The organism is Stappia sp. P2PMeth1 (assembly GCF_900185735.1).
In the GTDB taxonomy this organism is placed as follows: domain Bacteria; phylum Pseudomonadota; class Alphaproteobacteria; order Rhizobiales; family Stappiaceae; genus Stappia.
Window position 1 is genome coordinate 171322 of the sequence record NZ_FYAW01000017.1, and the last position, 55356, is coordinate 226677.

A 55356-nucleotide genomic window follows, 5' to 3' on the forward strand; every position below is an offset into this window, starting at 1 on the left:
CGCCCCGACCGGGCCAACCTCATCTTCATGATCCTGCTGGCGACCGTCATTGCCATCTCGATGAAGATCGTCGGGGTGCTGCTGATCACCGCCATGCTGATCATTCCGGCGGCGACCGCCCGGCGCCTGTCGTCCGGCCCGGAGCAGATGGCAGTGATCGCCGCGCTTGTCGGCGCCGTTGCCGTCGTCGGCGGCTTGTTCGCCTCGCTGGAGTGGGATACGCCGTCGGGACCGTCGATCGTGGTGGCGGCGCTGGTGCTGTTTCTCGCCAGCCTGTCGCCCTTCGCGGAGAAGCTGCCGAAACTGTTCGGCGCCGGCGCACGGCGCGCGCGCCCTGGGAGTAGCAGTCAATGAGCGGAGACACCTCGTCCGGCCACGGCCACACTCACGGACATGGCCACAGCCCTGCCGGCCTCACCCGCAACCAGAGCCTGGTCCTGTCGGCGCTGGAGCGGGCCAAGGCGCCGCTCAGCGCCTATACCATCCTCGACCAGTTGCGCGACGACGGCTTCCGCGCCCCGCCGCAGGTCTATCGCGCGCTCGACAAGCTGGTGGAAATGGGTGCCGTGCATCGGCTGGAAAGCCTCAACGCCTTCGTCGCCTGCCGCCATCCCGACTGCGACGGCCACGAGACCGCCGCCTTCGCCATCTGCGAGACCTGCGGCCAGGTGACCGAGCTCAACGACAGCGAGTTCTCCCACCATCTGCGCGACCTTGCCGCCAAGGTCGGCTTTGCCGTGCGCAAGTCGACGGTGGAACTGCGCGGCACCTGTGCCACCTGCCAGGCTGTTGCCTAAGGCAGGCAAGACTGCCAGGCTGTTGCCTAAGGCAGGCTAAGAATGCCAGGCTGTTGCCTAAGGCAGGCAGGACTGCCAGGCTGTTGCCTAAGGCAGGCAAGAAATTTCAGGCTGTTGCCTGAGGCAGGCTAAGACTGCCAGGCTGTCGCCTAAGGCAGGCCTGAGAGGGCGACAAATTTTCAGCGCACCGCCGCGACCGATCCCGCCGCCTGCGGCAGGATGAAGGGAACCTCGCCCGCCGGCACCGCCGACACCCGCAACGGATGGTCGAACGCCTCCGACACCAGCCGGTCGGTAATGACCTCTTTCGGCGTGCCCTGCGACAGCAGCCGGCCGGTCTTCATCACCAGGATATGGTCGGCATAGAGCGCCGTCAGGTTGAGGTCGTGCAGCACCGCGACGACGCCGCCGCCGGCGCGCGCATAGTCGGCCGCGACATCCATGATCAGGATCTGGTGGCGGATGTCGAGGCTGGAGATCGGCTCGTCGAGGAACAGCCAGCGCGGCACGCCGCCGGGGCAGGGGTCCCAGACCTGGCACAGCACCCGGGCAAGCTGCACCCGCTGCTGCTCGCCGCCCGACAGCGAGTGATAGGCGCGCGCCGCGAAGCCGTCGAGATCGACCCGCTCCAGCGCCTCGCAGATCCGCCGATGGGGGGAGGCGGAGGGCAGCGCGCCGCGGCGGATGCCGAGCCGCACCACTTCGGCGACGGTGAGCGGAAAGGTCAGGCTGGTGTGCTGCGGCAGCACTGCGCGCAAGCCGGCCAGCGCCTCCGGCGGCAGGCCGTCGACCTTGGTCCCGTTGAGCCGCACCCGGCCGGTGTGGCGCAACTCGCCGGTCACCGCCTTCAGCATCGTGCTCTTGCCCGAGCCGTTCGGCCCGACGACCACCGTCACGGCGCCGGCCTTCGCGGCGAAGGAGACATCGCGGACGATCGGCGTGCCGCCCAGTGAGACGTTCAGCGCCTCGATCTCCAAAGTAGGGGTCGCAGCCATGCTCATGAATAGATCAGCCCTTTCCGCCGCAGCAGGATCCACAGGAAGAACGGCGCGCCGGCCAGCGCGGTGAGAATGCCGATCGGCAGTTCCGCCGGGGCGACGATGGTCCGGCTCACCGTGTCGGCGAGGATCAGCAGGCTGCCGCCCAAGAGCGCGCAGGCCGGCAGCAGGAACCGGTGGTCCGGGCCGATGGTCAGCCGCAACAGATGCGGCACGACGATGCCGACGAAGCCGATGCCGCCGCTGACCGCCACCGAGGCGCCGGTCGCCGCCGCCACCGCGACGATGGCGACCCGCTTCAGCCGCTGCACGCGGATGCCCAGATGCCCGGCCGCCGCCTCGCCCAGCACCAGGCCGTTGAGCCCGTGGGCGAGGAACGGCACGCCGACCAGCACCACGGCGATGATCGGCCCGGCCGCCAGGATCTTCTGCCAGTTGGAGCCGGCCAGCGAGCCGAGCGCCCAGAAGTTGAGGTCCCGCAATTGCTGGTCGCTGGCGATATAGACGAGGAGGCCCGTCGCCGCCCCCGCCAGCGCCGACAGGGCGATACCGGCGAGCAGCATCGTCGCGACGGAGGTCATGCCGCCGCGCGTGCCGATGCGGTAGAGCGTGAAGGTGGTAACAAGCCCGCCGAAGAAGGCGGCGAGCGGCAGCGCATAGATGCCGAGCACCGCCACCACCGGCGCCAGCGCCGTGGTGCCGAGCACGATCATCGAGGCAGCGCCGAGGCCGGCGCCCGCCGACACGCCGACAATGCCGGGATCGGCGAGCGGATTGCGGAACAGGCCCTGCATCACCGCGCCGGAGACGGCGAGCGCGGCGCCGACCAGCGCGCCGAGCAGGACGCGCGGCAGCCGCACATCCATCAGCACGATGCGGTCGCGCAGCTCCGCCGGGCTTGCCGCCTCGCCCTGGCCCAGCAGCGCCTTGACGACGGCCGACAGGGGGATGTCGAGCGCGCCGGTGGTCAGCGAGAACAGCATCACCGCGACCAGCAGCATGGCGAGGCCGGCGATCACCAGCCGCGCCAGCGGCTCGCGGTCGCCGAGCCGGGCCTGCGCGACGACCCGCTCGGGCAGCAGCCGTTCGGACAGGGACGAGGCGGAAAGGCTCATCGTCAAAGACCCAACTCGGCGAGCGCCGCCGACAGGTCGCGCACGGCAGCGCCGGTGCGCGGGCCGAAGCCGATCAGATAGAGCCCGTCCATCTGGATCAGCCGCTTGTTCTGCCCGGCCGGGGTCTGCGCCAGCGCCGCATTGCCGAACACCTCGTCGGCGGAGGCGGTGTGGTTCTCGCCGCGACTGATCATCAGGATCACGTCGGGGGCCGCCGCGATCACCGCCTCGTCGTTGATCTGCTTGTAGCCCTCGAACACGCCCATGGCGTTCTGCGCGCCGGCCAGCTCGATCATGCCGTTGGCGGCCGTTCCCGTGCCCGAGGCAAGGATCCGCCCGCCATTCATCGACAGGATGAACAGGATGCGCGCCTCGCGGCCGCGCGCGGCGGCCTCGGCGACGGCCTCGTCCAGGGCGGCGCCCACCTCTTCGGCGAGCTGTGCCGCCTTGTCGCCCGCGCCGATCGCCGCGCCGATCCGGTCGATCTTGCCGAGGATGCCGGCGCGGTCGAAGCTCTCGGGCACCGAGACGTAAGGAACGCCCGCCTCGCGCAGCACGGCAAGGGCTTCCGGCGGGCCGCTGCCCTCCAGCATCAGGATCGCGTCGGGCCGCACCGACAGCACGCCCTCGGGCGAGAGCGCGCGCATATAGCCGACATCGGGGAGTTCGGCCGCCGCCGGCGGGAAGCCGCTGGTGGAATCGCGCGCCACCAGCCGGGCCTCCTCGCCGAGCGCATAGACGATCTCGGTCACCGAGCCGCCGATGGCGACGATCCGCTGCGCCGCCGAAATGTCCGCGGCCTCCTCGGCAAAGGCCGGGGTGGCGGGCAGGGCGAGGGCGGCCGCAAGGGCGATGCGGCGAAGCGCGCGGCCGCCTGGCCGCAGGGAAAGAAGGGTCATCATCCGTCCAGACATGGTGAGGGTCACTCGGCGGCGATGGTCGCGGGGCGCGCCAGCCCCTCGACCAGCCCGCGCCAGTCGGCGCGCTCGGCGCGGCCTTCCTTGCGCACGCCGAAGAACTGGATGACCAGCGTGCCGTCGGCGTCATAGGCCTCGACCGAGGTGACGTTGCCGTCGCTGGTCGGCTTGCGCACGGCCCAGGCCTCCTTGATGTGGTCGGTGCGCAGATGCAGGTGGAAGCCCGGATCCATCACGTTGAGCCAGGGCCCCATCGGCGCGATCTTGGCGATCGGCCCGGAATGGATCTGGATGCAGCCGCGATTGCCGACGAAGCACATGATCGGCTGGCCGCTCTCCGCCGCTGCCTGCATCATCGCCGGCACCGCCCCCTCGGCCAGCGGCCAGGCATAGTCGTCGCCGGCCAGGGTGAGCGCGTTCAGCCGGTGCAGGTCGAGATCGCGCAGCATGCCGTGGAACTGATGCGTGTCGGTCAGCGCCTGCCAGCGCTCGCGCAGCGCGTCCTGCTTGTCGCGCTCCAGCGCCGGGCGCGCCGACCCTTCCGCCGGGGTCACTTCGCTCAGCAGGCCCGGCGCCTGGTCGTCGGCGAGCAGGCTCTCCACCAGCGCGGTCCAGGCGGCCATGTCGGTGCCGGGGCGCGTATGCACCTTGTGGACCGCATCGCCATGCGCGTCGAAGAACTGCAGGCTGAGGCGCTCGACCCCGTCCTCGCCGGTCTTGGCGACGGCGAAGCCGTGCGCCCAGGCGGTCGGGAACATGCGCGTGTCGATGTCCGCGCCCAGCATCATCGCCGCCCGCTTGCCCGGCACGAAGCGCTCGTAGACGCCGATCTTCTCGTGCACCGCGCTCTCGTTGCGGGTCAGCGCCATCACTTCGCCGACGCCGCCCAGCCCCGTGAAGATCTCGTCGAAGCGGATGTCGATGCGGCTGACGCCCTGGCCGCAGAAGGCGGAGACGAACTCCGCCTCGCTGAGGCCGAGCATGCGGGCAAGGTCGCGCTCGCGCATCTTGGGGTTCTCGGCCCGCATCCGGCGGACATGTTCGAAGTCGGTGGTTTCACGGGTCATGGGGGATCACCTTGTTGCCAGCGGCCACGGCGGGGCGGACCGCACCTTGCGGCGGTCTCGCATCCTTGCGGCCGGTCGGTTTGGACCTTTGCTTGCGCCCTTCGCCGCCGGGCGATCCCGGGCAAAAGGGGGGCTGGCTGGGTGCCGGACGGATTTCCTGCGACCGGAAGGCCGATCACATACTTGACTCAATTACTCATGTTTTGTAACGACATCAATACCTGAGTAACTATCTCAAGTTTTATCACCAAACGACGAGCAAGCAAGCGCGTGCCAGCGAGCGATCGACCATGATGGAGTTGTCAAATGGGGCTGGCAGGCTCGTACAGGATTGAAAAGACGGCGGCGGGCAGGGCCGCTGTCTTGATGAGCGGCGTCGCGTTCTGCGCGCTGACGGGAATTTCGGGCGCTCTTGCGCAGGACGTGCCGGCGGAGGGCGATCCGGCCCGCAGCACGGCCTTGCAGCGCATCGTCGTCGGCGCCGGCGTCGAGAAGGTGGCGATCGACACGCCGCAGGCGGTCACCGTCCTCGACCAGGAGGACATCGACGCCGAGCAGCCGATGACCATCGGCGACATCTTCCGCCAGGTGCCGGGCATCACCGTTGTCGGCAGTGACCGCGTCGGCGGCCAGTCCTTCAACATTCGCGGCATCGGCGATCTCGGCTCCTCGGACGAATCCAAGATCATCGTCTCCGTCGACGGCGCGGTGAAGTTCTACGAACAGTACCGCATGGGCTCGTTCTTCTCCGATCCCGAGCTTTACAAGCGGGTCGAGGTGCTGCGCGGTCCGGCCTCGTCCACCCTTTACGGATCGGGCGCCATCGGCGGCGTGATCAATTTCACCACCAAGGACCCGGAGGACTTCATCAAGCCGGGCGACACCGGCGCCGTGCGTCTGAAGACGATGTACGATTCCAACAAGGACGGCGCCCTGGCCTCGGTCACCGCCGCCTATGCCTTCTCCGAGCAGACCTCGGTGTTGCTGAACGGCAACTTCCGCCGGTCGGGCGAATATGAGAACGGCCTCGGCCGGCCAGTCGTCGGCTCCGATTTCGAGGCCTTCTCCGGCCTTGCCAAGGTCGTCCACCGCTTCGGCGACAACAACGAGCAGTCGCTGCGCCTGTCCTACGAGCGTTGGCAGAGCGAGGACGACAACGCCCAGTACTCGCTGACCGGCACGCTCGGCTTCGGCACCATCGACCGCGACATCACCGACCAGACGGTGGCCCTCATCTATGAAAACCCGGCCAGCGACAATCCCTGGCTGAACCTCAAGCTGAACCTCAGCTTCTCGGACACGCAGGTGAAGCAGAGCAACGCCTCGGCACCGATTCCCTCGCCGTTGTTCTTCGACAGCGAATACGGCTACCGCACCTGGTCGGGCCGGGTCGAGAACACCTTCGACTATGTCGGCGACAGCATCCGCAACTACTTCACCTTCGGCACCCAGGTCAGCTACCAGGAGCGCATCGCCACCACCCGCTTCGGCGACGTCTCCTTCCATCCGGAAGGCACGGACACCAAGTTCGGCTTCTTCGCCCAGAACGAATTCGTCTGGAACGACCGGCTGACCCTCATTCCCGGCGTGCGCGTCGACTTCGTCCAGCTCGATCCGGCGGCCGCCGTCATCGGCGGCAGGAAGCAGAACGAGACCGCCTTCTCGCCGAAGATCGCGGTGATGTACAAGCTGAATGACACGTTCTCGCTGTTCGGCTCGCTCGCCCATACCGAGCGCGTCCCGACGCTGGACGAGCTCTATTCGACCAATCCGGCGGACGGCAATTATCCGGGCGGGCGCACCGTCAGCCTCGGGCTGACCAAGGAGAGCTCGAACAGCGTCGAGGTCGGCTTCGCCGTGTCGACCTTCGACCTTTTCGAGAAGAACGACAGCCTGCAGATCAAGACCACGGGCTTCTACAACGATCTCAAGGACATGATCGTCGCCAACCCGGCGCGCGGCCTGCCGACGCCGGTCCCCTACTATACCAACGTCACCCATGCGGAGATCATGGGCGTCGAGGTCGAGGCGGCCTATGATTCGGAATATGTCTTCGGCAGCCTCGCCTTCAGCCATGTCCACGGCACGAACAAGGCGACCGGCGCGACGCTCAACACCATCCCGGCCGACACGCTGGCGGTGACGCTCGGCGGCCGTCTGCCGGACTACGACCTGTCCTTCGGCTGGCGCGGCCTGTTCGCCGGGTCGATGAGCACCGGTGCCACCGCCAACCGCGCCTATGGCGGCTATTCGGTGCACGGTCTCTTCGTCGACTGGAAGCCGGGCGAGGGGCAGTTGGCCGGGTTCGAACTGCGCGGCTCGGTGGAGAACTTGTTCGACAAGCAATATCGTAACAACCTCGCCGGCGACGATGCCAAGGGGCGCACGTTCAAGTTGACGCTGGCCAAGACCCTCGGCTGGTAGGCTGATCGGGAGAGACGAATGGGACTGAGACTGGAAATCGCGGCGGCGGCGGCCTTGACCGCCGTCGCCCTGTGGGGCGGCCCGGCGCGGGCCGCCGGGGACGCTCCGGCTGACGGTGCGGCCCCGGCGGCACTTCACATTGAGCTGAACCGCGCCGTCGACAACGGCGCGGGCGGGTGCCGGCTCACCTTCGTGGTGCGCAATGCGACCGGGGCCGAGCTGCCGCAGCCGCGATTCGAGTTTGTGCTGTTCGACAGCGACGGGCTGGTCGACCGGCTGACCACGTTCGACTTCGGCGCGCTGCCGGAGGACAAGACCTCGGTGCGCCAGTTCGACCTGGCCGGCGCCCCGTGCGAGGGGCTCGGCCGCCTGCTCGTCAACGGGCCGGCCCAGTGCGGCGAGGCGGGCGCGGCGGCGCATTGCCGGGCGGCGCTGTCGCTGTCGAGCCGCACCGAGATAGCCCTGATCCGATAACCCTGCTGGGAACCGACCATGTCCTTTGCCGATATCCTGCGCCCCGTCACCGACTTCCTGGAGCTTGGCGGCCCCGTCGTCGCCCTGCTCGCCGTGCTCTCCGTCGTCGCGCTGGCAGTGGTGATCCTCAAGCTCGCCCAGTTCTGGCTGGAGCGGGTCGGCCGGCCGGGCCGGGCCGAGGCCGCCGTGCGCCTGTGGGGCCATGGCCGCCACCGCGAGGCCTGGCAGGCGCTCGGCGACATCCGCAGCGCCTCCGAGGAGGCGGTCGCCATCGCCTTGCAGGCGGGCGAGGCCGGCACTGTCGACAAGGCGTTGGTTGAGGAGGAGATCGCCCGGGCGGCGACCCGCCGCCTGCACGGGTTCAATCGCGGCATGAAGGCGCTCGACGCCATCGCCCAGATCGCGCCGCTGCTCGGCCTGTTCGGCACCGTGCTCGGCATGATCGAGGCCTTCCAGAAGCTGCAGGAGGCCGGCAACGCCGTCGATCCGTCGCTGCTCGCCGGCGGCATCTGGGTGGCGCTGCTGACCACCGCCGCCGGTCTGGCCGTCGCCATGCCGGTCTCCCTCGTCGTCACCTTCCTGGAATCCCGCATTGAGGACGAGAAGGTCGCCATCGAGACGCTGGCCTCGGCCGTGCTGCTGCAACAGGCGCGGGGCGCGCGCGCCGCCGCCGCCGACCCGCTCGCGGACACTGAGGCGGGGGGCTTTGAGCGGGTCGCCAATGCGCATTGACTTTGCCAGCCCGCGCCGCCGCCGCCTGTCGCTGACGTCGCTGATCGACGTCATCTTCCTGTTGCTGCTGTTCTTCATGCTGTCGTCGACCTTCACGCGCTTCGCGCAGGTCGATCTGGCGGCGCCGGGCGGCGGCACCGGCGGCGCGGCCGCGCGGCCGGACATCTTCGCCACCGTCGATGCGGACGGCCTCACCGTGAACGGCACCCTCATTGATCCGCGGGCGCCGGGCACCGCCATTTCCGCGCTGATCGAGGCTGGCGCGAAGACCGCGCTGCTGGTCCCGCGCGAGGGCGCGCGCGCCCAGGATCTGGTGAGCGCGCTGGAACTGCTGCGCGGCGGCAACGCGCTCAAGGTGATCGTGGCGAGGCCGAAATGATCCGGATCCGGCAGAAACCGCCGAAGCGCCAGGCGGAAAGCACCATTTCCCTGATCAACATCGTCTTTCTGATGCTGATCTTCTTCCTGATCGCCGGCCAGCTCGCGCCGCCGGTCGAGCCGTCGGTGACGCTGGCCGAGACCGTCGACGCCCCGCCGCTGGCGCCGCCCGACGCGCTGTTCGTCGACAAGGACGGCGCGCTCACCTATCGCGGCCGGCCGACCGATATTGCCGCCTATCTCGCGGCTCTCGCACCGGGCGTGCCGGCAGGCGAGGCGAGCGAGGGCGAGGGGGGCACCAGTGGGCCGCCCGTCATGCTCGCCGTCGACCGCGACCTTGGCGCGGCCCGCGTCCTGGAAATCGCCGAGGACCTCTACCGGGCCGGCGCCGGCAGCGTGTCGCTCGTCACCAGCGGGGTGGAGCGATGAAGCTGCGACCGCATCATGTCGTCGCCGCCCTGGCGATTTCCACCGTGGTTCATGCCGCCGCCATCGCCGTGCTGGCGGGCGGCGAGCCGGGGCTGGAGCTGGAGGGCGGCAGCGCCTTTCTCTCGGCCGAACTGGGCCAGGGCTTTTATGACGCCTTGCAGGCCGGCAGCGAGGGCGAGGTGACCGAGGCCGTCAGCGAGACCACCGAGGTGGTGACGCCGGTCGATGCCCCGGAAGGGGTGAAGGCGGTGGAGCACGCGACCGCGCTGGTGGAGAGCGTCAGCGAGGCGGAGGCGGCGCCCGAGGCGCCGACCAGCGAGGCGCTGCCGCCGGACGAGCTTGTCGAGGCGGTCGAGCCGCCGACAGAACCCGCGACGACCGAGCCGGTCACGGCCGAAGCCCTGACGCCCGAAGCCGTGACATCCGAGGCGGTGACATCCGAGGCGGTGCCGATGGAGATCGCGGCGCTGGCGCCCGGCCTTGCCGCGACCGCCGTTCCCACCGCCGTCGAACGGCCGGACGAGACGCCGCCGGAGACCGCGCCAGAGACCGCGCCCGTGCAGGCCAGCGTCGCGCCGCAGGAGGCCGAGCCCGTGCCCTCGACCGAGCGGCTGGAGGCGACCGTCGCCGTGCCGGTGCCCCAAGCCCGCCCGGCCGACCTCGAGGTCGCCGAGACCCGCCAGCCGGCGCCGGCCCGCAAGTCCGACACGGTCAAGCGGCAGACGGAGAAGCCGGCCCGCGCCGCGAAGGCGGCGAGCACCAGCGGCGCCGGCGGCCAGTCGAACGCCACCGCCAAGGCCGGCGGCTCCGAGCGGGCCGGCACGTCCAGCGAGTTCGGCAATGCCGAGGCCTCGAACTACATGGGCCAGATCTATCGCAAGGTGAACCGGGCCAAGCGGCGCGGCAGCGTCGGGCGCCAGCGCGGCGAGGCGCTGATCGCCTTCGTCGTCGCCAGCAATGGCAGCCTTGCCGGCGTGCGGGTGGCGCGCAGTTCCGGCAACGAGGCGATCGACCGCGAGGCGGTGAGCACGGTGCAGCGGGCGCAGCCTTTTCCCCCGATCCCGCCGCAGGCCCGGCGCAACACCTGGACTTTCACGGTGCCGATCGCCTTTTGAGCGGGTTTGCGCGGCGAAACGCAATTTCGGGCCGATTTGAGAGGGAATTTTGCAAAATTCCTCTCAATTTTTTGCAAGCGTACCCGCGCGATTTTCCGGCCGGAAATCCCCGCGCGATGGTCGGCCCGCCATCCGGCGATCCGGCCGCCGGTTGCGCCGCCGGACCGCGCGCACTGCGCGGCCGGCGTCTGCCCGGCGCGGGGAAAGCCCGCCGGTTGGCGGCCGGTTGGCGGCGGGAAAACCCTGTGCCGGACGACAGATTGCCGAACGGGTGCCATGATTTGCGGCCAGTCTTGCGGGGAACGCCGGGCCGATCGCGCCGCAGGCGGAGCGTGGACAGGCCCTTGCACACCTCACCTTTCGACAGGATCGCATTTGCCGCGTGGCTCCGCCCGCCGCTCGCGCTCCTGACCGGTCTTGTCCTCGCCGGCACGGCGGTGGCGGCGCCGCCCCTGCCGCAACCGCGACCCGAGGTCGAGATCGCCTCGCGGCCGCAGGAGGGCGGGGACAACCCGGTTTCGACGCCCCGGGCCAAGCCGCCGCTATCCCCGGTGGAGGCGCCGGCGGCGGCGGGGATCGCGCCTGCGGCCAGCCCCTGCGCGCAGGCTCTCTCCCGCCTCGGCGCTCGGTTCGAGCCGCTGCCGGAGATCGAGGCGCCCGGCGCCTGCGGCATCGAGGATCCGGTGTCGCTGTCGCGGGTGGGGGCCATGGCCCTGGTGCCGCCGGCCGTGCTGTCCTGCGACACGGCGCTGGTGGCGGCACGCTTCGCCGCCGGGGTGATCCACCCGCTCACCCGCTCCACCTTGGGTGCGGATGTGGCCGAAATCCGGGTCGCGGCCTCCTATCATTGCCGCGGGCGCAACCGGGTCGCCGACGCAAGGCTCAGCGAACATTCCTTCGGCCGGGCGATAGATATCCGCGGGCTGGTGCTGGAGGACGGACGGGAGTTCGCCGTCGCCCCGCGCCCGACCGGCGACGAGCCCGCCGATTTTCTGCAAAAATCGCTGCGGACAGCCGCCTGCGGGCCATTTACCACCGTTCTCGGCCCCGGATCGGATGCCCATCACGACGATCATTTGCACCTCGATACCAAGCCGCGCCGCGCGCCCTGGTGCCAGTAGTGCTCCGGCCTCGTCCTCTTTATTCCCGTTCCGCAGGGCTGAAAGGGCCGGAAGACTGACCCAGATCAAGGAAAGACCGGCCATCTTGCGGAATACTATCCCCGTGGCCGTCTCCTCGACCTGTCCGTAACCCCCCCAACCGAACGCCGAGGCCGTCGTGACCAAGCGCCAGAAAACCAAAGCCGGACCGGGTTCCGGCACCGCCACTATTCCCGCCAGGGCCGCATCCGCGTCGTTGCCCGTGCCGGTCCCCATGCCCGCTCGACTGCCAGCGCCGGCAAGCCCGGCAAGCCCGGCCGAAAGCCCGGTTCCGAGCCCGCCGGAGCCTGCCCGCCATCTGCACGAGAACATGGACCGCAGCGTCCGCGCGGCGGTTGCCCGGCTGACCGGAGGCGTTTCTCCCCACGCCTTTCTCGGCGCCTGGGGCGACTGGATGCTGCATTTGTCCCGCGCCCCCGGACGCCAGCTCGATCTTGCCGAGCGGGCGCGCGACAATGCGATGAAGCTCGCCGCCTACACCCTGACCGGCGACGGCGAGCGGGCGCCGCCGCCTTTTACCCCGAAGAGTTTCGATCACCGGTTCGGCCATCCCGGCTGGCAGAAGGCGCCCTATCGCATCTGGCAGCAGAGCTTTCTGGCGGTGCAGGACTGGTGGGATTACGCGACCGAACCGCTGCGCGGGCTGGAGCAGCAGGACGCGGATCGCACCCGCTTCATGGCGCGGCAGGCGCTCGACCTCGTCTCGCCGTCGAACTTCCCCTGGAGCAATCCCGAGATCCTGGAAGAGACCGCCCGTCAGGGCGGGCGCAACCTGATCGAGGGCGCCGCGCATTTCGCGGAGGACTTCATCAAGACCGTGACGCAGCGCCACGATCCGGCGCCGAAGGGCTATGAGATCGGCAAGGATCTTGCCTGCACCCCCGGAACGGTCGTCTATCGCAACGACATCTTCGAGCTGATCCAGTATACGCCGCAAACCGACAAGGTTCAGGCGGAGCCTATCCTGATCGTTCCGGCCTGGATCATGAAATACTACATCCTCGATCTGTCGCCGCACACGTCGATGGTGAAGTATCTTGTCGACCAGGGCTTCACCGTCTTCATGATTTCCTGGGTGAACCCGACGGCGGAGCAGGCCGGACTGTCGCTGGAGGACTACCGCAAGCGCGGCGTGATGGCGGCCATGGATGCGGTGTCGGCCATCGTTCCGGACGAGCGCATCCATGCGGTGGGCTATTGCCTGGGCGGCACCATGCTGGCGATCGCGGCGGCGACGATGGCGCGCGATCATGACGACCGCCTGGCCTCGATCACGCTGATGGCGGCGCAGGTGGATTTCGTCGAGGCGGGGGAATTGCTGCTGTTCCTCGACGAGAGCCAGGTGGCGTTCCTGGAAGACATGATGTGGGACCAGGGCTATCTCGACCGGCCGCAGATGGCGCGCACCTTCGCCGCCATTCGCGCCGAGGACCTGATCTACAGCCGCGCCGTGCGCCGCTACATGCTCGGCCAGCAGGATCTGCCGACCGATATCGGCGTGTGGAACGGGGACACCACCCGGATGCCGGCGCGCATGCATTCGCAATACCTGCGCGGCCTGTTCCTGGAGAACCGCCTGACTGCCGGCCGATTCGCCGTCGAGGGGCGGGTGATCGCGCTGAAGGATATTTCCGCGCCGATGTTCGTCGTCGCCACGGAGACCGACCATATCGCGCCGTGGAAGTCGGTCTACAAGACCCAGCTTTTCACCGACAACGACCTGACCTTCGTGCTGACCAAGGGCGGCCACAATGGCGGCATCGTCAGCGAGCCCGGCCATCCCCGGCGCCACTACCGCCTGTCGCACCGCCCGGCCGGCGCCCACTATTCCGGTCCCGACGGCTGGCCGGAGCGGCATCCGGCCCGGCCCGGCTCGTGGTGGCCGGAATGGGCGGCCTGGCTGGCGGCCCGCAGCAGCGGCACCACGCCACCGCCGCGGATCGGTGCCCCCGAGCAGGGCTTGCCGCCGCTTGGCCCGGCGCCGGGCAGCTATGTCCACCTGGTGTGAACCGGTGCCGGCGGGGGGAGGGGGAGAGATGTGGAAGGATAAAAACATGAGTGAAATACTCTTGAATTCGCCCCCCCTTCAGGGTAGCTCTCGCGCATCCTCCCTCAGATGCGCGGACAGGTTTCCATGTCTTCCAGGTTCCCCCTTGCCGTTGCCGCCCTTGCGCTGGCGACCGTCGCTCTTTCTCCGGCCCGAGCCGAGCCGACCAGCTACCCGCTGACCCTCGACAATTGCGGCGTCGAGGTCACCTTCACCGCCGCCCCCCAGCGCGCGGTGGCGCTCGGCCAGAACAGCGCCGAGATCCTGCTGCTGCTCGGGCTGGAGGATCGCCTTGCCGCCTCTGCCTTCTGGCCGACCAAGGTGCTGCCCGAACTCGCCGAGGCGAACGAGAAGGTGAAGCTGCTCACCGTCGAGCAGCCGACGCTGGAATCGATCCTGGCCGAGGAGCCCGATTTCGTCGTCGCGCAGCTTCCGCTGCTGCTTGGCCCGGACAGCAAGGTGGCCAAGCGTGAGGATTTCGCCGCACTCGGAATTCCGAGCTACTTGTCTCCGGGTATTTGTAACACGCGCAAGGACACCGGGGATATTTACGGCAGCCGCCAGCAGCTCTGGAACATGGATCTCCTGTTCCAGGAGATCGACGAACTCGCTCGCATCTTCGATGTGGCGGATCGCGGGGCGCAACTGATTGCCGACTTCAAGCGGCGCGAGGCCGACCTGCGCGCCCGCCTCGGCAGCAACCCGGATCTCAGCTTCCTGTTCTGGTTCTCCAGCCCGTCGGTCGCGGACGATGCCTATCTGGGGGGCAAGAACGGCGCCTCCGGCTTCATCGCCGATGTGCTGGGCGGGCGCAACGCCATCACCACCGAGGCCGAATGGCCGACGGTCGGCTGGGAAGGCATCATCGCCGCCGATCCGACCGTGATCGTCGCCGCCTCTCTCGACCGCAACCGCTGGGATCTCGACAAGGCCGAGAACAAGATCGCCTTCCTGAAGGGCGATCCGACCGTCAGCCAGATGGAGGCCGTGCGCCGCGGTTATATCGTGACGATGAACGGCGCGGCGATGAACCCGACCATCCGCACGATCTACGGCGCGGAGGAAGTGGCCGCGCAGCTCGAGGCTCTCGGACTGATCAAGTGAGGACAGCCCTCTCGCGGGCCACCGCGCGGTTCGCACTGCTGCTGTTGGCGTCGCTGGCCGTTCTGGTGCTGGCGGTCGCCACGGCGGTGGGGATCGGCGAGATGCGGATCCCGCTGCGCACCGTCGCGCTTGCCGTCACCAACCAGTTCGGCTGGACCTCGGCCGACATCAGCCGGATCCAGGCCAGCGTGATCTGGGACCTGCGGCTCAGCCGCGCGCTGGTCGCCGCCCTGTGCGGGGCGGGGCTCGCCATGTGCGGCGCCATCTTGCAGTCGCTGCTGCGCAATGCCCTTGCCGAACCCTATGTCCTCGGCATCTCCGCCGGCGCCTCGACCGGGGCCGTGGCGGTGATCATTCTCGGCGTCGGCGCGGGGGCGGTGTCGCTGTCCATGGGCGCCTTTGCCGGCGCGCTCGCCGCCTTCGTCTTCGTCGCGGTGCTGTCCGGCGGCGGGCGGGGCGGCGCCGACCGTACCATCCTGTCGGGCGTCGCCGCGGCGCAGCTCTTCAACGCGCTGACCGCCTATGTGGTGACAACCTCCGGCAATGCCCAGCAGGCGCGGGACGTGATGTTCTGGCTGCTCGGCAGTTTCGGCGGCGTGCGCTGGCCGGAGTTCCAGCTTCTGGCCGTGGTTCTGGTGCTCGGCCTCGCGGTCTGCATCTGGCATGCGCGCGCCCTCGACGCCTTCACCTTCGGCGACGATGCCGCCGCCTCGCTGGGCATCGCGGTCGAGCGGGTCAGGGTGATCCTGTTCGCCGTCACGGCGGTGATAACCGCGACGATCGTCAGCATGGTCGGCTCCATCGGCTTTGTCGGTCTCGTGGTGCCGCATGCCGTGCGCTTCCTCATCGGTCCGGGGCATATGCGGCTGCTGCCCGCCTGCATGATGGTCGGGGCCGTGTTCATGGTTCTCGCCGATATCGTCTCGCGCAGCGTGATGGCGCAGCAGACGCTGCCGATCGGCATCGTCACGGCGCTGGTCGGCGTGCCGTGCTTCTCCCTCATCCTCTACCGGGCGAGGCCGGCGGCATGAGCATACGGGCCGAAAATCTGGTCTGGCGGGTCGGGCGCAAGACCATCGTCGACAATGTCAGCCTGCGCGTCGAACAGGGCAGCGTGCTGGGCCTGCTCGGGCCGAACGGTTCGGGCAAATCCTCGCTGCTGCGGCTGCTGTCGGGGCTGCGCCGTCCCGCCTCCGGCCGGGTGACGCTGGACGATGCCGACATCGCCCACATGGGGCGCCGGCACCTGGCGCGCCGCGTGGCGCTGGTCCAGCAGCACGCCGCGACCGACGTCAACGTCACGGTGGAGGAGGTGGTGCGGCTCGGCCGCACCCCGCATCGCGGGCCCCTGGCGGCCTGGACACCGGCCGACACGCTGGCCGTCGAGACCGCGCTGCAGCAGGTCGACATGGTGGAGTTCCGCCGGGAGCGCTGGCAGAGCCTGTCCGGCGGCGAGCGCCAGCGCGTCCATATCGCCCGGGCGCTCGCGCAGCAGCCGCACGAGCTCTTTCTCGACGAACCGACCAACCATCTCGACATCCAGCATCAGCTCGAACTGATGCGGCTGATCGCCCGGCTCGGCCTGACCAGCATCGTCGCGCTGCACGATCTCAATCACGCGGCGATGTTCTGCGATCGGCTGCTGGTGCTGGACCGGGGCAGGGTGGTTGCCGACGGGACGCCGGCAGAGGTGTTGACGCCCGAGCTTTTGAGCGGCGTCTTCAAGGTGGAATGCGATTTCCATCGCCCCGATGAGCAGACTCTGCACATCCTTTTCAGGAAATAGCCGCAGCTCCAGAACGGTCCTTCGCGCCGGGGAGAGCTTTGCGCGGGGCACTCAGCCTTTCGCGGCGCGGACCCTGCCCGAACCGGCGAGGGCCAGGAAGGCGAAGACCAGCGGCACGAAGGACAGCCACAGGATGGTGTTCCAGCCATAGGCGGTCAGCAGGCCGCCGGACAGGAACGAACCGAAGGCCATGGTGCCGAAGACGATGAAGTCGTTCAGCGACTGCACCCGCGTCTTCTCCTCCGGCCGGTGGCACTCCAGCACCAGCGCGGAGGCGCCGACGAAGCCGAAGTTCCAGCCGACCCCGAGCAGGATCAGCGCCAGCCAGAACTGCGTCACCTCGAGGCCCGTCAGTCCGACGGCGGCCGAGGCGCCGATCAGCGCGAGACCGGCGGCGACGACGGTGGGGGCGCCGAACCGGGCGATCAGGCTGCCGGTGAAGAAGCTCGGGGCATACATGGCGATCACATGCCATTGCAGGCCGAGATTGGCCGATTCCTGCGACAGGCCGCAAAGCTGCATGGCGAGCGGGGCGGCGGTCATCAGGAAGTTCATCAGGAGGTAGGAGACGACGCCGCAGGTCACTGCGATCAGGAAGCGCGGCTGCCGGATGATCAGGGCGAGCGGCCGGCCGCCGCTCCGCTCCTCGGCCGTGGGCATCGGCAGACGGATGCCGGCGAGGATAACCGCCGAGAGTGCCGCCACCGCCGCCTGCGCCAGGAAGGTCGCGGCGAACATGTAGGGCATCCACAGATACATGGTGTGGGTGACCAGTTGCGGCCCGATGACGCCGGCGAACACGCCGCCGGCCATCACCAGCGACAGCGCGCGCGGCCGCTTGTCGGCCGGCACACAGTCGGCGGCGGCGAAGCGGAAGGACAGCACGACGGCCCCATAGGCGCCGCCGAAGAAGGTCGCCGCGCAGAACAGCCAGAACGAGCCGATGACCACGGCGAGGGCCGCCAGCAGGCCGACCAGCACGCCGCAGACGGTTCCCAGCAGGAAGGTCGCCCGGCGCCCATGGCGCTGTGCGATCGCTCCGGCCGGCAGCGTGCAGGCAGCCATGCCGACGACGAAGATGGTGATCGGCAGGGTCGCCAGCGCCGGCGTCGGGGCGAGCATATGGCCGACGATCGCGCCGGTGGCGAAGACGACGACGGAGTTCGCGCCCGCCAGCGCCTGGGCGAGGGCAAGGCGGATGACGTTGGCGCGGCCATGCTCGTAAAGCGGGGGCGAATAGCGGGGAGAGGCGGGGAGAACCGCCGCGGCGTCGGACATGGGCGCGTCAACCTGACTGAAAGAGATCCGGCAAGAGGACGCGGCAGTGCCGCGTCGCCGGCTGCAAGGAGAGTGTCACCTATCGCATAACAGATCGCGAAAGCGAGGAACAGGGATCACGAGTCTAGCACGCGTCTGCCCGCTCGGGGACAAGCCCGCGAGCGGACCGGCCGTCGGGCCCGCTCAGAAGCGGACGGCGACACCCACCCTGCCGCCGGCCGAGGACTGGCCGTCGCCCTCGATGTTGAAGCGCAGCGCCGCGTCGAGGCTCCAGTGGCCGCCATTGCTGAGCGTCAGCCCGGCCCCGACCGAACCGAAGGGACCCGAGCCGCCAAGGCTGGAATAGCCGCCGGTAAGGGCGACGCTCGGGGTCAGCACCAGCGCATCGTCGAGGACGTATTGGCGGGCGAGTTCGGCTCCAAGGCTGACCCGCAACTGCTCGACCGTGAAGCCATCCAGGCCGACGATATCGCCGGCCGCGTTGGTGACGCGGTAGTCGTCCACCTTCTCGGACAGATAGACGGCGCGCAGCTTCGGGGACAGCGTGGTCGTCTCGTCGAGATACCACTGGCCGGAGAGGGCGGTGTCGAACATCCAGCGGCGGGTGTTGAAGCGGCCGTCCCAGAAGGTGGTGTCGATGTCATTGGAGGATCCGCCATACAGCAGGCTGGTGTCCCAGAACACGCCGCGGCCGAGCTCGAACGAGGCATAGGGGCCGACAAGCCAGCCGTCGCCGCTCAGCCTCGAATTGTCGCGGGTCGGATCGCTCATCCGATCATAGTGGAAGGAGAAGCCGATGAGCGCATTCTCCGTCACCAGATAGTCCGCGCCGGCCGAGAACAGCGCGAACGTGCCCCAGCGGTTGTCGTTCTGCTTGCGATTGTGCACGGCGAACGAGCCGTCGACCCAGACGTTGAACACCGAGGTGTCGACACCGAGGCTGCGCTCGATCGCATCGCTCGCCGCGGACATCTGTGCCAGGCTGGTGGCAAAGCCCAGGGTCATGCCGTGCGACGAGGGCTTCATGCGCATGCTGATGACTTCCCGCGCCGTCCGCATCTGCCGCCGCTCGCGCAGGCCCGGTATCCTGATCATGGTGCTGATCAGGTTCTGCCGCGTCTGCACGAAGCCGTAAACCAGACTGTGGATTTCCTTGGCGACGGCGACGGGACTGTAGCCGAGCGTGTAGAGCACGGTCCCAACGTTGGACGTGCCGAGCGAACTGGTCAGCGTGAAGCGGATCGTCACCTGGCCGGAATAGGTCGGGTTGGGCGTGAACTTCAGGTAGAAGCCGACCGGGCCGGGGCCGACCTGGGCGAACTCGCCATGGACGATCTGCGCCGTGCCGGCCGTCGGCGGTTCGACGGCGACGATGGCGGCGGACTCGAACGGCCCGCCTGTCGCACCGCTCACCAGATTGACGTTCGGCGGCGTCGACCCCGCCGGCACGACCACCTCCTTGTCGGTGACCACGACGGTCTGCTCGGTCACGGTCAGCGTATAGGCCGCCGAACCCGTGACGTTGTTGGCATCGCTCGCCTGGATCGTGAAACTGTAGTTGCCTTCGGTGTCGACATCGAGGGGGCCGTTCAACTCGCCGGTCGAGACATTCAGCACCAGGCCGCCGGGCAGGGACCCCGCGATCACGCTGTAGAGATAGGGGCCGGTGCCGCCGCTGGCTGTGATCGCGGCGGTGTAGTCTTCGCCGGCCATCGCTTGAGGCAGGGCGCCCGCCGCCGGGTTCAGCGCGATGACGACGGGGGCTGCATCGACCTGGATCGAGTAGGCAGCGTTGCCGGTGTCGCTGTTGGCATCGGTGGCGGTGACGGTGAAGTTCGCCGTCTCCGCCGTGGTCGGCGTTCCGGTGAGGGCGCCGTTGGAGGCGAGGGTCAGGCCGTCGGGCAGGGCGCCTGCGGTGACCGCATAGGTGTAGGGCGCAGCGCCGCCGGAGGCGGTGAAGGTCTCGGTGTAGCTGGTTCCGACCGTGCCATTGGTCAGGCTGCCGGCGGCGGGGTTCAGCGCGATGACGACGGGGGCTGCATCGACCTGGATCGAGTAGGCGGCATCGCCGGTGTCGCTGTTGGCGTCGGTGGCGGTGACGGTGAAGTTCGCCGTCTCCGCCGTGGTCGGGGTTCCGGTGAGGGCGCCGTTGGAGGCGAGGGTCAGGCCGTCGGGCAGGGCGCCGGCTGTGACCGCATAGGTGTAGGGCGAGGCGCCGCCGGAGGCGGTGAAGGTCTCGGTGTAGCTGGTTCCGACCGTGCCATTGGCGAGGCTGCCGGCGGCCGGGTTCAGCGCGATGACGACGGGGGCTGCATCGATCTGGATCGAGTAGGCGGCATCGCCGGTGTCGCTGTTGGCGTCCGTCGCGGTGACGGTGAAGTTCGCCGTCTCCGCCGTGGTCGGCGTTCCGGTGAGGGCGCCGTTGGAGGCGAGGGTCAGGCCGTCGGGCAGGGCGCCTGCGGTGACCGCATAGGTGTAGGGCGCAGCGCCGCCGGAGGCGGTGAAGGTCTCGGTGTAGCTGGTTCCGACCGTGCCATTGGCGAGGCTGCCGGCGGCGGGATCCAGGGTGATGGTGACCGGAGAACCTTCCGAACAGCTCGCCGTCATCGTCACCGTGGCAGGATCATCTATATAAGCGGGGTCGGACGACTTGTTTAAGTCCACCTGGAGGATAGCATAGCTATTGCCGTCCGAAATCGTATGGGAGCCGCTGTCAGAGAAGTTGCCGACGTAAGTCGAACTTTCTTGCCCCCCCCAATCTCCGTCTCCGACGAAGAAAGAGGCGAAGGTATGGCTGCCTATGACGCCGCTGCCAGTAACCGACCAGGTCAGCGTTTCGCCGTCCGCCAGGTAGTACTCATCGAAGAAAATATGGTGTTTCGCTTCGAGAGAGGCTGAGTTTGTGAAAGTTACTCCGGCACTCCATTCGCTGTTGATCCGCGCGCAGTCGGCCGAGAGCGCGTTGGCGTCGGTCGTGCCGGCGCAAAGGGCGAAACACAGGGTGAGGACCAGGAAAGCGAACTGGCCGAGCCGATGGCCCGCAGCCCCGAGGGCGGCCTGAATGGCCCGCGCGCTACGGCTGCCCGATGACGTATCGGTATTCGGGAAAGCGTGGAATGTCGCCGGCTTCCGCCTGCCTGCCGTGACCGTCACAGCTTCTGTGCCCCGCATGCCCTATCCCTGCCGTTTTGAGGGGATGTCCCTGGATCGCCCCCCGCCTATCGAGCACACCCGCGCCGCTCAGTGCCCGTCGAAATCCCTTGTGCGATGCCGCACCCGGACCGGCATTCGCTGCCGGGCCGGGAGTCGTGAATCGCAAATCCGTCTACAACCTGTCGTTAAGTCAATTTCTTGCGATGTTTCGTTGGCGCGGTCAATGGTTGCAACCACCGACCGCGCTGTTTTCCGGCGGGTGTGACACTACGGCCTGTCGGGGTAGAGGCCGTTGATCATGATGCAATAGCTCATCGCCAGCGACGGCGACTGGTTGGAGAAGGCAACGCCATTGCCGGTATTGCCAGTCGTGACCGCACCGCCGGTGATGCCGGACTGGTACGTGAAGCTGATGGCGCCGTGGCCGGCTGTGCCGGTCAGTTGCACGTCGAGGCCGCTGAGTTCCACGTCTGCGCTAGTGCTTGTGGATGGCGCATAGATGCTTGCAGCCGGAAAGCCTGTTGTGGGCGCTTTGGCGAGATAGGAATTGGCGGAGAGCGTTGGGGTGCCAACCTCATCCTTCGCATTGAGTTTGGCTGAAACGCCCAGCGTGCCGGCATCTGCCGGGACATTGACTGTCTGCTGTCCACCGCCCGTGCCGGTGAACGTTGCCGCGTGGTTGTGCGGCGGCAGGTTGGAGACGTTGAGGGTTGTTGTCTGTGTGCCGGATTGGGCGGCAAATGGCTGCGGGAGCATCCCGGGGCCCGTGCCGTAGTGGAGTATCGCCCGGCCGCGCAGATCGGGGAGACCGAACTGGCCGCTCTGCACGGAGCCGCCATACTGGGTGCCGATCAGGCTGTAGAGGGCCTGATTGCCGTTGATCGCGATCAGCCGCCCGTCGGCCGGCAGCCAGTTTCGTGGGCACCAGTTGAACGCAAAGGCGCAGACGCTGCCGATGTAGGATTCCATGTTGCAGGCCTGTGCCGGCGCCGTGCCCGCGACGAGCAGGCCGCCGCCCAGGCCGAGCGTTCCGGCGATGCTGAGGGCGGAGAGCCCCCGGGCAACGGTACGATGCAGGTGGAGTTTGCCCTTCATGTCAGTCTCCTTCCGATTGCGCGCGGCCCGAATCGTGTCCGCACGGTGCTATGCTGCGCATCGGATTATAGTTTTTCTATCTAAAGTTGGTAAATATAGAACATTATCTCAATAGTTGTAATACGTAGCGTAAGATTGCAAAGCGGGATGCCGCCCTGTGGAGCGGATTTCGGGCGGCATGCTCGCGTGCAAGGCGCTGTCATGCCGCGCCTCGCACCGGGGAGGAGCGGTTGCCAGCCCCTTGGACGCGCGTGCAGTCATGCTTGAGACGGTGCTTGAGGCGGGCGAGGTGTGCGACGGGATGTCGAAAGCTGGCGAATTCGATCGCAAAATCGAGTACACACTCCGTTCCCAGGATGTTCGATACACGTAAAGCAATGAGATATCAGTCAAACAGACTGGCCGTGGCGCCGATGATGGAATGGACCGACCGCAACTGCCGGGCGTTTCATCGTCACCTGAGCGCCCATGCGCTGCTCTATACCGAGATGGTGGCGAGTGCCGCCGTCATTCATGGCGACCGGGAAAAACTGCTTGGCTTCGACGCCATGGAACATCCCGTCGCCTGCCAGCTCGGCGGGTCCGACCCGCGTGAGCTGGCCGAGGCCGCCCGCGTGGTCGAGGGTTTCGGCTATGACGAGGTGAACCTCAATGTCGGCTGTCCGTCCGACCGGGTGCAGTCGGGCCGCTTCGGCGCCTGTCTGATGCGCGAGCCGGAGCTGGTCGCCGAAAGCGTTGCGGCGATGAAGGCGGTGGTCGCCATTCCCGTGACCGTCAAGTGCCGCATCGGCGTCGACGACCAGGACCCGGAAGAGGCGCTCGACCGGGTGGCCGACGCCGTGGTCGCGGCCGGGGTCGATGCGCTGTGGGTGCATGCCCGCAAGGCTTGGCTGAAAGGCCTGTCCCCTAAGGAAAACCGCGATATTCCGCCGCTCGACTACGACCGCGTCTACCGGCTGAAGCAGCGGCTGCCGGACCTTTACATCGGCATCAATGGCGGCATCGCCAATCTCGACGAGGCCGAGGGGCATCTGGAGCGCGTCGACGGGGTGATGCTCGGCCGCGCCGCCTATCACGACCCGTGGCTGCTCGCCGATGTCGACCGGCGCCTGCATGGCGCGGCAAATCCCGTCGCCAGCCGGGAGGAGGCGATCGCCGCCTTCCGGCCGTTCATTCTGGCGCGGCTTGCCGAAGGCAGCCGTCCCAACCAGATCCTGCGGCACATGCTGGGGCTCTATCACGGCGTTGCCGGCGCGCGCGCCTGGCGCCGTCGGCTGACGGTCGATGCGGTGAAACCGGGGGCCGGTATCGAGGTGCTGGACGCGGCCCTTGCCGAGATTGCCGGGGCCGGACTGGACAAACCGGCCGCCGTGGGTCAGTTAGAAACCACGGGGTAGGCGACCGGCTGAGTCCAGCCTGGCCCGTCCTCTCATTCCTTCCCGCGCCGCAGCCAGTGGGGGCTTTCATGGATTTGTCGTCGATCAACGGCGAGGTCATCGGCCTCGCGCTCGCCCTTGTCGCGTCGGGCGCCGTTGCGGGCCTGCTCGCCGGCGTGTTCGGCATTGGCGGCGGCGCGGTGCTGGTGCCGGTGCTCTACCAGTTTCTGACCTGGCTCGGCGTCGACGAGGCGGTGCGGATGCACATTTCGGTGGCGACCTCGCTCGGCATCATCGTGCCGACGTCGATCCGCTCCTTCCTGGCGCACAAGCAGCGCGGCGCGGCGGATATCGACCTGCTGAAGAGCTGGCTGATTCCGGTGCCGGCCGGCGCGGTGGTGGCCAGCCTTGTCGCCGCCTATGTCTCCGGCGACGGGCTCAAGGGCATCTTCGCCGGCATCGCCGTCATCGTCGGCCTGCGCATGCTGTTCAATCGCGAGAGCTGGAAGATCGGCAACGACATTCCCGGCAACCCCGTTCGAGCGATCTGCGGTGGGCTGATCGGCTTTTTCTCGACCCTGATGGGCATCGGCGGCGGCATCATGAACAACACATTCATGACCCTGTTCGGCCGGCCGATCCACCAGGCGGTGGCGACCTCCTCCGGCACCGGCGTGCTGATCTCGATTCCCGGCGTCATCGGCATGATGTGGGCCGGCTGGGGCGCGGCGGGCCTGCCGGCGTTCTCGCTCGGCTATGTCAACATCCTCGGCGTTGCGCTGATCATCCCGATCACCACCTTCGCCGCGCCCTTCGGCGTCAAGATCGCCCACGCGCTGCCGCGCCGCTATCTGGAAATCTTCTTCGGCCTGTTCCTGCTGTCGGTCGCCGCCCGCTTCGCCTGGAGCCTGTGGGGCTGACGCCTTACGGCTCCAGGATCAGCCGGTCGCCCTCGACGCGCCAGCTCCTCAGCCGGTCCATTGCCGACATGCCGAGCAGGCTCGTCTCCAGCGAGCCAGGGCGGGCGACGAAGGCGCGCAGGTCCGTCAAGGCGAAATCGGCGATTTCCAGCCGCTCGAGCCGGATGGTGGCGACCTCGGTACGGCCGTTCGCCGTCGACACCGGAACCGTGTAGGAGAGCGTTCCCGTGTCGATGCCGGCGGCGCGCGCGTCGGCGTCGGTCAGCGTCACCGCCGAGGCGCCGGTGTCGAACAGGAAGTCGACAGGGGCGCCGTTGACCCTGGCGGCAATGCGATAGTGGCTCGACCGGTCGCGGATGATGGTGATGGCCCCCGACTGCGGATCGGTGATCGCCATGCCGGGAACCAGCGTGCCGACGACCCGCCGTCCAACCACCTCAAGCTCGTCGCGCCAGGCATAGCCGGTGATCAGCAGGCCGGCGAGCGCGCCCCAGATCAGCAGGCTGCGCAGCAGGGCAGGCACCTGGCGCGGCGAGGCGAGCATCGAGCCGCCGATGACGACGAGCAGGGCGAGCAGCGCCACGATGCGTGGCCCCGCATCCGAATGGCGGCCATTGTCGCCCGGCATCTCGAAGCCGGCGAGATAGGCGATCACGGCGGCGATCATCACGGCGACGAGCAGGCCGATGACGACGAGGCCGGCGGTTTTTCCGCGAAACATCAACTGACCTCCACAGGGCGCGGTGCACGGTCGGCGAGCACGGCATTGATCGCCCGGCGCTCGGCCTCCGAGAAGCTCGCCCAGCCGGCGATCTCGTCGAGGGTTCTGAGGCAGCCGGTGCACAGGCCGCTTGCCGGGTCGATCCGGCAGACGCGGATGCAGGGGCTGTCGCTGCCGGTCATGTCTCTCGCTGGTCCTGTCGTTGCCGTGTCATTCGTCCCATGTGGGGGATTTCAGCGCTCGGACAAGACCGTGATCGGCATCGCCAGGATCTTCAGCGGGAAGGTCACGGCCGCCTTGGCGGTGTTGCCGACAATATCGATGGGCGTTTCGGTCGGTCCCGATTGCTGCTTCAACTGGAGCGAGCCGAGGGCTTTCTGCAACTCTGGCGCCACCTGGGCGAGTTGCGCGAACTTGCCGTGATTGACCGGGTCGTCACCTTTCACATCGGTCAGGTCGATGACCACTGCGCCGAGCCTCGCCAGTTCCTCTTCGTCGCCATAGGCGCCGAGCCGCTCCCGCCCGCCGGCGATCAGCCTGGAGGCGGCGAGCGCCCGGTCGTCGCGCGAGACGAGGATGATATAGGGGCGCTCGGGCTTGCCGGTGCGGCGCAACTGCGCCTTGAACACGTCGACATCGACATCCGGCGCCGCCATCGCCATCAGCCCGATCTTGTGGGCCGGCAGCGGCTTGCCGGAAATGCGGATCTGCCGCCCGGTCTCCATCAGCACCCAGTTGCCCATGGAATGGGCCAGCACGTTGATCTTTTCCGCGCTGGAGGAGGCCAGCAGCCTCAGGGTCTTCTCGAGGCTGTCGCGGGCGATCGTGGCGCTGTTGGTATCGTAGAGATAGCCGGTGACATCGCCGCTGGAGGCCCAGGTGAACAGCACCGGCACATGCGGCATACCGCTGTCATGCGCCAGTTGCACCGTCCGGTAAAGCGCTTCGGGGAAGCGGGTGTTGTAGCCATGCACGAACAGGAAGACCTCGCGCTGGCCCTTGGGGCGCTTCGCCAGTTGGCGTTCCAGTTCCGCACGGAAGCCGGCGTCGTCGATATAGCCGGCGGAGCGCAGGGTGAAGTCCTTGGCCGGATCCCCTGGCGGCGTGGTCGGCCACTCGATCGATCCCGGCTTGTGATCCGGCGGCACCGAGACCGTGGCAACCGCGTGGTCCAGCGCGTCCGCGCGCTCGCCGCTGAACAGGCTGCCGGGGGTCGTGTCACGGGCACGGGTGGTGGCGACGAGGATCTCGTGCGTCTTTGCGCCCGGCGCCGTGGCGTGGGTGGCCACCAGGCTGCCGGGTCCGGGACGACCGGCACAGGCGGCGAGCATGAGCGCGGTGATCAGGACGAGGACGAGGCGGCCGACAGGAGAAGGCTTGGGCATCGCCGGGGTCGTTCCGTCCCAGGTAAAAGCAATACTCGACACGCCGCAGACCTCACGCTTGCAACCGGGGGGCGGACCTGCCGCAGGCCGGGAGGTCTTTCATAGCAGCTAATGCGGCGAGATGCAGTTACCGCGCAAGGCAGAAGCCGAGCAGCAGGGCAAGGAGCGCGACCTGCTGTGTCGCGCCGAGCACATCTCCCGTGTGGCCGCCGATGCGGGAACGGGCGAGCAATGCCATGCCGGCGGTCGACAGGAGGGCAAGCAGCAGGGCGGCGAGCAGGGCCGGCGCGGGGCGCACCGCCAGTCCGACAAGGAGCGCGGCAAGGCCGACAAGGGCTGCGGCGACAGCGGCGCGCCGGGAAGGTTGGCCGCTGGCAACGGCGAGCCCGTCGCGCCGGGCCGGGGCAAGCGCTGTCCACACGCCGACCATCGCTGAGCGCGAGACGGCCTCGGCAAGGATCAGCAGCAGGGCTGCGGCACCGGCTCCGACCCGCTCCATCAGTGCGGCGAGAAGAACGCTGCGCAGGCTGATGGAGACGATCAGCGCCAGCGTGCCGAAGGCGCCGATGCGGCTGTCCTTCATGATCTCCAGCCGCCGCTCGCGCTGCTGCGCGCCGAAGAAACCGTCCGCGACATCGGCGAGGCCGTCTTCGTGCAGCGCGCCGGTAAGCAGCATCGCGAAGGCGGCGGCCAGCAGGGCGGCGGCCAGCGCGGGGAGATCGGTCAGACTGCAAAGCACCAGCAGCACGGCGGGCGGCAGGGCGAGCAGGGCGCCGGCGATCGGCACCAGCCAGGCGGCGCGGGAGAAGGCGGGAAGCTGCGACGGATCGTCCAGCCGGTTGACCGTCGGCACGGGCACGCGGGAGAAGAAGCGCAGGCAGGCTGCAAGGTCGGCGAGCGATTGCATCAGGACGGTGGCGATCCGGTCGTCCGGCACATCGGCCTCAGGCTTCATTTTTCCCTCATCCGACTTTGCGACCCTGCGCGTGCCGGTTTATAGATCGGCCCCCGCCCGCCGCCAAGATCGCGCGGAGCCCCGATTCCAGCCGGAGTTTCCAGCCCATGTCCCTTTCGCCCTCCGCGCTTCCCTTCGACGACATCCGCAACCTGGTGCGCCAGATGCCCGGACCCGATGAGGAAGCTGTCGCGGAAGTGCGCGCGCGCGACGCGCAACTGACCAAGCCCGCCGGTTCGCTCGGCAAGCTGGAAGAACTCGCCGAATGGCTCGCCGGCTGGAGCGGCCGGGGCCGGCCGAAGGTGAGCCGGCCGGTGGTTGCGATCTTCGCGGCAAATCACGGTGTTGCCAACAGGGGCGTTTCGGCGTTTCCCGCCAGCGTCACCCGGCAGATGGTGGATAATTTCGCAGCCGGTGGCGCCGCGATCAACCAGATCTGCATCGCCCACGATCTCGGCCTGAAGATCTTCGACCTGGCGCTCGACGTGCCGACCCCGGACATCGCCGAGGAGGATGCCTTCGACGAGGCGAACTGCGCCGCGACCATGGCCTTCGGCATGGAAGCGGTCGCCGGCGGCACGGATCTGCTGTGCATCGGCGAGATGGGCATCGCCAACACCACGGTCGCGGCGGCGGTGCTGGCCGGTCTCTTCGGCGGCGCGCCAGGCGACTGGGTGGGGCCGGGCACCGGTGTCGACGCCGAGGGGATGGCGCGCAAGCGCGCCGCTGTCGAGCAGGCCGTCGCCCGGATCGCCGGGACCAGCGATCCGCTGGAGGTGCTGCGCCGCCTCGGCGGGCGCGAGCTTGCCGCCATGGCCGGCGCCGTGCTGGCCGCGCGCCTGCAGCGCACGCCGGTGATCGTCGACGGCTTCGTCGCGACCGCCGCCGTCGCCGTGCTGCATGCGATGGATCCGCGCGCGCTCGATCATTGCCTGTTCGCCCATGTCTCCGCCGAACCGGCGCATCGCATGGCGCTGGAAAAGCTCGGCAAGGCGCCGCTGCTCGATCTCGGCATGCGGCTCGGCGAAGGAACGGGCGCGGCGCTTGCCGCCGGTATCGTCCGCGCCGCCGCGCAGGTGCATGACGGCATGGCGACGTTCGCCGATGCCGGCGTCTCCGGCAAGAGCGAAGAGTGAGCACGAGCGGGCTTCAAAGGGGCGCGACGCGCGCCCGATAGGCGCTCGGCGTCTCGCCGGTGACGCGCAGGAATTCGCGGTTGAAGTTGGACTTGGTGTTGAAGCCGCTGGCCAGCATCGCGGTGGTGACGCTGTCGCCGGCCGCGAGCCGGGCACAGGCGTGGCGGATGCGATAGCCGTTGACATGGCGCGACACGTTCTCGCCTTGCGTCCGGTTGATCGCCGCCGAGAGCTGTTTCATCGGCACGTGCAGGCGGCGGGCGAGGCGGGCGAGCGTCAGATCCGGATCGAGACAGGCGCCGCCGTCGTCAAGCAGCGTGTCGAGACGAGCCATCAACTCCCGGTCGGCCTCGGACTCCTGCAGCGGGTGGATTGGGCGCTCCGGCGGCGCGTCTTCCCCCGCGTCTTCCCCTGGGTCTTCGTCGTCTCCGGGCGCTGCCTCCGGGCGGGCGGCGAGAAGCGCCAGCAGCCCGACGGCGAGCAGCGCCACCGATGAGGTCAGGCTGACGACAACGGGCCGTACCCAGTCTGCGCCCGAAAGCAGCGCGGCGGCGATCGCCGTGTCGCTGGCCGCCGACAGCAGCAGCGAGGCGCCCACCGCCTGCCAGATCCGGCGGGGAAGCGGGCCAGCCTCGAACCGCGCCAGCGGCAGGTCTTCGCGGCCGCGCGCCTGCAGCAGGATCGCCGCCCCGTAGCCGGCATAGAGGGCGACGAGCGCAGCATCGGGAAGCCAGTGCAGCGCGCCGTGACCAAGCGGAACCGAGAGGGCGGCGGCGAGCGGCGCCAACACATGCGGCAGATCGCGCGGCACGGCCGGCGCGCGGATCGCCGCCTGGCGGAAGGCGAGATAGGCGAGCGGCGGAACAAGGGACGCGGTGACCGGCAGCACCGGTTGCAGCGCGCCGATGCCGTAGTGCTGAACCAGCGAGATCAGGGTTCCCTGAAGCGCGGCCGCTCCCAGCAGCGCCGGAAACAGCGAGGGACCGTCCTTCAACAGCAGGAAGCGGCTGGCGAGAAAGGCCAGCACGAGGGCGACGGCAAGCGGGATCGGCAGAACGAGCATGGAGGACCTTGAGGAACCGCAACAGGCGACGGACAGGCGCGTGTGTGGTGCACTATCCGGTTCCAGTCGTCCTCGATCCGGTTCGAGGACGCAAGAGCGGGCCGCCCGCGGCATTCGGGTCTCGTTGCCAACCCCTTGGAGATCCTGCAATGAAACACCTCGTCCTCGCCGCCCTGCTTGCCGCTCTGGTCCCGGCGCCTCCCGTTGCGGCAGAATCGGCGGTGCTTGAACTTCCCGGCTTCGACCGGATGGACGTTCCGGCCCGCCACCGCGCCCTGCCGCTCGCCGCATCGCTCTGGTATCCGGCCGGCCGCGCCACCTACCGGGCCGTCATCGGCGAGAATGCTCTCTTTACCGGGGTGCCGGCCTTTGTCGGCGCAGCGGTGGCCGAAGGGCGGTATCCGCTGGTGTTGCTGTCGCATGGCTCCGGCGGGGCGATGGAGGGGCTTGCCTGGCTGTCGGCGCGCCTTGCCGCGCAAGGTGCCATCGTGCTGGCGGTGAACCACCCCGGCACGACATCAGGCGATTCCTCGCCGCGCCGGACCATGCGACTGGCGCCGCGTGCCGCCGATCTGGGCGCCGCCCTGGAGGCCGTGCTCGGCGACCCGCAATTCGCGCCGCATATCGACCGGGGGCGCATTTCGGCCCTCGGCTTCTCGCTCGGCGGGACCACGGTCCTGGGTCTCGCCGGCATTCGCTTCGACGCCGAAGCCTTCGCCGACTATTGCCGCGAGGCCGGAGACGAGGCGGCCGGTTGCGACTTCCTGGCGAAGGGCGGCGTGCGGCTCGATGCGTTGCCCGAAGCGTTCTCGGCGGACATGCGGGACCTGCGCGTTTCCGCCGCTGTCTCGGTCGATCCCGGTTTCACCCATGCGGCGGTAGAGGACAGCCTTGCCGGCGTCCGGGTTCCGCTGCTCTTCATCAATCTCGGCGAGGAGGACCGCTGGCCGGGTGTGGATGTCGGTCCGCAGGGCAGCGGCCTTGCCGCGCGGGTCGCGGGCGCACGCCATGTGGCGGTGGCGCCGGCGTGGCACTTCAGCTTCCTCGGCCTGTGCAAGGACGGCGGGGCGGAACTGCTGAGAAAGTGGGAGGACGATCCGATCTGCGACGATCCGCGCGGGAGCGACCGGGCAACGGTGCATGAGGAGATCGTCGGGATCGTGGCGGACTTTCTCGGACTGTCCGGGGCGGCCGCCAAATAGAACGGATGGGCTCGCGAGGCGGCGGCGCGGGCTGCCGCCTCAGGAAGCCTTGCGCACCATCATGCGGCGGGCGGCGCTGCGGCGCGGGTCGGCGCCGCTGCCGGCCGCCTCTTCCAGCGCCGGCATGGCTTCGAGCACGCGCGAGGCGGGGAAGGTGACGATCACCTCCGTGCCCTCGCGCAGCTTCGAGCGCAGCTCGAACTTGCCGCCATGCATCTGCACCAGCGCCTGGACGATGGACAGGCCGAGGCCGGTGCCTTCCTCGGCGCTCTTGATGGCGATGGCGCCCTGACCGAAGGCCTGCATGACGACGGGGATCTCTTCCTCGGGAATGCCCGGACCGTTGTCGCGGATCGAGATGTATTGCCCCCCGCCGGCGGTCCAGCCGGCCTTGATATGCACCTCGCCGCCCGAGGGCGTGAACTTCACTGCATTCGACATCAGGTTGAGGATGACCTGGCGCACGGCCCGCTCGTCGATCCACAGCTTCGGCAGGTCGACCTCATAGGCTTCCGTGATGGTGATGTTCTTCTTGCGCGCGCGGATCGCCATCATGTGCTTGCAGTCGTCGAGGAGTTCGGCCAATGGCACGGCCTCCTCGCTAAGCTCGTAGCGGCCCGCCTCGATGCGCGAGAGATCGAGGATTTCGTTGATCAGGTTCAGAAGGTGCTGGCCGGAATTGTGGATGTCGGACGCATACTCGCGATAGGTCTCGTTCTCCATCGGGCCGAGAAGCTGGTTCTTCATGACCTCGGAAAAGCCGAGAATGGCGTTGAGCGGCGTGCGCAGCTCGTGGCTCATCGTGGCGAGGAACCGCGACTTGGCGAGATTGGCTTCCTCGGCGCGCCGCCGCGCCTCGTCGGAAATGGCGTTGGCCTGTTCCAGCTCGGAGATGAGGTGGTCCTTCTCGGCCCGGAAGGCCAGCATCGTCGCGGTGGAGACGTGGAGCTGGTTGCCGAGCATCAGGAAGAAGCCTTGCGCGCCGATGGCCATCGCCATCATCGCGTAGTGGATCGCCGTCTGCTGGTTGAGGAAGGAGACGACGATCGCCAGGGTGATCGGCAGCGTGCCGGCGAGCAGGGCGCGCGGCAGGCTCGCCGACAGCATGGTCAGCATGGCGATGACGATCAGCATCGTCGCGAACTGGAAGATCTCCGAGCCGTCATGGCCCGGCGCCGTCGACTGCAGCAGGAAGAACCCCGCCCAGGACAGGCCGTAGAGCATGTCGCCGATGATCATCTGGCGGCGCCAGCGTGGCAGGTCCGCCTCCGCCGGCGCCTCGCGCTCGAAGCGGCGGCAGGCCATCAGCAGCAGGACATGGGCGATGACGGTGAAGACGAGCCAGCCGATGACCAGGTCGATCCGCATCCATAGCAGCGAGATGCTGCCGACGATCAACGCGAACAGCGGCAGCGCCAGGGCGGCGCTGAGCCGGTTCTTGGCGAAGGTGAGCAACAGCTCGTATTCGAAGTTGGGAGCAGCGCCGTCGGAGCTGGACAGCCGCTCGCGGACGTTGCGCACGGTCTTCGCCACGTCGCGCCGTCGCCGGGCGCGCTCGCTGTTGAGGGCCGTTTTCGCCTCGCTGCTGGTGGTGTCCTGCGCGGCCATGTGGTTCTGTGACCTGGTTGCCGGAAGCTTGTCCGGTTGGATCGAAACAGGGCCAGTGTGGTGACCAACCCTTAATATCCGCCTCAAGGACGTGGTTAACCAAACGTCACGGCCCTACATGGACAGCGTCGAAACTGCCGGGGCGGGCAAGGAGAGCGGATGACGGCGGGAAGCGGACCATGGCTCGATGGGCTTGCGCGCGAAATCGCCGCCTGCCGGGCCTGCGTCAGCGCGCCGGTGGGACGGCCGCTGCCGCACGAGCCGAGGCCCGTCTGCGTGATGTCGTCGACCGCACGCATCGCCATCTGCGGCCAGGCGCCGGGCACGCGTGTGCATGCAAGCGGTCGCCCGTTCACCGACCCGAGCGGGGACCGGCTGCGCGAATGGATGGGCATTGGCGAGGACATTTTCTACGACGCCCGGCAGATCGCCATCGTGCCGATGGGCTTTTGTTTTCCCGGCGTCGACGACAAGGGCGGCGACCTGCCGCCGCGCCGCGAATGCCGGCGGATCTGGCACGACCGGGTGTTTGCCGCGATGCCGCAACTGCGGCTCAAGCTGGTGATCGGCAGCTATGCGCAGGCCTACCATCTCGGCCCTCACCGTCGCGGCTCGGTGCGCGAGACAGTCGCCGCGTGGCGGGAGATTCTGGAGGCAACGCGGGCCGAGGGCGTGGCGGCGCTGGCCCTGCCGCATCCGTCGTGGCGCAACAATGCCTGGCTGAAGCGCAATCCGTGGTTCGAAGAGGCGTGCCTGCCGGTGCTGAGGGCGGAGGTGACACGGTTTCTCGAGGGCTGAAAGGGCTCCCGCACCGGCCGGCCTGGCGACGGCAGGCGGCGCGTCGTCGAGGTGGGAGTTGACACTGACGAGAAAACGCGGCAAGCGACGGGGGAATGAAAATTGGAAGAAAAATCCAACATTTCTCAGGATCATGCGGTTTGAAGAAATTTCAATTCGTCTGATGCGATATGTTGGAAAATGAATCCAGATAACCCTCAAGTCGACGAGCCAGACCGCCATGATCGACCGTATCGACAGACGCATCCTTTCGATCCTCCAGGAGGATTGCACCATCCCGGTCGCCGAAATCGGTCGCCGCGTCGGGCTCTCCACGACGCCGTGCTGGCGTCGCATCCAGAAACTGGAGGAGGATGGGGTCATCCAGCGCCGGGTGGCGATCCTCGATCCGAAGAAGATCAATGTGAAGGTCACGGCCTTCGTGGCGATCACCACCTCGCGGCACAATGACGACTGGCTGCGCAAGTTCGCCGACGTCATCTCCGAGTTTCCCGAAGTGGTGGAGTTCTACCGGATGGCCGGACAGGTCGATTACCTGTTGCGGGTGGCGGTGCCCGACATCGAGGCCTACGATGCCTTCTACAAGCGGTTGATCGCCAAGATCGACATTTCCGATGTCTCCACTTCTTTCGCGATGGAGCAGATCAAGTCGACGAGCCAGCTTCCGCTCAGCTATGTCCAGACGGAGAAGCCGCGCGCCGAGCGGGACGAGCAATAGGCGCGCCAGCACGGGAGGCGACGCATGGGAACGCAATCGCAAGGACTGGGGCCGGCATGGCGATGGCGGCTGGCTGCCGGCCTGATGGCGTGCGCCATCTCTGCCCCGGCGATGGCGGCCGACGGGCCGCAGATCCGTCAGGTCGAGCGAGCATACGAAGATGTCCGCTTCGACCTGGAGAACGCGATCATCAATCGCGGCCTTGTCATCGACCATGTCTCCAATGTCGGCGAGATGCTCGCTCGCACCGGCGCCGACGTGGGATCGCAGACGGAGGTCTTCGTGAGTGCCGAAGCGATGCTGTTCTGCTCCGCCCGCCTGTCGCGCGCGGCGATGGAGGCGGCGCCGGAAAACGTCGCCTTCTGCCCCTATTCGGTGTTCCTCTATGAGACGCCGGATGCGCCCGGCACGGTCTCCGTCGGTTATCGCCCGCTTCCTGAAGCGGGCAGCGAGGCATCGCGGGCGGCCATCGCCGAGGTGAACGCGCTGCTCGCCGGCATCGTCGAGGAAGCAAGCGGCGAGTGAGCCGTCTGGCGCGGACGCCAAGCATGGCTCACCTCGTTTGGCCCTGTCTCAGGTGCTCTCGCCGACCTTCGGCCAATAGGTGCCGAAGCACCAGACATTGTCCTCGGGGTCGCGGCAGATGAACTCGCGGCTGCCGTAATCGCGGGTGACGATGGGTTCGACGATCGTGGCTCCGGCTTTCTCGGCGCGGGCGAAGGCCGCATCGATGTCCTCGACCGCGATGTAGAGGGTCTTTCCGGCCGGTCCGTCCGGCTGGCCGACGATCTGCGCGAAATCGTCGTCGCGGGCCTGCCCCAGCATCAGGATGGAACTGCCGAGCGCGAGCTCGGCATGGGCGATCGTGCCGTCCGGTGCCTCGTGACAGGCGTGGACGGTAAAGCCGAAAGCCGCCTGCAGCCACTCGACCATCTGGCGGGCGTTGCCGAAGCGAAGGGCAGGGAAGATGCAGGGGGCAGGGCGCGTTGTCATGGATCACCTTTGTCCTCGTTGCGGAGCGGGACAGCGATAGCGGCTCTGCCCCGCCGGCGATTGAACAAATGTCACCTGACCGGCAGGTCCTCCCAGGTTGCGGCGCCGAACTCGTCGAGGCTCCGCCACCAGGCGCGCGGAGTAAGCCCCGCGAAGTCCTCGAACTCGCGGATCATGTGGGCCTGATCGGCATAGCCGCCGGAGAAGGCGATATCGGCCCAGTCGGGCCGTTGCGTCGCACGCGCGAGCGCCTGGACGCGATTGAAGCGGGCGATGCGGGCAACGGTCTTCGGCGAAAGGCCGATTTCACGGGAGAAGCGCTGCGACAGATGCTTGCGGCTCCAGCCGATCCTGGCGGCGAGGTCGGCGACGCGGTGTACCGCACCCGCGGCGAGCAGGCCGTAGGCGGCCTCCACCAGCGGAACCGTCGCCTCTCCGGCGGCTCCCCCAAGGCGGGCGGCAAGGAAGGCCTGTGCGCAGTCGAGCCGGGCGCACCAGTCGTCAAGATCCTCCAGTCTGCGGAGGAGTTCGCCGACCTCGCGATGGGCAAGGTCGGACAGGGGCACCATGCGCCCCGCAAACTCGGCAGCCGGAACGCCCAGCAGGCGCTGCGCCCCGACCGGCGTCAGGTTGATCTGAAGGCATGCGGACCGACCGTTGGAGGCGATGAAGACGCGAGCCGTATCAAGACCGGCGATAAAGCTCGGTCGCTCGTCATCTAGGCGAGGTGCTCGGCCGAGGCCGATGCGGAACGGGTCGCGGAAGCTGATAATCAGCGGCACGGCGAGCGAGGCGGTTTCGATCTGCCGAACGGCGCGACCGGCCGTCTCCTCATAGGCGGCAATGTCCGTGTAGAAGGCGCGCAGATGCAGCGGCGCTTGCCGGCGCATGAAGACGACGCCGCAATCGACGGGGGCTGTCATGCCAGGGGTATGCGGATCGGGACCATCCGTCTGTGCCGGGCCCGCGAACTCACGCCTCTTGTTTCGCTCGCTCATGCCGCAGGCGCTCCCGTTCTCGCTACGCGCCGCCTTCCCGTCAGAGTGACAAGGTGACGAGAGCGGGGACGTGTGCACCCCGCCCGCTCCGGCAGCCTGGCGGCCAACGGAGCGGAGAGGGCGTAAAGGCTACTTGCCCTTGCCGGCGTTTTCGAGGCGGGCGATCAGGCTGGACGTGTCCCAGCGGTTGCCACCCATCGCCTGGACTTCCGCATAGAACTGATCGACCAGTGCGGTGACCGGCAGGCGGGCGCCCGTTTCGTTGGCCGTCTTCAGGCAGATGCCGAGGTCCTTGCGCATCCAGTCGACGGCGAAGCCGAACTCGAACGTGCCGTCACGCATGGTCTGCCAGCGGTTTTCCATCTGCCAGGACTGGGCCGCGCCCTTGGAGATGACCTCGATCACCTTGGCGACGTCGAGATCCGCCGTCTTGGCGAAGTGGATTGCCTCCGACAGACCCTGCACCAGGCCGGCGATGCAGATCTGGTTGACCATCTTGGTGAGCTGACCGGCTCCGGCCGGGCCCATGTGCCCGACCATCTTGGCGAAACACTCGATGACGGGACGGGCGGTCTCGTAGGTGTCGGCATCGCCGCCGACCATCACGGTCAGCGCGCCGTTTTCCGCGCCCGCCTGGCCGCCGGACACCGGCGCGTCGAGGAAGCTGCAGCCCTTTGCCTTGGCCGCCTCGTAGAGTTCGCGGGCGACCTCCGCCGAGGCGGTGGTGTTGTCGACGAAGATCGCGCCCTTCTTCATGCCGTGGAAAGCGCCGTCAGGGCCGGTCGTGATCGAACGCAGGTCGTCGTCGTTGCCGACGCAGGAGAAGATGAAATCGCACCCCTCCGCTGCCGCAGCAGGGGTCGCGGCGTGGGTGCCGCCATGCTGCGCCGCCCATTTCTCGGCCTTGGCCGCGGTGCGGTTGTAGACGGTGACCTCATGGCCGCCGCGCGACCTGAGATATCCGGCCATCGGATAGCCCATGACACCGAGACCGATGAATGCAACCTTCGCCATTGCGCCCCTCCGCTTGAATTTGCTGGCTGAACCGCCCCGGACGAGGCGGTGTGCAAATGCTGTCGGACCCTGTTTAGCGCATCGCGAGGCCAGAGTCAGGGGGAGGGGCGCAGGCGCTGCGGCCGCCCGTCACTCGCCGTCGGGCGACAGGATCGGCGCCAGGGCGCGGCGGGGCGCGGGTCGGCGGATCCGGCGCGGCGCGTCAACGGGAGGCGAGATCCGGTCCTCGGCGCGCAGGGCGATCAGGTAGGTTCGTGCAAGCAGGTCAATCATGTTCCGCTCTCCATCAATGGCATCAGTTGCCGAAAGAATTGCGGTTTTCTCCCGTTCATGCGACTCAGGAAAAACGTCTGAATGTAAGTGAGGCTTACAGATGGATTGGAGCCGAATGCCTTCGCTTGCCGGCCTGCGCGCCTTCGCCGCTGTCGCCGAGGCCGGCACGCTGGCCGGGGCGGGACGGACGCTGAATGTCAGCCATGCGGCGATCAGCCAGCAGGTGCGGGCGCTGGAGGCATTTCTCGGCGCCGAACTGGTGGTCCGGCAGGGGCGGGGAATCGTCCTGACACAGGAAGGACGCGCTCTCGCCGGGCATATCGAGGACGCCTTCTCGCGGATGCACCGCGCGGTCGCGGAACTGACCGACGCGGACCGCACCCGCCCGCTGCAGGTGACCATGACGCCGGCCTTCGCGGTGAGCTGGCTGATGCCACGCATCTCGGAATTCCGCCATCGGCATCCGGACATCGAGTTGATGTTGAACCCAACCGCTCAGGTCGTGGATCTGGAACCGGGCGGTGTCGATCTCGCCATCCGTTTCGGCAATGGTCGGTGGCGGGGGCTCGTATCGGAGCCGCTGCTGCTGACCGGTTTCGTGGTGGTGGCGGCACGCTCGCTCGTCGGCGACACGGATTTCTCGGACCTGACGCGGCTGCGGGACTATCCCTGGCTGCAGGAACTCGGCACCAACGAGAGCGCCAACTGGTGGCAGCGGCAGGGCATCGCCCCGGCAAAGGGCATCAACCTGCATCTGCCGGGCTACATGATGCTGGAGAGCCTGCGGCGCGGCGACGGGGTGACCGCGGCCGCGCGCGCCTTTATCGAGCCGGAGATCCGCTCGGGCCAGTTGCGGGTCCTGTTCGAGGACCAGGAGCGCGGCAACGGCTATCACCTGGTCACGCGGCCCGGGGTGCAGCGGCCGCCGCTCAAGGCCTTCATCGCCTGGCTGCGGAGCCACCGCGATCGGCAGGGGGACGCGTCGGATTAACGGGCAAGCGGCGCAAGGGCGGAGGAAAGATCCGCGATCAGGTCCTCCGCATCCTCGATACCGATGGACAGGCGCAGCAGGTTGACCGGGATTCCGGTGGCGTCCCCTTCGATCGTGTGGCGATGCTCGACAAGGCTCTCGACGCCGCCGAGCGACGTCGCCCGCTTGATCAGTGTCAGCCGCCCGGCGACGGCCAGAGCTTCCGCGGCGCCGCCCTTGACGAGGCAGGACATCAGATAGCCGCCCTTGGCCATCTGCCGGCGCGCGGCCTCATGGCTCGCATGGCCCGCAAGCCCGGGATAGAACACGGCTTCGATGGCGGGATGCGCGGCGAGCATCTCGGCGACGGCCTGTGCATTGGCGCACATCCGCTCCATGCGCAGGGACAGGGTGCGCAAGCCCCGCAGCAGCAGATAGGCCTCGAAGGGGCCGAGCACCGCACCGGAATCGTGCCGCTCCTCGCGGATGAAGCGCCAGACGTCGCTGTTCGCGTCGCGGCAGGTGACGATGCCGGCCAGCACGTCGGAATGGCCGTTCAGCGCCTTGGTCGCCGAATGCAGGACGAGGTCGGCGCCAAGATCGAGCGGTCGCATGAGCAGGGGCGTTGCGGCGGTGGCATCGACGACGAGAACCGCCTTCAGGCCATGCGCCGTCTCGGCGATCGGGGCAATGTCGGCGACCGTCAGCCAGGGGTTCGATGGCACTTCGAGCAGGACGAGATTCGGGCCGGTTTCGCGCAGCGTTTCGCAGAATCGGGCGGTGTCGCTCGCGTCCGCCTCGATCAGGGCGATGCCGGCATGGGCGCAGTGCTTGCGCAGCCAGGACGTGGTGCCCCAGTAGATGCCGGCCTGCGCGACGATGGTGCCGCCCGGCCGTACGCTGCGCAGCACTGCGGCGACCGCCGCCATGCCGGAGGCGAAGACGCGGCTGTCCGCGCCGTTCTCCAGGCGCGTCATCAGGCTTTCGATCTGGCGCGGCAGGTCGCTGTCGTCCCGCGAATAAAGGTGCGCGGCACTGGTCAGCCGGTAGTCCGCGTCGCGGGCGAAGGTCGTCGCGGTGTGGATCGGCGGGACCACCGCGCCGGTTGCCGGATCGACGCCGCCGCCGCCATGGGCGAGGAGCGAGGCGGGAGAAAGGCGGCGGTCGGACGTGTCGGCCATGGAAAGACTCCGGTGGGAAAGGTGTCCGGCAGGGGTAAACGCGCAACGCCTTTCCCGCAATGGGGCAGGTTGCACCAGCCGATGAGAAGGGCTCAACTGCGCCGCAGATGGCGGGTCAGGCGCAGTTCGATCTCGTCCCAGATCCGCCGCAAGGTCTCCACCACGATCAGGTAGAGCACGGCGGCCCAGATATAGGCCTGGAAGTCGAAGGTCCGGGAATAGGCGCGGCGTGTCTCGCCCATCAGGTCGAAGATCGTCACCAGCGAGACGATGGCGGATCCCTTGATCATCAGGATCAGTTCGTTGCCGTAGGGGCGCAGCGCCACGATCAGCGCCTGCGGCAGGATCACCTTCCAGAAGGTGACGCCTTTACGCAGCCCCAGCGCGGCCGCCGCCTCCCATTGCCCCTTGTCGACGTTCCTCACCGCCCCGCGCAGGATCTCCGCCTGGTAGGCGGCGGTGTTGAGCGTGAAGGCGAAGACCGCGCAATACCAGGCATCGCGGAAGAACCACCACAGGCCGACATCGCTGAGGAAGGGGCGGAAGCTGCCGGCGCCGTAATAGATCAGGAAGGTCTGCGCGAGCAGCGGCGTACCGCGGAAGAAGTAGACATAGGCATAGGCGATGCCCGAGACAAACGGGTTCCGCGAAGCGCGGGCCAGCGCCACGAGCAGCGACAGGGCGGCTCCCGCCACCATCGACAGGCCGACCAGTTGCAGGGTCACCACGATGCCGTCGAGATATTTCTCCCAGTAGTTGCGGACAAAGTCCGACATCACGTTTTCGGCAAGGTAGTAGAGCAGGCTGGCGCCGGCGACGATCCATAGCGCCATGAGCAGGTGGCCGGCGACGCGGGTACCGCTCCAGCCTCGTGAAGGAACCGGCGGGGCCGGGCGGGCCGGGATGGTCTCGCGGCTGATCCAGCTCATCGCGATGCCTCCCCGCGGCGGGTCCAGGTCTCGATCCGCGACAGGCCGATGGAGGAGATCATCGCCAGCATGAGATAGATGAGGCAGGCCCCGCCGAAGAACAGGAACGGCTCCTTGGTCACCCGCGCGGCAATGCCGGCCCATCGCAGCAGGTCATCAAGGCCGATGGCCGAGACGAGCGCGGTTTCCTTCAGGAGGATCAGCCAGAGATTGCCGAGCGCGGGCAGGGCGAGGCGGATCAATTGGGGCAGGATGACGAGGCGCATCGTCTGGGGACGGCTTAGGCCAAGTGCATAGCCTCCCTCGTATTGCCCCTGCTTGATGCCGCGAAAGGCGGAGAGGAAGGCCTCCGAGGCATAGGAGGAGAAGACCAGCGACAGCGCCACCATTCCGGCGACGAAGGAGTTGACGTTGACCGTGGCGCCGGGAACGAAGAGCCGCGCGACCTCGTTCAGCAGCATCTGCACGCCGTAATAGACGAGGAACAGCGTCAGCAGTTCGGGCAGGCCACGGAAGATCGTGGTGTAGATATTGGCGGCGGATCGTAGCGAAGGCTCGCCGGAATTCTTGGCAAGCGCGACCAGGAAACCGAGAACGAGGCCGAACGGCAACGACGACAGGGCTAGAGCGACGGTGACGAGCACGCCACGCGCGATCTCATCGCCCCAGCCGTCCGGGCCGAACGATATCAGAGTGAGGATGTCGGTCATGCGCCGGAACCGCTGGTCTTGGCGGGGGGGCAGCAGACTGCCGCCCCGCGTATGTCAACGGTCGTCAGCCGCCATAGACGTCGAAGTCGAAATACTTCGACTGGATCTCTTCATAGGTGCCATTGGCGCGGATCGCCTCGATGGCCTTGTTGAAAAGTTCCTTCAGCTCCGGCTCGTTCTTGCGAATGGCGATACCGGCGCCTTCGCCATTGATGACCGGATCCGGAGTCAGGGTGCCGAGCAGCTTGCAGCAGGCGCCGTCGTCGGTGCCGAGCCATTCGGACAGGACCACCACGTCGTCGATCACCGCGTCGATGCGGCCCGAGGCGATGTCGAGCTTGTACTCGTCCGGGGTCGGATAGAGCTTCAGTTGCGCATCGCCGAGCTTGGCCTCGGCATAGTTGGAGTGGGTGGTGGACGACTGCGCTCCGAGCAGCTTGCCGGCAAGCGCTTCCTTGGTGGCTTCCGAGATGTCGCTGTCCTTCGGGACGGCGATCGCCGGCGGCGTGTTGTAGTACTTGTTGGTGAAGTCGACGCTCTGCAGGCGCTCCTCGGTGATCGACATGGAGGCGATCACAGCGTCGAACTTGCCGGCCTGCAGGGCCGGAATCATCCCGTCCCAGTCCTGAACGACGAACTCGCATTCCACCTTCATCTCGGCGCAGAGCGCCTTGGCGATGTCGATGTCGAAGCCGACGAGCTGGCCGTCGGAGGTCAGATTGTTGAAGGGAGGATAGGCGCCTTCGGTGCCGATCAGCACCTTGCTCCAGTCCTTGGCCTCGGCGGCGCCGACGGTAACAATCGCGAGAGCGGCGGCAGCCGCGATCTTCATGAAACGCATCATGTATCCCCTGCGGTACTGTTTTTGCCCGCGTCCTTGTTGTCGGCGCGGGATCAGATTTCATACTCCCACCAAAATTGTCCGGAGTTCAACCGCTTTACGCTGCGTTGTCCCCGTCGGTCATGCGGAATAGGAACATTGTCCCGCAACCGTCACCAGTATTGGAAGGGTGTCGTAAGGGAATGGGCAAGGACTGTCGGGGGCTTCACCGTGCAGCGAGGCCATAGTCGCCGAAACTGATGAAATCGACAGGCTGCCCTTCGGTCACCGCTGTGACCTCCTCGGGGATCTCGATCAGGCCGTCGGCCTCGCGCAGGGAGGTGATGAGGCCGGAGCCGTCGCGGGCGAACTTGCGCACAACCGTGCGCCCGCTCGCATCGCGGTCGAGACTGCCGCGATAGAACTCGCGGCGGTCGGGTTTCTTCTTCGGCACGCTGAAGGCGGCCGGGATCTGGTAGCGCACCGGCTCGAAGAAGGCGCCGCCGCCAAGCGCCGACAGGACGGGCAGGACGTAGAGAAGCCCGCAGACCATCGCGGCGACGGGATTGCCCGGCAGGCCGAGGGTGACGCAGGTGCCGATGTGGCCGAAATTCATCGGCCGCCCCGGCTTGATCGCGAGTTGCCACATGTGCCGGCTGCCGAGAGCGTCGATGGCGCCGACCAGATGATCCTCTTCGCCGCGGGATGCGCCGCCGGTGGTGACGATGACGTCGTGATCGGTGGCGGCCGCCGTCAGGGCGTCGCGCACGGTATCGGCGCGGTCCGGCAGAATGCCGAGGTCGGTGATCTCGACACCGCTCGCGGCAACCAGTCCGGAGAGGAGAAAATGGTTGCTGTCGTAGACACCGCCGATGGGGAGCGGCACGCCGGGACGGCGCAACTCGTCGCCGCTGGAGACCAGTGCCACGCGAAGCCGGCGGAACACCTCGACGCGATCGGTGCCGGTGGAGGCGATCGCGGCGATGTCTTGCGGCCGCAGTCGGGCGCCGGATCGCACCAGGACATCGCCAGCGGCGAGGTCTTCGCCAGCCCTGCGCCGGTTGGCGCCCGGCTTGAGGCCGGGGGGAATGCGAACGAAGGTTCGGCCGCCGCGTTCCGTTGCCTCGCAATCCTCCTGCATGGCGACCGTATCGGCGCCGTCCGGCATCACTGCGCCAGTGAAGATGCGTGCCACGCTGCCGGGGGCAAGCGGCGCGTCCGGCGCGTGGCCGGCCGCGATGCGGGCGGAGAGAGGCAGAAGTCCATCGGTGGCGGCCGCATGGTCCGCGTGACGGAAGGCATAGCCGTCGACGGCGGAATTGTCGAAAAGCGGCACGTTCTGAGGGGCCGAGACGGACTGTGCCAGGATGCGGGCATGGGCGTCGCCGAGCGCAACGTTCTCGCGCTCGGCGACGGGCGCGATCCGCTCGCGCAGGATCGCCAGCGCCTCGCCGTGGCGCAGCCGGTCGCGGTCGTGCAGGAAGCAGTCGTCAAGCAGTGGTCTGATCGAAGCCATGTCGCGTCCCGGAAAGACCGCATATGCTCAGGATGAAGCCGGCGATGCCGTCGATATCGTCCAGATGGTAGACCGGCAGGGCCGTCTCCGCCACGGCGCCGTCCGAGGCGATGGCGACCACATGCGGATCGCCAGGCGACAACGGCTCGCCGCGCGTAGCGGCAGCGCGGCGCAGTTCCAGCTTCGGCAGGGCCGCGCGCTTGTAGCCCTCGACCAGCACAAGATCGCAGGGCGACAAGCGCGCAAGGATCTGGTCCAGAGACGGCTCGGCCTCGCCGCGCAACTCGTGCATCAGTGCCCAGCGACGCCCCGACACCAGCGCTGTCTCGACGGCACCGGCCGCGCGGTGGCGATGGCTGTCGGTGCCCTCCTGGTCGATGTCGACGGCATGATGCGCGTGCTTGACGGTGGCGACGCGAAAGCCCCGCGCCGTGATCGCGGCAACCAGCCTTTCGGTCATCGTCGTCTTGCCGCTGTTCTTCCATCCGGCGATGCCGAAGACGGGGGGCTTGTGCATGTCTCTCATGCGCCTGCCTTCACAAGGTCTTCCGCTGCCTTGAGGTCCTCGGGCGTGTTGACGTTGAAGAAGGGATCGGGCGCGCCCGGAGGCGGCGTGAAGTCGGCGCTGGCATTGGGATGGATGTCGACGAAGGCGAGCACTTTTCGCGTGGTTCCCTCGCGCAGGAAGGTTTCGAGCGAATCGGCGACGCAGACCGGCCAGTAGCCGAAAACAGGATGCATGTAGCCGTCGGACCGGGCGAGCACAATGCGGCCCGGCTCCACCCCGCGCGCGGCGAGGAGCCGGGCGGCAAGGTCCTCGGGAAAGAACGGCGTGTCGCCTGCAACGGAGACGATCCCCTCGGCCTCTGGCGCATGCGCCTGCGCCCAGCGAAGGCCGGCGAGAACTCCCGCCAGCGGCCCGGCGAACCCTTCGACCGGATCCGGGACGACCGGAAGGCCGAAGCCGGCGAAGCGCCCGGCCTCACCATTGGCGTTGAGCACGAGAGGGCCGACCTGCGGCCGAAGCCGCGCGATGACGCGGGCGAGCATCGTCTCGCCGGCAAGCGGCAGCAGCGGCTTGTCGCCGCCACCCATGCGGCGGGCAAGGCCGCCGGCAAGAACGCATCCAGCGAGACCTGCAGTGCTCATGCGGCGTCGTCCTCGCGGCGCGAGCCCTTGCGGGCATGGCGCGGGTCCTCGCGGTCACCGGCCTCCGGCAGCGCGTCGTACTCGAGCCGCTCAGGCCCCGACAGCACGACGAAGCGCTGGCCGCGCGCCCGGCCGACCAGCGTCAGCCCGACCCGTCGGGCAAGCTCGACGCCCCAGGCGGTGAAGCCGGAGCGGGAGACGAGGATGGGAATGCCCATCATCGCGGTCTTGATGACCATCTCTGAGGTCAGCCGGCCGGTCGTGTAGAAGATCTTGTCCTGCGGGGGGACATGGTTGAGCCACATCCAGCCGGCGATCTTGTCGACGGCATTGTGCCGTCCGACGTCTTCCATATAGGCGACCGCCCGGTCTTCCTGGCACAGCACGCAGCCGTGGATCGCCCCGGCTTCCAGGTAGAGCGAGGGCTGGGTATTGATCTTGCGGGTGAGGGCGTGGAGCCAGGAGGTGCGAAGGCGGGCGGCCGGATCGAGCGAGATCTCGTCGAAACGCTCCATCACATCGCCGAAGACGGTGCCTTGCGCGCAGCCGGAGGTGCGCACCTTCTTCTTCATCTTCTCCTCGTAGTCGGTCGCGCGCTCGGTGCGCACGACCACGACGTCGAGATCCTCGTCATGATCGATGCCGGTGATGCGGTCGTCCGGCCGCAGCATGTTCTGATTCAGAAGATAGCCGACCGCCAGCAGATCCGGCCGGTCGCCGATCGTCATCATCGTGACGATCTCCTGCGCGTTGAGATAGAGCGTCAACGCGCGCTCGCTAACGACGCGAATCTCGACCTCGCGGCCGTTCTGGTCCACGCCCGTGACGGGCGAGGACAGGCGCGCGTCCTGCGGATCGGGGCGGACGACAAAGTCGGGGAGCCTCGCCGAAAGGGGGGCTTTTGAGCGATCTGACTCGGGGTCTTTCCGGGGGTCTTGCAAGGCATCCTCCCTGCCACGCCTGCCGAACGCCGCCCGGGCGGGGCGCTGCTGCGGCGCGGCTGCGTTGCCGCACAGGTTAGGGAAGGAGAGGCAAGGCTGGCAAGGGCGCCGATGCGATCAGGCGGACAGCGCGCGCGGTTGTCTGTCTTGGCGCACTTGCCGGGCCGCGCTGAAGATGATCGCCGAGACGAGATCGTTGTAGCTCGCAAGGTCCGGCGCCTGGCAGATCGGAATGTAGAGGCTCGACAGAACGCCCTCATGCGAATCGAGAGCATCTGCGAAGAACAGCGGCAGGTCGGGCAGCAGGCGCGAAGTATCTCTGCGCCTGTCGAGCACCAGGCAACCGCCGTGGCGCGCGTCGTCGACGATCCGTGCATAGGTACTCTCCACCGCGTCGCCGTCGCCCTCCAGGATCTGGAAGAACGTGTTGCCGGCCAGCAGCAGTGCGCCTGTGAGCCCGTCGCGGGCATTGTTGCGGCGGGCGACCGCGAGCAGGCGGTCGACTTCTTCGTCGAGCGACAGTGTCATCTCGCTGAAGTTGATCCTGCTCCGGTAGCTCAGCCGGGTGATGGTCATGGACTGCCTCGATGCGTCGTTCATGCCAGACAGTCTAGTGACAACCCCTTCGCGTTCGGTAAGCGGAATTCCGAATTGTTGCGTGTGATCATTAACTTGCCGGCAAGCAAGCGGTTTGCGGGGGAAGGTCCCGTCAAACCAGCATCGCAGCGCGGGTGTAGCGGCACCCGTCCAGCCGCTCGGCGACGCAAAGCATGGCCTTGCGGGCCTGGTCGAGCGAGACGGGGGCCGGCTGCTCCAGCAGTTCGGCAACTCCTGCGGGAACCTCGACCCGGCTGTCGGCGAGACAGAGCCAGCAATGCGGGAACAGGCGGGCAGCCAGCGGACCGCTGCACAGCGGACCGGTTCCGCCAAGACGCAGATCGTCGACAATGCTGGACCGGCTGTCGGTCAGGCCCGAGGTTTCGCCTTCGAGCCAAACGACGACCTGATCGCCATGGAGCAGGATCGCCCCGGTGACGCCATTGAGGCGGTTGAGATGGCGGAAACGGTCAAGCAGACGGTCGATGTCCGCGCCGGACAGTCCGTCGAGCAGGCTGCCGCGAAGAGGGGCCCTATAACAGATCGCACTCAGTACCATGTTCTCGATCCTTGCACGTCAAGGCACCCCAGCCATGTCAGAAGTTTGCCGCGCAAGGTCTCCATCAATGGTTAAGAAGCCGCTGACGTGACCTTGAAATCTTGCGGAAAACGGCGATTTCGCAAGGGAACAGCCGGTTGGGCGGGCACGCCGGGCGGCTGCGGCGGGAAAGCAATTGACCTTTGCGGGCGCAGCCTTACGTTCCGCCCATGTGAACGGGCACGGAAGTCATGATGTTCTGGAAGAAAAAGAGGGATGCAATGCCAACGCGCGAAGAGGTCCTTGCCGAGCTCTCCAAGGTCAAGGGGCCGGATCTCGAGGGGGACATCGTGTCGCTTGGCCTTGTCTCGGATATTTTCATCTCCGAGGGGCGGGTGATCTTCTCGATCACCGTCCCGGCGGAGCGCGCCGAGGAACTGGAGCCCATGCGCCAGGCCGCCGAAAAGGTGGTCGGCAAGCTGGCGGGCGTGGAAAAGGTGCTGGCCGCGCTCACGTCCGAACGGCGGCCCGGCGCGGGGGGGAGCGCACCAGCCGTGAGACCCGCGCCGGCCGCCCGCGACGCCGGCAACGTGCCGCCGCCGATGCAGCGCCGTGCGGCGCCTGCAGCGCCTGAGCAGGGGGCAAAGCCGGGTGTGCCGGGCGTGAAGGCGATCATAGCGGTGGCCTCCGGCAAGGGCGGCGTCGGCAAATCGACGACGACCTGCAACCTGGCCCTGGCGTTGCAGGCGAACGGGCTCAAGGTCGGCGTGCTCGACGCGGACATCTACGGCCCGTCGATCCCGCGGCTCTTTCGTGTTTCCGGCCGGCCGGAACCGGTGTCGGGCCGCATCCTCAAGCCGCTGGAAGGCTACGGCATCAAGGTGATGTCGATGGGCTTCCTGGTGGACGAGGAGACCCCGATGATCTGGCGTGGGCCGATGGTGATCTCGGCCATCACCCAGATGTTGCGCGAGGTGGCCTGGGGCGAACTCGACGTGCTGGTGGTCGACATGCCGCCGGGCACGGGCGATGCGCAACTGACCATGGCCCAGAACGTGCCGCTGGCCGGCGCGGTGATCGTGTCGACGCCGCAGGATCTGGCGCTGATCGACGCGCGCAAGGGGCTCAACATGTTCCGCCGGGTCGACGTGCCGCTGCTCGGCATCGTCGAGAACATGAGCTATTTCCTGTGTCCCGACTGCGGCGGACGACATGACATCTTCGGCCATGGCGGCGCGCGCGCCGAGGCCGAGAAGCTGGGCGTTCCGTTCCTCGGCGAGGTGCCGCTCGACATGGCCATCCGCATCAACTCCGACGCGGGAACGCCGGTGACGGTGACCGATCCGGAGGGGGCCCATGCCGCGATCTATCGCGAGATCGCGGCGAAGGTCTGGGCCGAGATCGAGCGCAATCGTGAGGACGGGCAGCGCGCCGCACCGCGCATCGTCATCGAGAGCCAGTGAAGCGGGTTTGACAGATGTGGCCCGTTTCGCGGATGGGCCCGCGCTCAAGCGGCGGGTTCAGGGATCCGCAGATCATCTGCTGATCTGGTTTTCCTGCGGCTTCTGACATGATTCAGAGCCTGCTGAAGATGCGCAGGTCGGACTGAACCCGGGCCGGCTTCGCCTGTGATGTGGTCTTGCGAGGGCCTCGTGGTCGATCCGCGAGGCCTTTTGCGTGCTCGCGGCGGATTCGCCTTTTCCGGAACCGGACTCGCCGACGCTCTTTTCAGGTCGGACGCCAAATCTCCGGAAGCCGTTTGTGCAGAGCACAACCGCATGGCCGTCGACGGCGGTGTATTTTGTGTCATTTTACGTCTTTTTGTCCCGAAAAATTCCGTCAACCTCATGAAATACATGAGAAAGACATGCGCGTTGCAAAATCGAAAGCGTTTGCACCTGCCCGGTCAAAATGACACTCTGCAATAGAGGGAGAGCCATTGGATGACCAGCAGACCGGGTGCCGGGACTGCCGTCGAGGCGAGTACCGTAGCGACGGACAGCAGCAACATCGACGGAAGGATGAGCATCGTTGCCGAGGATCGGGAGCGGGCTATTCTCTACGGCATATTGGCGAGCGGCCTCGAGGGTCCTGTCGATCACGGCTGGTTGAACGCGGTGGCCGGCCTGCCGCGGCTGGAGGGCGACATCGGGGCCTGCCTGGCGGATCTCTCCCGCTCGGCGTCTCAAGCTGACCCGTTGGCGCTAAGGCGCGATTACCACGACCTCTTCATCGGCGTCGGGCGAGGCGAACTCGTCCCCTATGCATCCTATTACCTGACCGGTTTTCTCAATGAGAAGCCGCTGGCATTGCTGCGGCAGGACATGCGCCGCCTCGGGATCGAGCGCGATCCCGATGTGCACGAGCCGGAAGACCACATCGCCGCGCTGTGCGCCGTGATGGCCGGGCTCATCGATGGCAGCTTCGGCGCCGATCAGGATGCGGAAAGCAGCTTCTTCCGCACGCATCTGGCGACCTGGGCGCCGTATTTCTTCAAGGATCTGGCGACGACCGCCATCGGAGACCTCTACCCGGCGCTCGGGCGGCTGGGGCAGGCGTTCATCGCCCTGGAGATCGAGGCCGACAGGCTGTTTGGAGAGCGCCGCAAGGCGGGCTGAGGATCGTGCCCGGGAATCGCCGGGCGAACTGGCGGCGGCCACAGAGCGCCGCTCAAGACAGATGACTGGACGAGACTAAACTAAACGAGGCGAGACTGGGCAAGACTGGACCAAGAGGGTGCCATGAGACGCAAGGATACAGCGATCGAGGCGGATCGCCGGAGTTTTCTGAAACTGGCCGGACTTGGCGCGGTGGCCGGAACGGCCACGCTCGTGACGGGCGAGACCAGGGCCGAAGAGGCGGCCAAGACCGCCGGTAGCGGCTATCGGGAAACCGAGCATGTGAAGACCTTCTACGACACGGCGCGGTTCTGAGCTCGAAAGAGCCGTGAGGCAGACTGAAGCCGCAGTCGCCGCAGGTGCAAACAAGGACCCGCGCCACCCGCGTCAGGGCCCAGGCGCAGCAGACATCGCCTTGGCGCGAGGCTGCGCAACCGAGGGAGAAACGTGATGCTGAGGAAGAAGACGAGCGGGACGGCACGTCGGTCCAGCCTGGCTTCCGCCATCGAGGCAATCGGTGCGAGTGCGATGGACCGCCGCATGTTCCTGCGTCGATCGGGCCTCGCCGCGGGCGGGCTGGCCGCCGCCGGAGCCCTGACCGGCACCATGGTGCGCAAGGCGGAGGCGGCCGGGCCGACCAGGGCACGGGTCGATATCAAGAAGTCCATCTGCACCCATTGCTCGGTCGGCTGCACGGTGTTGGCGGAGGTTCAGGACGGCGTTTGGACCGGTCAGGAACCGGGCTTCGACAGCCCGTTCAATCTCGGCTCGCACTGCGCCAAGGGCGCGGCCGTGCGCGAACACGCCCATGGCGAGCGGCGGCTCAAGTACCCCACCAAGCTGGTCAACGGAAAGTGGGAGCGGATCTCCTGGGAACAGGCGATCGACGAGATCGGCGACCAGATGCTGAAGATCCGCGACGAAAGCGGACCCGACAGCGTCTACTGGCTCGGCTCGGCCAAGCACAACAACGAGCAGGCCTATCTGGTGCGCAAGTTCGCCGCGTTCTGGGGCACGAACAACGTCGATCACCAGGCGCGGATCTGTCACTCGACCACAGTCGCAGGTGTTGCCAACACCTGGGGCTACGGCGCGATGACAAACTCCTACAACGACATGCACAAGTCCAAGGCGATGCTCCTGATCGGCAGCAATCCCGCCGAGGCGCATCCCGTTTCCCTGCTGCACATCCTCAAGGCCAAGGAGGAGAATGCTGCGCCGCTGATCGTCTGTGATCCGCGGTTTACCCGCACGGCGGCTCACGCGAGCGAATATGTCCGCTTCCGTCCGGGCACGGACGTGGCCCTCGTCTGGGGGATTCTCTGGCACATCTTCCAGAATGGCTGGGAGGACAAGGAGTACATCCGCCAGCGCGTCTGGGGCATGGATCAGATTCGCGCCGAGGTGGCCAAGTGGACACCCGAGGAAACGGAGCGCGTCACGGGCGTTCCCGGTTCGCAGTTGCGCCGCGTTGCCCGTACGCTTGCCAACAACCGCCCCGGTACGCTGGTCTGGTGCATGGGCGGAACCCAGCATACCAACGGCAACAACAACACGCGTGCCTATTGTGCCTTGCAATTGGCGCTCGGCAATATCGGCATGTCGGGTGGCGGCGCCAACATCTTCCGTGGCCATGACAACGTCCAGGGCGCGACGGACTTCGGCGTCGTCGCCGACTCCCTTCCCGGATACTATGGTCTTGCCGAGGGGGCCTGGCGTCACTGGGCGCGGGTGTGGGATGTCGACTACGACTATCTGGCGGGCCGTTTCGCCACCATGAAGGGCGCCGACGGCAAGGACCGCCCGATGATGTTCGAGTCCGGCATCACGGTGTCGCGCTGGATCGACGGCGTGTTGGAGGACAAGGACAATCTGGTCCAGCCCGACAACACGCGGGCGATGGTGTTCTGGGGGCATGCGCCGAATTCGCAGACCCGCCTGCCCGAGATGAAGCGGGCAATGGAGAAGCTCGACCTGCTGGTGATCATCGACCCGTTCCCGACCATGTCGGCGGTGCTGAGCGATCGCAAGGACGGCGTCTATCTGCTGCCGGCAACGACCCAGTTTGAAACCTACGGGTCTGTGACGGCGTCGAACCGCTCGCTGCAGTGGCGCGAGAAGGTGATGGAACCGCTGTTCGAGTCCAAGCCCGACCACGTCATCACCTATCTGCTGGCGAAAAAGTTCGGTTTCGCGGAAGGAATGTTCAAGAACATCGAAGTGAACGGCGAGGAACCGCTCATCGAGGACCTGACGCGCGAATACAATCGCGGCATGTGGACCATCGGTTATACCGGCCAGTCGCCGGAGCGGTTGAAGCTGCACATGGCCAACCAGCATACGTTCGACCGCACGACGCTGCGCGCCAATGGCGGCCCGGCCGACGGCGATTATTACGGCTTGCCGTGGCCGTGCTGGGGCACGCCGGAGATGAAGCATCCGGGCTCGGCCGTCCTTTATGACACGTCCATTCCGGTGGCGGAGGGCGGCATGGGCTTCCGTGCCCGCTTCGGCGTCGAGAGGAACGGCGACAACCTGCTCGCGGAAGGGTCCTGGCCGGTTGGCTCGGAGATCGAGGACGGCTATCCCGAGTTCACCATGGCCATGCTGCAGAAGCTTGGCTGGGATGTCGACCTGACCGACGAGGAGCGGGCCGAAATTGAGGCCGCCGGCGGCGAGAATGCCAACTGGAAGATAGACCTGTCCGGCGGCATCCAGCGCGTGGCGATCAAGCACGGCTGTGCCCCCTATGGCAATGCAAAGGCCCGCACCGTGGTGTGGACCTTCCCGGATCCGGTGCCGCTGCACCGCGAACCGCTCTACACCAATCGCCGCGACCTGCTCGACAAGTACGCGACCTACGAGGACAAGACCTTCTGGCGCGTACCAACGCGCTACAAGTCGATCCAGGAGAACGACTATTCCAAGGACTTCCCGATCATCCTGACGTCGGGACGTCTGGTGGAATACGAGGGCGGCGGCGACGAGACCCGCTCCAACCGGTGGCTGGCCGAGTTGCAGCAGGACATGTTCGTCGAGATCAACCCGCGCGATGCCAACGATCTGGGCATTCGTGACAGGGAAATGGTGTGGGTGCACGGCCCGGAAGGCGGCAAGGTCAAGGTGATGGCGATGGTGACCGAGCGCGTCGGCGTCGGCGTCGCCTTCATGCCGTTCCACTTCGGCGGCCACTACCAGGGCGAGGATCTCCGGAGCAAGTATCCGGTCGGGTCCGACCCCTACGTGCTGGGCGAGGCAACCAACACTGCACAAACCTATGGCTACGACAGCGTCACCCAGATGCAGGAAACCAAGGCCACGCTGTGCCGCATCGAGCGTGTGGCGTAAGGGGGAGAGATCATGGCACGAATGAAATTCCTCTGCGACGCCGAGCGCTGCATCGAGTGCAATGCCTGCGTCACCGCCTGCAAGAACGAGCATGAAGTGCCTTGGGGCATCAATCGCCGCCGCGTGGTGACCCTGCAGGACGGAAAGCCGGGCGAGCGCTCCATTTCGGTCGCTTGCATGCACTGCTCGGATGCGCCCTGCATGGCAGTCTGTCCGGTCGATTGCTTCTATCAGACCGACGAGGGGGTGGTTCTCCATTCCAAGGACCTGTGTATCGGCTGCGGCTATTGCTTCTACGCCTGTCCCTTCGGCGCGCCGCAATATCCGCAGGCCGGCAACTTCGGCTCGCGCGGCAAGATGGACAAGTGCACCTTCTGCGCCGGCGGTCCTGAAGCCGACAACTCCTCGGTCGAATATGCCAAATATGGCCGTAACCGCCTGGCGGAGGGCAAACTGCCGCTTTGCGCGGAAATGTGTTCGACCAAGGCGCTGCTGGCCGGCGACGGCGATGTGGTCTCGGCGATCTATCGCGAACGTGTCGTCGCGCGCGGCTTCGGCGCGGGAGCCTGGGGATGGGGCACCGCCTACGAGCAGAAGGCCGGAAGCTTCTGACCGGATGTACCGGTTGATCGTGAAAAAGGGCAGGGGCGGCCAGTGGCCGCCTTTGTTCGTCGCTGGACCTTGATCCTTCCGCAGCCTGAGCAAGGAGAGCTTGACGTGAAATCGGGACCAGCCGCCTGGGGCATGATGATCGTCGCGGCCACGCTGCTCGCGTTCGTGCCGGGATGCCGGGAGGACGAGCAGAACCGGCCGCTGCATCTGGAGAAGGGCGTCTATCAGGGAGCGGACGACGCGCCGCTCACCGCGGAGGAGCGCCGTGCTCTGCAGGAGCGTGCCAACAGGCAGCGGTTCTGAAGGGCGGCAGGAGACTGGTGATCGAGCGTCCGGACGAGCAAGGGAGGGATTGGGATGAACCACACGGGAACCATTCGCCACGCCGGCTGGCCGCACGCGCTTGCGCTGCGTCTCCATGCGGTTGTTCTTGCCGCGGTCGCGGTGGTCTTCCTGGCGCTGACCCTGCAGGCGCCGGCCTTGGCGCAGCAGCCCATACTCGACCCGGCGCCTGAGTCGCCGGTGCAGGGCCAGGTTCCCGGAAACACGCGCGGCACCGTTTCCGACACCGACCTGTGGCGCGCCGTACGACAGGGTGTTGCCGGCAGCGTGTCGATCCCCGACAGGAACGCTGCGACCCTGGTGCAGTCGGAGGGCGAACTCTGGCGCTCGATCCGCAATGGTCCACTCGCCCTCTATGGCAGTTGGGCGCTGCTGGCGACGGTCGTGGCGCTGAGCCTTTTCTTCGCCATTCGCGGACGCATTCGCATCGAGCACGGGCGATCCGACCGGACCATTACCCGTTTCGTCGCCGTCGAGCGCTTCGGCCACTGGCTGCTGGCAATCTCCTTCATCGTGCTGGCGCTGACCGGCCTCAATGTCATGTATGGCCGTTACGTGTTGCTGCCCTTGATCGGACCGGACGCCTTCGGAGCGATCACCATGTTCGGCAAGTACCTGCACAATTACCTTGCCTTCGCCTTCATGGCGGGCCTGGTCATCGTGTTCCTGATGTGGGTGCGGCACAATCTTCCGGACCGAACCGATATCAAATGGGTGCTGCAGGGAGGCGGTGTTCTCTCGCGCCGGCTCCATCCTCCGGCGAAGAAGTTCAATGCCGGGCAGAAGGTGATCTTCTGGCTGACGATCCTGTGCGGCGTGTCAATCTCCCTGTCCGGCTGGACACTGCTGTTTCCCTACACGACGCACTTCTTCTCCGGCACGTTCGAAGTGGTCAACACGGTGTTCGGGAGCGAGCTCCCGACCGCTCTGACACCGTTGCAGGAGCAGCAACTCGCTTCGCTCTGGCATTCGATCATGAGCGTCTTCCTGATCTGCGTGATCCTTGCGCATATCTATATCGGCACGATCGGCATGGAGGGGGCTTTCGATGCGATGGGATCGGGCGAGGTCGATCTCAACTGGGCGAAGGAGCATCATTCCCTGTGGGTGGATGAGGTGATGGCCCGCGAGGGAGAACAGGACGGCGGGGCGAAGGCGCAGCCTGCCGAATAGCCCGGGAGCACGACGTGTCGGCGGCGATCAGGGGTCTTGCGGTTTCGGCCGCTCTGGTGTTGGCCGCTACCGGCGTCTGCGAAGCCGCAGACGACGGCGGGCCGACATGGCCGGAGCGGTTGCAAGGACATGGCGGGCCGGTAAGGTCGGTCACGGTCGATCCGGAGGATGCGCAAGTGCTCACCGCGTCCTTCGACTATTCGGTCATCCTTTGGGACATCAGCGAGGGCGAGGCGAAGATCCTGCATCGCATGATCGGCCACGAGGCCGCCGCCAATGATGCGGCCTTCGCCGGTGCGGGCCGTGCGGTGTCGGTCGGGGACGATGGGGCGGTGATCCTCTGGGACCTTGATACGGGGACGATGCTCGACCGGACCGATACCGGCGACGACAAGATGCTGGCGGTCGCCGTCAGCCCGGATGGCCGCTTCGCGGCGACCGCGTCCTGGGACTGGACGGCCAGGATTTACACTCTGGAGAGCGACCGGCTGACCGAGCGCGCCGTGCTGCGCGGCCACCGCGGCACCGTCAATGCCGTCGCCTTCTCCGAAGACGGAGCCCGCGTCTATACGGCCTCCTATGACGGCGCGATCCGGCTCTTCGACCGGGAGAGCGGCGAGTTCCTGCAAGAGGTCTACTCGCATGGCTGGGCCATCAATGCGATGCGCCTGCTGCCCGGTGGG

At 67.4% G+C, this 55356-nt stretch carries 56 protein-coding genes (2 of these 56 cut by a window edge); 29 read left to right on the forward strand and 27 right to left on the reverse strand.

From position 1 onward, the window contains the following. Positions 1–354 carry the end of a metal ABC transporter permease gene (locus P2PM1_RS09740; RefSeq protein ID WP_186398926.1) on the forward strand. The gene continues 492 nt to the left of window position 1, outside the view, so the window shows 354 of its 846 coding nt (coding positions 493–846); its start codon lies beyond the left edge, outside the window; it ends in the stop codon at positions 352–354. Beyond that, complete coding sequence (locus P2PM1_RS09745) at positions 351–797, forward strand: Fur family transcriptional regulator (protein ID WP_186398927.1); 447 nt, start codon at positions 351–353, stop codon at positions 795–797. Before P2PM1_RS09740 ends, P2PM1_RS09745 begins: the two co-directional genes overlap by 4 nt. Positions 798–976: 179 nt before the next feature. Here the strand turns inward: P2PM1_RS09745 and P2PM1_RS09750 are convergent, their stop codons facing one another. From P2PM1_RS09750 to P2PM1_RS09765, 4 genes are read right to left on the reverse strand one after another with little or no spacing between them, the layout of a single operon-like run. Next, entirely contained in the window at positions 977–1798 is an 822-nt protein-coding gene (locus P2PM1_RS09750; RefSeq protein WP_186398928.1) for a heme ABC transporter ATP-binding protein, read from the reverse strand. Beyond that, positions 1795–2910 carry an iron ABC transporter permease gene (locus P2PM1_RS09755; protein ID WP_186398929.1) on the reverse strand — a complete coding sequence of 372 codons (1116 nt, stop codon included), beginning with the start codon at positions 2908–2910 and terminating at the stop codon, positions 1795–1797. Before P2PM1_RS09755 ends, P2PM1_RS09750 begins: the two co-directional genes overlap by 4 nt. Positions 2911–2912: 2 nt before the next feature. Further along, positions 2913–3809, reverse strand: coding sequence for a hemin ABC transporter substrate-binding protein (locus P2PM1_RS09760; RefSeq protein ID WP_371636591.1), 897 nt, complete (start codon positions 3807–3809; stop codon positions 2913–2915). 23 nt (positions 3810–3832) lie between these two features. Further along, positions 3833–4894, reverse strand: a complete 1062-nt coding sequence (locus P2PM1_RS09765; RefSeq protein ID WP_186398931.1) for a hemin-degrading factor — start codon at positions 4892–4894, stop codon at positions 3833–3835. A gap of 366 nt (positions 4895–5260) precedes the next feature. Here P2PM1_RS09765 and P2PM1_RS09770 point away from each other — a divergent pair, with 366 nt between their 5' ends. The 11 genes from P2PM1_RS09770 to P2PM1_RS09815 all read left to right on the forward strand — a co-directional run bounded on the left by P2PM1_RS09770 (position 5261) and on the right by P2PM1_RS09815 (position 16543). Next, positions 5261–7318 carry a TonB-dependent receptor domain-containing protein gene (locus P2PM1_RS09770; protein ID WP_186389656.1) on the forward strand — a complete coding sequence of 686 codons (2058 nt, stop codon included), beginning with the start codon at positions 5261–5263 and terminating at the stop codon, positions 7316–7318. Positions 7319–7336: 18 nt separating this feature from the next. Next, positions 7337–7792, forward strand: a complete 456-nt coding sequence (locus P2PM1_RS09775) for a hypothetical protein (RefSeq protein ID WP_186389655.1) — start codon at positions 7337–7339, stop codon at positions 7790–7792. Between the two features lie 18 nt (positions 7793–7810). Next, the gene (locus P2PM1_RS09780) at positions 7811–8524 is read left to right on the forward strand and encodes a MotA/TolQ/ExbB proton channel family protein (RefSeq protein ID WP_186398932.1); all 714 of its coding nucleotides are present in this window, start codon (positions 7811–7813) and stop codon (positions 8522–8524) included. Beyond that, a complete protein-coding gene (locus P2PM1_RS09785) occupies positions 8514–8903 on the forward strand; it encodes a biopolymer transporter ExbD (protein ID WP_186395849.1) in 390 nt (129 codons plus the stop codon). Before P2PM1_RS09780 ends, P2PM1_RS09785 begins: the two co-directional genes overlap by 11 nt. Further along, on the forward strand, positions 8900–9331 hold the full coding sequence (locus P2PM1_RS09790) for a biopolymer transporter ExbD (RefSeq protein WP_186398933.1): 432 nt from the start codon (positions 8900–8902) through the stop codon (positions 9329–9331). The genes P2PM1_RS09785 and P2PM1_RS09790 overlap by 4 nt, the downstream gene beginning before the upstream one ends. Next, on the forward strand, positions 9328–10446 hold the full coding sequence (locus P2PM1_RS09795; protein WP_186398934.1) for an energy transducer TonB: 1119 nt from the start codon (positions 9328–9330) through the stop codon (positions 10444–10446). The genes P2PM1_RS09790 and P2PM1_RS09795 overlap by 4 nt, the downstream gene beginning before the upstream one ends. A gap of 344 nt (positions 10447–10790) precedes the next feature. Next, positions 10791–11567, forward strand: coding sequence for an extensin family protein (locus P2PM1_RS09800; protein WP_186398935.1), 777 nt, complete (start codon positions 10791–10793; stop codon positions 11565–11567). A gap of 349 nt (positions 11568–11916) precedes the next feature. Then, a complete protein-coding gene (locus P2PM1_RS09805) occupies positions 11917–13614 on the forward strand; it encodes an alpha/beta hydrolase (protein WP_244301456.1) in 1698 nt (565 codons plus the stop codon). A 126-nt stretch (positions 13615–13740) separates the two neighbouring features. Continuing rightward, positions 13741–14757 (forward strand): ABC transporter substrate-binding protein, encoded by a 1017-nt coding sequence (locus P2PM1_RS25440; protein ID WP_244301457.1) that lies wholly within the window; start codon positions 13741–13743, stop codon positions 14755–14757. Beyond that, positions 14754–15788 (forward strand): iron ABC transporter permease, encoded by a 1035-nt coding sequence (locus P2PM1_RS09810; protein WP_244301458.1) that lies wholly within the window; start codon positions 14754–14756, stop codon positions 15786–15788. The genes P2PM1_RS25440 and P2PM1_RS09810 overlap by 4 nt, the downstream gene beginning before the upstream one ends. After that, the gene (locus P2PM1_RS09815; RefSeq protein WP_186398938.1) at positions 15785–16543 is read left to right on the forward strand and encodes an ABC transporter ATP-binding protein; all 759 of its coding nucleotides are present in this window, start codon (positions 15785–15787) and stop codon (positions 16541–16543) included. The genes P2PM1_RS09810 and P2PM1_RS09815 overlap by 4 nt, the downstream gene beginning before the upstream one ends. 51 nt (positions 16544–16594) lie before the next feature. Here the strand turns inward: P2PM1_RS09815 and P2PM1_RS09820 are convergent, their stop codons facing one another. From P2PM1_RS09820 to P2PM1_RS09830, 3 genes are all read right to left on the reverse strand, one after another. Continuing rightward, on the reverse strand, positions 16595–17821 hold the full coding sequence (locus P2PM1_RS09820; protein ID WP_186398939.1) for an MFS transporter: 1227 nt from the start codon (positions 17819–17821) through the stop codon (positions 16595–16597). A gap of 183 nt (positions 17822–18004) precedes the next feature. Beyond that, positions 18005–20428, reverse strand: coding sequence for a putative Ig domain-containing protein (locus P2PM1_RS09825; RefSeq protein WP_244301468.1), 2424 nt, complete (start codon positions 20426–20428; stop codon positions 18005–18007). Between the two features lie 813 nt (positions 20429–21241). After that, positions 21242–22069: a phage tail protein gene (locus P2PM1_RS09830; protein ID WP_186398941.1), complete on the reverse strand. Its 828-nt coding sequence runs from the start codon at positions 22067–22069 to the stop codon at positions 21242–21244. Between the two features lie 377 nt (positions 22070–22446). Here P2PM1_RS09830 and dusA point away from each other — a divergent pair, with 377 nt between their 5' ends. Together dusA and P2PM1_RS09840 are read left to right on the forward strand one after the other, a co-directional pair. Beyond that, positions 22447–23466, forward strand: a complete 1020-nt coding sequence (gene dusA, locus P2PM1_RS09835) for a tRNA dihydrouridine(20/20a) synthase DusA (RefSeq protein WP_186398942.1) — start codon at positions 22447–22449, stop codon at positions 23464–23466. Between the two features lie 68 nt (positions 23467–23534). Further along, positions 23535–24365 carry a sulfite exporter TauE/SafE family protein gene (locus P2PM1_RS09840; protein WP_186398943.1) on the forward strand — a complete coding sequence of 277 codons (831 nt, stop codon included), beginning with the start codon at positions 23535–23537 and terminating at the stop codon, positions 24363–24365. A 4-nt stretch (positions 24366–24369) separates the two neighbouring features. On the opposite strand, the gene P2PM1_RS09845 is transcribed toward P2PM1_RS09840, so the two are convergent. The 4 genes from P2PM1_RS09845 to cobS all read right to left on the reverse strand — a co-directional run bounded on the left by P2PM1_RS09845 (position 24370) and on the right by cobS (position 27426). Then, the gene (locus P2PM1_RS09845; protein ID WP_186398944.1) at positions 24370–25086 is read right to left on the reverse strand and encodes a TIGR02281 family clan AA aspartic protease; all 717 of its coding nucleotides are present in this window, start codon (positions 25084–25086) and stop codon (positions 24370–24372) included. Next, on the reverse strand, positions 25086–25268 hold the full coding sequence (locus P2PM1_RS09850) for a DUF1289 domain-containing protein (protein WP_186389640.1): 183 nt from the start codon (positions 25266–25268) through the stop codon (positions 25086–25088). Before P2PM1_RS09850 ends, P2PM1_RS09845 begins: the two co-directional genes overlap by 1 nt. A 51-nt stretch (positions 25269–25319) precedes the next feature. Further along, positions 25320–26471, reverse strand: coding sequence for an alpha/beta hydrolase (locus P2PM1_RS09855; protein ID WP_186398945.1), 1152 nt, complete (start codon positions 26469–26471; stop codon positions 25320–25322). Between the two features lie 127 nt (positions 26472–26598). Then, positions 26599–27426, reverse strand: a complete 828-nt coding sequence (gene cobS, locus P2PM1_RS09860) for an adenosylcobinamide-GDP ribazoletransferase (protein WP_244301459.1) — start codon at positions 27424–27426, stop codon at positions 26599–26601. Between the two features lie 107 nt (positions 27427–27533). Between cobS and cobT the strand changes: the two genes are divergently transcribed. Beyond that, positions 27534–28562 (forward strand): nicotinate-nucleotide--dimethylbenzimidazole phosphoribosyltransferase, encoded by a 1029-nt coding sequence (cobT, locus tag P2PM1_RS09865; protein ID WP_186398946.1) that lies wholly within the window; start codon positions 27534–27536, stop codon positions 28560–28562. 13 nt (positions 28563–28575) lie between these two features. Here cobT and P2PM1_RS09870 read toward each other — a convergent pair whose 3' ends face one another. After that, on the reverse strand, positions 28576–29625 hold the full coding sequence (locus P2PM1_RS09870; RefSeq protein WP_186398947.1) for a helix-turn-helix domain-containing protein: 1050 nt from the start codon (positions 29623–29625) through the stop codon (positions 28576–28578). Between the two features lie 149 nt (positions 29626–29774). Between P2PM1_RS09870 and P2PM1_RS09875 the strand changes: the two genes are divergently transcribed. Continuing rightward, complete coding sequence (locus P2PM1_RS09875) at positions 29775–30827, forward strand: hypothetical protein (protein ID WP_186398948.1); 1053 nt, start codon at positions 29775–29777, stop codon at positions 30825–30827. 39 nt (positions 30828–30866) lie between these two features. Here P2PM1_RS09875 and P2PM1_RS09880 read toward each other — a convergent pair whose 3' ends face one another. After that, positions 30867–32435 (reverse strand): HAMP domain-containing sensor histidine kinase, encoded by a 1569-nt coding sequence (locus P2PM1_RS09880; protein ID WP_186398949.1) that lies wholly within the window; start codon positions 32433–32435, stop codon positions 30867–30869. A 159-nt stretch (positions 32436–32594) separates the two neighbouring features. On the opposite strand from P2PM1_RS09880, the gene P2PM1_RS09885 reads away from it, so the two are divergent. The 3 genes from P2PM1_RS09885 (at position 32595) to P2PM1_RS09895 (ending at position 34476) form a co-directional block, all read left to right on the forward strand. Beyond that, complete coding sequence (locus P2PM1_RS09885) at positions 32595–33233, forward strand: uracil-DNA glycosylase family protein (protein WP_186398950.1); 639 nt, start codon at positions 32595–32597, stop codon at positions 33231–33233. Positions 33234–33456: 223 nt separating this feature from the next. Next, positions 33457–33951: an Lrp/AsnC family transcriptional regulator gene (locus P2PM1_RS09890; protein ID WP_186390083.1), complete on the forward strand. Its 495-nt coding sequence runs from the start codon at positions 33457–33459 to the stop codon at positions 33949–33951. Between the two features lie 24 nt (positions 33952–33975). Next, entirely contained in the window at positions 33976–34476 is a 501-nt protein-coding gene (locus P2PM1_RS09895; RefSeq protein WP_186398951.1) for a DUF302 domain-containing protein, read from the forward strand. Positions 34477–34524: 48 nt separating this feature from the next. On the opposite strand, the gene P2PM1_RS09900 is transcribed toward P2PM1_RS09895, so the two are convergent. From P2PM1_RS09900 to P2PM1_RS09915, 4 genes are all read right to left on the reverse strand, one after another. Then, positions 34525–34944: a VOC family protein gene (locus tag P2PM1_RS09900; RefSeq protein ID WP_186389633.1), complete on the reverse strand. Its 420-nt coding sequence runs from the start codon at positions 34942–34944 to the stop codon at positions 34525–34527. Positions 34945–35015: 71 nt separating this feature from the next. Next, positions 35016–35867 (reverse strand): AraC family transcriptional regulator, encoded by an 852-nt coding sequence (locus P2PM1_RS09905; protein ID WP_186398952.1) that lies wholly within the window; start codon positions 35865–35867, stop codon positions 35016–35018. 204 nt (positions 35868–36071) lie between these two features. After that, complete coding sequence (locus P2PM1_RS09910; protein WP_186389631.1) at positions 36072–36956, reverse strand: NAD(P)-dependent oxidoreductase; 885 nt, start codon at positions 36954–36956, stop codon at positions 36072–36074. Between the two features lie 129 nt (positions 36957–37085). Next, positions 37086–37229 (reverse strand): hypothetical protein, encoded by a 144-nt coding sequence (locus P2PM1_RS09915; RefSeq protein WP_186389630.1) that lies wholly within the window; start codon positions 37227–37229, stop codon positions 37086–37088. 115 nt (positions 37230–37344) lie between these two features. Here P2PM1_RS09915 and P2PM1_RS09920 point away from each other — a divergent pair, with 115 nt between their 5' ends. Next, on the forward strand, positions 37345–38220 hold the full coding sequence (locus P2PM1_RS09920) for a LysR family transcriptional regulator (RefSeq protein WP_208984697.1): 876 nt from the start codon (positions 37345–37347) through the stop codon (positions 38218–38220). Here the strand turns inward: P2PM1_RS09920 and P2PM1_RS09925 are convergent. The 10 genes from P2PM1_RS09925 to P2PM1_RS09970 form a co-directional block, all read right to left on the reverse strand. Continuing rightward, positions 38217–39380, reverse strand: coding sequence for a PLP-dependent aspartate aminotransferase family protein (locus P2PM1_RS09925; protein ID WP_186398953.1), 1164 nt, complete (start codon positions 39378–39380; stop codon positions 38217–38219). The two genes, P2PM1_RS09920 and P2PM1_RS09925, sit on opposite strands and share 4 nt — an antisense overlap. A gap of 92 nt (positions 39381–39472) precedes the next feature. Next, positions 39473–40309: an ABC transporter permease gene (locus P2PM1_RS09930; RefSeq protein WP_186398954.1), complete on the reverse strand. Its 837-nt coding sequence runs from the start codon at positions 40307–40309 to the stop codon at positions 39473–39475. Next, the gene (locus P2PM1_RS09935) at positions 40306–41019 is read right to left on the reverse strand and encodes an ABC transporter permease (RefSeq protein ID WP_186389627.1); all 714 of its coding nucleotides are present in this window, start codon (positions 41017–41019) and stop codon (positions 40306–40308) included. The genes P2PM1_RS09930 and P2PM1_RS09935 overlap by 4 nt, the downstream gene beginning before the upstream one ends. Before the next feature lie 64 nt (positions 41020–41083). Next, positions 41084–41860, reverse strand: a complete 777-nt coding sequence (locus P2PM1_RS09940; protein ID WP_186389626.1) for an ABC transporter substrate-binding protein — start codon at positions 41858–41860, stop codon at positions 41084–41086. Positions 41861–42065: 205 nt separating this feature from the next. Further along, on the reverse strand, positions 42066–43355 hold the full coding sequence (glp, locus tag P2PM1_RS09945; RefSeq protein WP_186398955.1) for a gephyrin-like molybdotransferase Glp: 1290 nt from the start codon (positions 43353–43355) through the stop codon (positions 42066–42068). Further along, on the reverse strand, positions 43330–43872 hold the full coding sequence (gene mobB, locus P2PM1_RS09950) for a molybdopterin-guanine dinucleotide biosynthesis protein B (RefSeq protein ID WP_186398956.1): 543 nt from the start codon (positions 43870–43872) through the stop codon (positions 43330–43332). The genes glp and mobB overlap by 26 nt, the downstream gene beginning before the upstream one ends. A gap of 5 nt (positions 43873–43877) precedes the next feature. Then, a complete protein-coding gene (gene mobA / locus P2PM1_RS09955; protein ID WP_186398957.1) occupies positions 43878–44504 on the reverse strand; it encodes a molybdenum cofactor guanylyltransferase MobA in 627 nt (208 codons plus the stop codon). After that, positions 44501–45322 carry a formate dehydrogenase accessory sulfurtransferase FdhD gene (gene fdhD / locus P2PM1_RS09960; protein WP_244293191.1) on the reverse strand — a complete coding sequence of 274 codons (822 nt, stop codon included), beginning with the start codon at positions 45320–45322 and terminating at the stop codon, positions 44501–44503. Before fdhD ends, mobA begins: the two co-directional genes overlap by 4 nt. Positions 45323–45562: 240 nt before the next feature. Next, positions 45563–46021 (reverse strand): BLUF domain-containing protein, encoded by a 459-nt coding sequence (locus P2PM1_RS09965; protein ID WP_186398958.1) that lies wholly within the window; start codon positions 46019–46021, stop codon positions 45563–45565. 133 nt (positions 46022–46154) lie between these two features. Beyond that, on the reverse strand, positions 46155–46601 hold the full coding sequence (locus P2PM1_RS09970) for a BLUF domain-containing protein (RefSeq protein ID WP_186398959.1): 447 nt from the start codon (positions 46599–46601) through the stop codon (positions 46155–46157). Positions 46602–46861: 260 nt separating this feature from the next. Here P2PM1_RS09970 and P2PM1_RS09975 point away from each other — a divergent pair, with 260 nt between their 5' ends. The 8 genes from P2PM1_RS09975 to P2PM1_RS10010 form a co-directional block, all read left to right on the forward strand. Beyond that, positions 46862–48043 (forward strand): Mrp/NBP35 family ATP-binding protein, encoded by a 1182-nt coding sequence (locus P2PM1_RS09975; protein ID WP_186389619.1) that lies wholly within the window; start codon positions 46862–46864, stop codon positions 48041–48043. Between the two features lie 480 nt (positions 48044–48523). Next, a complete protein-coding gene (locus tag P2PM1_RS09980) occupies positions 48524–49198 on the forward strand; it encodes a molecular chaperone (protein ID WP_208985234.1) in 675 nt (224 codons plus the stop codon). Between the two features lie 123 nt (positions 49199–49321). Further along, positions 49322–49513, forward strand: coding sequence for a twin-arginine translocation signal domain-containing protein (locus P2PM1_RS09985; RefSeq protein WP_186398960.1), 192 nt, complete (start codon positions 49322–49324; stop codon positions 49511–49513). A 135-nt stretch (positions 49514–49648) separates the two neighbouring features. Further along, a complete protein-coding gene (locus P2PM1_RS09990) occupies positions 49649–52546 on the forward strand; it encodes a formate dehydrogenase subunit alpha (RefSeq protein ID WP_186398961.1) in 2898 nt (965 codons plus the stop codon). A 12-nt stretch (positions 52547–52558) separates the two neighbouring features. After that, positions 52559–53158, forward strand: a complete 600-nt coding sequence (fdh3B, locus tag P2PM1_RS09995; RefSeq protein WP_186389616.1) for a formate dehydrogenase FDH3 subunit beta — start codon at positions 52559–52561, stop codon at positions 53156–53158. A 105-nt stretch (positions 53159–53263) separates the two neighbouring features. After that, a complete protein-coding gene (locus tag P2PM1_RS10000; RefSeq protein ID WP_186389615.1) occupies positions 53264–53461 on the forward strand; it encodes a hypothetical protein in 198 nt (65 codons plus the stop codon). 54 nt (positions 53462–53515) lie between these two features. After that, on the forward strand, positions 53516–54673 hold the full coding sequence (locus tag P2PM1_RS10005) for a formate dehydrogenase subunit gamma (RefSeq protein WP_186398962.1): 1158 nt from the start codon (positions 53516–53518) through the stop codon (positions 54671–54673). A gap of 14 nt (positions 54674–54687) precedes the next feature. After that, positions 54688–55356, forward strand: partial view of a c-type cytochrome gene (locus P2PM1_RS10010; RefSeq protein ID WP_244301460.1) — the 5' end (the start) only. 720 nt of this gene lie beyond the right edge of the window; 669 of the gene's 1389 nt are visible here — the first part of the coding sequence; it begins with the start codon at positions 54688–54690; its stop codon lies off the right edge, out of view.

Bases quoted from the DNA above. Each gene is read 5' to 3' on its own strand.
- P2PM1_RS09745 (WP_186398927.1), top strand. From the start codon at position 351: ATGAGCGGAGACACCTCGTCCGGCCACGGCCACACTCACGGACATGGC.
- P2PM1_RS09750 (WP_186398928.1), bottom strand. From the start codon at position 1,798: ATGAGCATGGCTGCGACCCCTACTTTGGAGATCGAGGCGCTGAACGTC.
- P2PM1_RS09755 (WP_186398929.1), bottom strand. From the start codon at position 2,910: ATGAGCCTTTCCGCCTCGTCCCTGTCCGAACGGCTGCTGCCCGAGCGG.
- P2PM1_RS09760 (WP_371636591.1), bottom strand. From the start codon at position 3,809: ATGACCCTTCTTTCCCTGCGGCCAGGCGGCCGCGCGCTTCGCCGCATC.
- P2PM1_RS09765 (WP_186398931.1), bottom strand. From the start codon at position 4,894: ATGACCCGTGAAACCACCGACTTCGAACATGTCCGCCGGATGCGGGCC.
- P2PM1_RS09770 (WP_186389656.1), top strand. From the start codon at position 5,261: ATGAGCGGCGTCGCGTTCTGCGCGCTGACGGGAATTTCGGGCGCTCTT.
- P2PM1_RS09775 (WP_186389655.1), top strand. From the start codon at position 7,337: ATGGGACTGAGACTGGAAATCGCGGCGGCGGCGGCCTTGACCGCCGTC.
- P2PM1_RS09780 (WP_186398932.1), top strand. From the start codon at position 7,811: ATGTCCTTTGCCGATATCCTGCGCCCCGTCACCGACTTCCTGGAGCTT.
- P2PM1_RS09785 (WP_186395849.1), top strand. From the start codon at position 8,514: ATGCGCATTGACTTTGCCAGCCCGCGCCGCCGCCGCCTGTCGCTGACG.
- P2PM1_RS09790 (WP_186398933.1), top strand. From the start codon at position 8,900: ATGATCCGGATCCGGCAGAAACCGCCGAAGCGCCAGGCGGAAAGCACC.
- P2PM1_RS09795 (WP_186398934.1), top strand. From the start codon at position 9,328: ATGAAGCTGCGACCGCATCATGTCGTCGCCGCCCTGGCGATTTCCACC.
- P2PM1_RS09805 (WP_244301456.1), top strand. From the start codon at position 11,917: ATGGACCGCAGCGTCCGCGCGGCGGTTGCCCGGCTGACCGGAGGCGTT.
- P2PM1_RS25440 (WP_244301457.1), top strand. From the start codon at position 13,741: ATGTCTTCCAGGTTCCCCCTTGCCGTTGCCGCCCTTGCGCTGGCGACC.
- P2PM1_RS09815 (WP_186398938.1), top strand. From the start codon at position 15,785: ATGAGCATACGGGCCGAAAATCTGGTCTGGCGGGTCGGGCGCAAGACC.
- P2PM1_RS09820 (WP_186398939.1), bottom strand. From the start codon at position 17,821: ATGTCCGACGCCGCGGCGGTTCTCCCCGCCTCTCCCCGCTATTCGCCC.
- P2PM1_RS09825 (WP_244301468.1), bottom strand. From the start codon at position 20,428: ATGACGGCGAGCTGTTCGGAAGGTTCTCCGGTCACCATCACCCTGGAT.
- P2PM1_RS09830 (WP_186398941.1), bottom strand. From the start codon at position 22,069: ATGAAGGGCAAACTCCACCTGCATCGTACCGTTGCCCGGGGGCTCTCC.
- dusA (WP_186398942.1), top strand. From the start codon at position 22,447: ATGAGATATCAGTCAAACAGACTGGCCGTGGCGCCGATGATGGAATGG.
- P2PM1_RS09840 (WP_186398943.1), top strand. From the start codon at position 23,535: ATGGATTTGTCGTCGATCAACGGCGAGGTCATCGGCCTCGCGCTCGCC.
- P2PM1_RS09845 (WP_186398944.1), bottom strand. From the start codon at position 25,086: ATGTTTCGCGGAAAAACCGCCGGCCTCGTCGTCATCGGCCTGCTCGTC.
- P2PM1_RS09850 (WP_186389640.1), bottom strand. From the start codon at position 25,268: ATGACCGGCAGCGACAGCCCCTGCATCCGCGTCTGCCGGATCGACCCG.
- P2PM1_RS09855 (WP_186398945.1), bottom strand. From the start codon at position 26,471: ATGCCCAAGCCTTCTCCTGTCGGCCGCCTCGTCCTCGTCCTGATCACC.
- cobS (WP_244301459.1), bottom strand. From the start codon at position 27,426: ATGAAGCCTGAGGCCGATGTGCCGGACGACCGGATCGCCACCGTCCTG.
- cobT (WP_186398946.1), top strand. From the start codon at position 27,534: ATGTCCCTTTCGCCCTCCGCGCTTCCCTTCGACGACATCCGCAACCTG.
- P2PM1_RS09870 (WP_186398947.1), bottom strand. From the start codon at position 29,625: ATGCTCGTTCTGCCGATCCCGCTTGCCGTCGCCCTCGTGCTGGCCTTT.
- P2PM1_RS09875 (WP_186398948.1), top strand. From the start codon at position 29,775: ATGAAACACCTCGTCCTCGCCGCCCTGCTTGCCGCTCTGGTCCCGGCG.
- P2PM1_RS09880 (WP_186398949.1), bottom strand. From the start codon at position 32,435: ATGGCCGCGCAGGACACCACCAGCAGCGAGGCGAAAACGGCCCTCAAC.
- P2PM1_RS09885 (WP_186398950.1), top strand. From the start codon at position 32,595: ATGACGGCGGGAAGCGGACCATGGCTCGATGGGCTTGCGCGCGAAATC.
- P2PM1_RS09895 (WP_186398951.1), top strand. From the start codon at position 33,976: ATGGGAACGCAATCGCAAGGACTGGGGCCGGCATGGCGATGGCGGCTG.
- P2PM1_RS09900 (WP_186389633.1), bottom strand. From the start codon at position 34,944: ATGACAACGCGCCCTGCCCCCTGCATCTTCCCTGCCCTTCGCTTCGGC.
- P2PM1_RS09905 (WP_186398952.1), bottom strand. From the start codon at position 35,867: ATGACAGCCCCCGTCGATTGCGGCGTCGTCTTCATGCGCCGGCAAGCG.
- P2PM1_RS09910 (WP_186389631.1), bottom strand. From the start codon at position 36,956: ATGGCGAAGGTTGCATTCATCGGTCTCGGTGTCATGGGCTATCCGATG.
- P2PM1_RS09915 (WP_186389630.1), bottom strand. From the start codon at position 37,229: ATGATTGACCTGCTTGCACGAACCTACCTGATCGCCCTGCGCGCCGAG.
- P2PM1_RS09920 (WP_208984697.1), top strand. From the start codon at position 37,345: ATGCCTTCGCTTGCCGGCCTGCGCGCCTTCGCCGCTGTCGCCGAGGCC.
- P2PM1_RS09925 (WP_186398953.1), bottom strand. From the start codon at position 39,380: ATGGCCGACACGTCCGACCGCCGCCTTTCTCCCGCCTCGCTCCTCGCC.
- P2PM1_RS09930 (WP_186398954.1), bottom strand. From the start codon at position 40,309: ATGAGCTGGATCAGCCGCGAGACCATCCCGGCCCGCCCGGCCCCGCCG.
- P2PM1_RS09935 (WP_186389627.1), bottom strand. From the start codon at position 41,019: ATGACCGACATCCTCACTCTGATATCGTTCGGCCCGGACGGCTGGGGC.
- P2PM1_RS09940 (WP_186389626.1), bottom strand. From the start codon at position 41,860: ATGCGTTTCATGAAGATCGCGGCTGCCGCCGCTCTCGCGATTGTTACC.
- glp (WP_186398955.1), bottom strand. From the start codon at position 43,355: ATGGCTTCGATCAGACCACTGCTTGACGACTGCTTCCTGCACGACCGC.
- mobB (WP_186398956.1), bottom strand. From the start codon at position 43,872: ATGCACAAGCCCCCCGTCTTCGGCATCGCCGGATGGAAGAACAGCGGC.
- mobA (WP_186398957.1), bottom strand. From the start codon at position 44,504: ATGAGCACTGCAGGTCTCGCTGGATGCGTTCTTGCCGGCGGCCTTGCC.
- P2PM1_RS09965 (WP_186398958.1), bottom strand. From the start codon at position 46,021: ATGACCATCACCCGGCTGAGCTACCGGAGCAGGATCAACTTCAGCGAG.
- P2PM1_RS09970 (WP_186398959.1), bottom strand. From the start codon at position 46,601: ATGGTACTGAGTGCGATCTGTTATAGGGCCCCTCTTCGCGGCAGCCTG.
- P2PM1_RS09975 (WP_186389619.1), top strand. From the start codon at position 46,862: ATGCCAACGCGCGAAGAGGTCCTTGCCGAGCTCTCCAAGGTCAAGGGG.
- P2PM1_RS09980 (WP_208985234.1), top strand. From the start codon at position 48,524: ATGACCAGCAGACCGGGTGCCGGGACTGCCGTCGAGGCGAGTACCGTA.
- P2PM1_RS09985 (WP_186398960.1), top strand. From the start codon at position 49,322: ATGAGACGCAAGGATACAGCGATCGAGGCGGATCGCCGGAGTTTTCTG.
- P2PM1_RS09990 (WP_186398961.1), top strand. From the start codon at position 49,649: ATGCTGAGGAAGAAGACGAGCGGGACGGCACGTCGGTCCAGCCTGGCT.
- fdh3B (WP_186389616.1), top strand. From the start codon at position 52,559: ATGGCACGAATGAAATTCCTCTGCGACGCCGAGCGCTGCATCGAGTGC.
- P2PM1_RS10005 (WP_186398962.1), top strand. From the start codon at position 53,516: ATGAACCACACGGGAACCATTCGCCACGCCGGCTGGCCGCACGCGCTT.